Source organism: Armatimonadota bacterium, from assembly GCA_013314775.1.
GTDB lineage: Bacteria > Armatimonadota > Zipacnadia > Zipacnadales > JABUFB01 > JABUFB01.
Genome location: JABUFB010000001.1, coordinates 346,028 through 391,120, shown reverse-complemented (window position 1 = coordinate 391,120; position 45,093 = coordinate 346,028). Strand labels below are relative to the sequence as shown.

Annotated in this window: 30 protein-coding genes (1 of these 30 running past the window's edge); 6 read left to right on the top strand and 24 right to left on the bottom strand. The window is 63.6% G+C overall.

Features of this window, described 5'->3' with window-relative positions; genetic code table 11:
- Window positions 1–193 precede the first annotated feature (193 nt).
- From HPY44_01445 to HPY44_01425, 5 genes are all read right to left on the bottom strand, one after another.
- Window positions 194–1,768 (bottom strand): Do family serine endopeptidase, encoded by a 1,575-nt coding sequence (locus HPY44_01445; GenBank protein ID NSW54652.1) that lies wholly within the window; start codon window positions 1,766–1,768, stop codon window positions 194–196.
- A 268-nt stretch (window positions 1,769–2,036) separates the two neighbouring features.
- Window positions 2,037–2,366: a thioredoxin gene (gene trxA / locus HPY44_01440; GenBank protein NSW54651.1), complete on the bottom strand. Its 330-nt coding sequence runs from the start codon at window positions 2,364–2,366 to the stop codon at window positions 2,037–2,039.
- 137 nt (window positions 2,367–2,503) lie between these two features.
- On the bottom strand, window positions 2,504–3,847 hold the full coding sequence (locus HPY44_01435; protein NSW54650.1) for a DUF2817 domain-containing protein: 1,344 nt from the start codon (window positions 3,845–3,847) through the stop codon (window positions 2,504–2,506).
- Window positions 3,823–4,521, bottom strand: coding sequence for a nucleotidyltransferase family protein (locus HPY44_01430; GenBank protein NSW54649.1), 699 nt, complete (start codon window positions 4,519–4,521; stop codon window positions 3,823–3,825). The genes HPY44_01435 and HPY44_01430 overlap by 25 nt, the downstream gene beginning before the upstream one ends.
- 34 nt (window positions 4,522–4,555) lie before the next feature.
- Complete coding sequence (locus HPY44_01425; protein NSW54648.1) at window positions 4,556–6,385, bottom strand: DUF4838 domain-containing protein; 1,830 nt, start codon at window positions 6,383–6,385, stop codon at window positions 4,556–4,558.
- 502 nt (window positions 6,386–6,887) lie between these two features.
- On the opposite strand from HPY44_01425, the gene HPY44_01420 reads away from it, so the two are divergent.
- Window positions 6,888–7,556, top strand: coding sequence for a class I SAM-dependent methyltransferase (locus HPY44_01420; protein ID NSW54647.1), 669 nt, complete (start codon window positions 6,888–6,890; stop codon window positions 7,554–7,556).
- A gap of 10 nt (window positions 7,557–7,566) precedes the next feature.
- On the opposite strand, the gene HPY44_01415 is transcribed toward HPY44_01420, so the two are convergent.
- Window positions 7,567–8,460, bottom strand: coding sequence for a glycosyltransferase (locus tag HPY44_01415; protein ID NSW54646.1), 894 nt, complete (start codon window positions 8,458–8,460; stop codon window positions 7,567–7,569).
- Between the two features lie 38 nt (window positions 8,461–8,498).
- Here HPY44_01415 and HPY44_01410 point away from each other — a divergent pair, with 38 nt between their 5' ends.
- Window positions 8,499–9,602: a glycosyltransferase family 4 protein gene (locus HPY44_01410; GenBank protein NSW54645.1), complete on the top strand. Its 1,104-nt coding sequence runs from the start codon at window positions 8,499–8,501 to the stop codon at window positions 9,600–9,602.
- A 5-nt stretch (window positions 9,603–9,607) separates the two neighbouring features.
- Here HPY44_01410 and HPY44_01405 read toward each other — a convergent pair whose 3' ends face one another.
- The 5 genes from HPY44_01405 to HPY44_01385 form a co-directional block, all read right to left on the bottom strand.
- Entirely contained in the window at window positions 9,608–10,081 is a 474-nt protein-coding gene (locus HPY44_01405) for a hypothetical protein (GenBank protein ID NSW54644.1), read from the bottom strand.
- Window positions 10,082–10,134: 53 nt separating this feature from the next.
- Window positions 10,135–11,841: a hypothetical protein gene (locus tag HPY44_01400; GenBank protein ID NSW54643.1), complete on the bottom strand. Its 1,707-nt coding sequence runs from the start codon at window positions 11,839–11,841 to the stop codon at window positions 10,135–10,137.
- Window positions 11,813–12,808, bottom strand: a complete 996-nt coding sequence (locus HPY44_01395) for a hypothetical protein (protein NSW54642.1) — start codon at window positions 12,806–12,808, stop codon at window positions 11,813–11,815. Before HPY44_01395 ends, HPY44_01400 begins: the two co-directional genes overlap by 29 nt.
- Window positions 12,809–12,850: 42 nt before the next feature.
- Complete coding sequence (gene rodA / locus HPY44_01390; protein ID NSW54641.1) at window positions 12,851–13,981, bottom strand: rod shape-determining protein RodA; 1,131 nt, start codon at window positions 13,979–13,981, stop codon at window positions 12,851–12,853.
- Window positions 13,982–14,091: 110 nt separating this feature from the next.
- The gene (locus tag HPY44_01385; protein NSW54640.1) at window positions 14,092–14,811 is read right to left on the bottom strand and encodes a prepilin-type N-terminal cleavage/methylation domain-containing protein; all 720 of its coding nucleotides are present in this window, start codon (window positions 14,809–14,811) and stop codon (window positions 14,092–14,094) included.
- Window positions 14,812–15,064: 253 nt separating this feature from the next.
- Between HPY44_01385 and HPY44_01380 the strand changes: the two genes are divergently transcribed.
- Window positions 15,065–17,515: a hypothetical protein gene (locus HPY44_01380; protein ID NSW54639.1), complete on the top strand. Its 2,451-nt coding sequence runs from the start codon at window positions 15,065–15,067 to the stop codon at window positions 17,513–17,515.
- 17 nt (window positions 17,516–17,532) lie between these two features.
- Window positions 17,533–19,686: a heparinase II/III family protein gene (locus HPY44_01375; protein NSW54638.1), complete on the top strand. Its 2,154-nt coding sequence runs from the start codon at window positions 17,533–17,535 to the stop codon at window positions 19,684–19,686.
- A gap of 20 nt (window positions 19,687–19,706) precedes the next feature.
- Here the strand turns inward: HPY44_01375 and HPY44_01370 are convergent, their stop codons facing one another.
- The 4 genes from HPY44_01370 to HPY44_01355 all read right to left on the bottom strand — a co-directional run bounded on the left by HPY44_01370 (window position 19,707) and on the right by HPY44_01355 (window position 23,944).
- Complete coding sequence (locus HPY44_01370) at window positions 19,707–20,972, bottom strand: PocR ligand-binding domain-containing protein (protein NSW54637.1); 1,266 nt, start codon at window positions 20,970–20,972, stop codon at window positions 19,707–19,709.
- A gap of 488 nt (window positions 20,973–21,460) precedes the next feature.
- Window positions 21,461–21,940 (bottom strand): NAD(P)H-dependent oxidoreductase, encoded by a 480-nt coding sequence (locus tag HPY44_01365; GenBank protein ID NSW54636.1) that lies wholly within the window; start codon window positions 21,938–21,940, stop codon window positions 21,461–21,463.
- 27 nt (window positions 21,941–21,967) lie between these two features.
- Window positions 21,968–23,614 (bottom strand): alkaline phosphatase family protein, encoded by a 1,647-nt coding sequence (locus HPY44_01360; GenBank protein NSW54635.1) that lies wholly within the window; start codon window positions 23,612–23,614, stop codon window positions 21,968–21,970.
- Window positions 23,615–23,788: 174 nt separating this feature from the next.
- On the bottom strand, window positions 23,789–23,944 hold the full coding sequence (locus HPY44_01355) for an SEC-C domain-containing protein (protein ID NSW54634.1): 156 nt from the start codon (window positions 23,942–23,944) through the stop codon (window positions 23,789–23,791).
- 217 nt (window positions 23,945–24,161) lie between these two features.
- Between HPY44_01355 and HPY44_01350 the strand changes: the two genes are divergently transcribed.
- Window positions 24,162–24,389 (top strand): hypothetical protein, encoded by a 228-nt coding sequence (locus tag HPY44_01350; GenBank protein NSW54633.1) that lies wholly within the window; start codon window positions 24,162–24,164, stop codon window positions 24,387–24,389.
- Window positions 24,390–24,399: 10 nt separating this feature from the next.
- Here HPY44_01350 and HPY44_01345 read toward each other — a convergent pair whose 3' ends face one another.
- The 3 genes from HPY44_01345 to HPY44_01335 form a co-directional block, all read right to left on the bottom strand.
- Window positions 24,400–27,807 carry a discoidin domain-containing protein gene (locus HPY44_01345; GenBank protein NSW54632.1) on the bottom strand — a complete coding sequence of 1,136 codons (3,408 nt, stop codon included), beginning with the start codon at window positions 27,805–27,807 and terminating at the stop codon, window positions 24,400–24,402.
- Window positions 27,808–27,869: 62 nt separating this feature from the next.
- Window positions 27,870–28,958 (bottom strand): GDP-mannose 4,6-dehydratase, encoded by a 1,089-nt coding sequence (locus HPY44_01340; GenBank protein NSW54631.1) that lies wholly within the window; start codon window positions 28,956–28,958, stop codon window positions 27,870–27,872.
- An 86-nt stretch (window positions 28,959–29,044) separates the two neighbouring features.
- Complete coding sequence (locus HPY44_01335; GenBank protein NSW54630.1) at window positions 29,045–30,985, bottom strand: ABC-F family ATP-binding cassette domain-containing protein; 1,941 nt, start codon at window positions 30,983–30,985, stop codon at window positions 29,045–29,047.
- A 246-nt stretch (window positions 30,986–31,231) separates the two neighbouring features.
- Here HPY44_01335 and HPY44_01330 point away from each other — a divergent pair, with 246 nt between their 5' ends.
- On the top strand, window positions 31,232–33,160 hold the full coding sequence (locus HPY44_01330) for an aconitate hydratase (protein NSW54629.1): 1,929 nt from the start codon (window positions 31,232–31,234) through the stop codon (window positions 33,158–33,160).
- A 36-nt stretch (window positions 33,161–33,196) separates the two neighbouring features.
- On the opposite strand, the gene uvrC is transcribed toward HPY44_01330, so the two are convergent.
- The 6 genes from uvrC to HPY44_01300 form a co-directional block, all read right to left on the bottom strand.
- Complete coding sequence (uvrC, locus tag HPY44_01325; GenBank protein ID NSW54628.1) at window positions 33,197–35,167, bottom strand: excinuclease ABC subunit UvrC; 1,971 nt, start codon at window positions 35,165–35,167, stop codon at window positions 33,197–33,199.
- A gap of 41 nt (window positions 35,168–35,208) precedes the next feature.
- The gene (gene uvrB, locus HPY44_01320) at window positions 35,209–37,194 is read right to left on the bottom strand and encodes an excinuclease ABC subunit UvrB (protein ID NSW54627.1); all 1,986 of its coding nucleotides are present in this window, start codon (window positions 37,192–37,194) and stop codon (window positions 35,209–35,211) included.
- Window positions 37,195–37,350: 156 nt separating this feature from the next.
- Window positions 37,351–39,327, bottom strand: coding sequence for a hypothetical protein (locus tag HPY44_01315; GenBank protein ID NSW54626.1), 1,977 nt, complete (start codon window positions 39,325–39,327; stop codon window positions 37,351–37,353).
- 145 nt (window positions 39,328–39,472) lie between these two features.
- A complete protein-coding gene (locus tag HPY44_01310) occupies window positions 39,473–40,552 on the bottom strand; it encodes a fibronectin type III domain-containing protein (GenBank protein NSW54625.1) in 1,080 nt (359 codons plus the stop codon).
- Between the two features lie 76 nt (window positions 40,553–40,628).
- Window positions 40,629–43,442, bottom strand: coding sequence for a hypothetical protein (locus HPY44_01305; GenBank protein ID NSW54624.1), 2,814 nt, complete (start codon window positions 43,440–43,442; stop codon window positions 40,629–40,631).
- 93 nt (window positions 43,443–43,535) lie between these two features.
- Window positions 43,536–45,093 carry the end of a S8 family serine peptidase gene (locus HPY44_01300; GenBank protein NSW54623.1) on the bottom strand. The gene runs 1,814 nt beyond the window's last position, so only the last 1,558 of its 3,372 coding nucleotides appear in the window; its start codon lies beyond the right edge, outside the window; the stop codon is at window positions 43,536–43,538.

The window sequence follows — 45,093 nt, the reverse complement described above, 5'->3', positions numbered from 1 at the left end:
GTGGCTGTGGCTAAGGCTTCTTTCAGACCCCGCCTCGCGGCGACGCCCTTGCCTTCGCTTAACGGTTACGGTCTCCGATACCGTAGAGGACTTCCACCTCCGAGATCATGAACATGCCCGGCATACGAACAAGGAAGGGCCCGGCCATCATCGCCAGGCCGGGCCCTCATACCCAGGAGAGGGGTCCGAGATACTACCATTCGGGTTCGACGCTAACAGACCTGCGGGTCCATTCGTCATCCACCCGACGCTCGATGAAGACCATGACGTATTTCTTCCCGCTCCCCTTGGCCTCCTCCAGCGCCTTCCGGTACTCTTCGGGATTGTCGACTTTCGTGTTGTTGATCGCCGTGATGATGTCGCCCTTCTCCAGGCGGCCAAGCGCGGGACCCTCGGGGTCAACGTCAGCCACCACCACCCCGGACTTCGCCGGGCACTGGAGCGCCTCAATGGCCTCGTTGGTCAGAGGCTCGACGACGATTCCCAGGGCGGACACCTCGGGGGTAACCTCCGCCGGGGTCTCGCCCGATGTCTCGAGACCCGTGTACTTGGCCGGCATCTCTCCCAGCACGACTTCCACCTGCGCGGGCCGCTTCTCCCGGATCACATCCAGGACCACCTTCTCGCCCGGTGGCGTGTCGGAGATGGTCTTCTGAAGCTCCCAGGTGCTCCGAACTCTCTGGCCATTGACGGCAACAATGACGTCCCGGATCTTGAGGTCGCTCTTCGCAGCGGGTCCGCCCGGGTTCACGTCCTCAACCAGTACGCCGCCGTCCGGCACACCAAAGAAATCCTGGGCGTTCTCATCAAGCTCGGAGATGCTGATACCCAGCCAGCCGCGCGCGACCTTCTTGTCCTTGATCAGCGCCGGGATGACCCGGGCAGCGGTGTCGGCCGGAATTGCGAAGCCGATGCCCACATTGCCGGGCGCCGCGAAGCCGTTGGAGACGATGGCCACATTGATGCCGATTACCTCGCCCCGCATGTTGACCAGCGGCCCGCCGCTATTGCCGGGGTTGATGGCCGCGTCGGTCTGGATGATGTCACCGATGCGCATGTAGCGGGGATCCTGGCCGGGCAGGAAGCGGCCCTTGGCGCTGACAATCCCCACTGTGGCTGTCTGCTCGAGACTGAAGGGGGCACCGACCGCCATGACCCACTGACCCACCTTGAGGTCGGCAGATTTCCCAAGCTTCACCGTTGGGAGCTTGCGACCGGCGTCGACCTTGATCACCGCCAACTCGGTCTTCGGGTCATTCCCCACCAGCTCGGCCGGGTACTCCTTGTCTTCGTTGTCCTTGTCATGCAGTTTGACCGTGATCTTCACGGCGTCCCGGACTACATGAGAATTGGTCACAATATAACCGTCTTCGCTGTAGATCCAGCCGCTGCCCATGCTCATGCCCCGGGGCTGCCGACGTGGACGCTTAGGGGTCTTCCCCCCTTCTCTGCCCTCCTCGCGGTCCCTGAAGAAGGGCTCGAAGAACGGGTTGTCCTTGAAGAACTCCTCGAACTCGTCCACGTTGCCGGTCGGTCCGCTGGTTTCCACATTGATACTGACAACGGCGGGCAGTGTTGCGTCGGCCACTGCGACGAACGCGTCCTCAAGATCCTGTACAGAGTCAGGAACTTGTGTGACTTCCTGGGCGCCAACCGGGCTGTGAGCACGGGGGTAATACAGAACGAGGCCCGTGAGCACCGCTCCCACGAGGACGCTCAGGAGGATGATCGTGATGTGCGAATGCCTGTTCACTGTGCTGACTGTCATGGGTCTCTCGCAACCTCCTGCGGCATGTAATTGATATGTTCGGCGAAGGGAAGTTGAGTCGCAATTGCTCAAGCCTGATAACGGATTGCTCGGGCCCAAGGTTCCCGACGTCGATCACAATTACCCATTCGACGCACAGATTACCGGCCCGGTTCACTGTCCCCAAATCAAGCGCATACCGGCGACCCCAAACGCGAACGGCAGCGCGCAGTCAAGGGACTGTATCGCGCTGCCGTGAACCCTGCCGGGCTGGCAAGACCTTCGCCGACTACCCCGATATGGCCTTGGTGATCATGTCGGAAAGGGCGCTCTCGGACTGCAGGCCCACCATCTGCTCCACCATCTGGCCATTCTTGAACAGCATCAAAGTCGGAATACTGCGGATACCGAACTTGGTGGCGGTTGCGGACGCTTCATCCACGTTGAGCTTGGTGACTTTGCACTTGCCCTCGAACTTCGCGGCGATTTTCTCGACCACCGGGGCAACCATCCGACAAGGACCACACCACGGAGCCCAGAAATCTACCAAGACCGGAGTATCCGCTTTCAGCACCATGGCCTCGAAATTCGAATCTGTCACTTCGTGTACAGTCGCCATTTGGAGCCCTCCATTCGCGTTTTCGCGCGGGTCATCTTATAAGAAGATCTTGATATTATAATGATTGGCCACCGCGGTTGCAAGCGGTTTTTCGCCGGCGTCGCCCCAGGTCGCGCGAGGAGAGGCGTGAACTCAGGCTACCTTCCCGCCGCCTGAACCGGCCCGAGGTTGATGCTTCCACCCGCGGAAGCCAACACTTCACCCGTTTCGCCGATCACCGTGACATCTACCTGGTGCACTCCCTCACCCACCTCTGCGGGGTCCATGGGGCACTGATACGGTTCGTTGTTCGTCACCAGCCACAGGCGTCCATCCAGGTAGAACTTCACATAGCGCACGGGTTGGGAGCCCGAAACCACAGCCTCCACCGCTTCAGTCTCACCCTCAAAGGCTTCCATCGCCTGTACTACACGAAGTTCCACGCGCGAAGTCTTGCCGGCGCTGGGCCGCAACTCCGCCGCTAGATTGTCCGCCGGACCTTCTGCTGCAGCCACCTGAGGCGCTCCGGGCAGACCGGTGCCATTGATCAGGTAGTTGGCTACGGTCAACGCACCCACGACATGGAACCCGGACCGGTACCGGATGTCGCGCCCCGCGCCGGTTTTCGCCTCCATGAGGAAACTCGGGATACCCAGGTCCAGACCGAAGCGCCGGTGACACAGCCGCCGATCTTTCCCCGGGCCGTCGTAGTAGATATTGAAGCGGTACCCGTAAGCTCGCAGCCAGCGGGCGATGTCGTACGACGCCCCTGCAGAGACAGTGCTGCACAGGGATTGGATGCCCATACCGCGCCCGATGGTCTCCACGAAGTTCTCGCCGTAGGAGGGTTTCGGCGAACTCGCAGGGAGTTCGTGCAGGTCCATGAGGGCATCCGGACGCCAGATCTTCACCGCCCGGTCGATCGCGAGGGTCTCGGGCTGTGACCTGCTCTGCCAGTCTCGGTTCAGGTCGACGCCTTTCGCGTTGGAGCGACGACCCGCATCGGCCCCGTCCGGGTTGGCCATAGGGACAAAGACCAGCGTCAGCCGCCTGAGGGTCTCGCGCTCCACGACGCCGGCGGCTTTCGCGAAATACCGGATCATAGCCATGCAGGCGCTGGTACCCGACGACTCATTGCCGTGCTGGCGTCCGATGATAAACAGACAGCGGGTCTGGCCGAAGACGGTCTGGGGGTCATGGACGGCGGCGCAGAGGATATCTCGGCCACCGTGGCTGCGGCCGAGCCTGACCACGGAGACGCGGTCCGATGCAGAGTCGAGCGACGAAAGTTCCGCGGCCACCTGGGCGTAGGAGTAGTCCTGCGCGGGCACGTACGAAAGGATCTGCTGCACCATATCGGCGTGGCAGCAGGAGATTGCCCCCAGCGTGAGCAGGGCACAGGCGAGGCCGGCTTTTGCAGACACTCTGCGCATGAGGCAGGGACGCTCTGTCTGGCCACCCTCGCGGGGAGGCCGGTTCACAGACTGTGCGTGCTCATCCATTCATTGGCGCCATCCAGATCGGACAGACGGCCCACATCCATCCACCAGGCCTCTTTGTCCAGGAAGCCCCGGATGTTGGCTCCCGAACGGATAAGCGCTGGAAACACATCGTACCCGAAGTCCATTCCGGGTGCAAGGTGCTCCCAGATGCCCGGCCCCAGCACGTTCACCGCTGCGTGGCAGGGCTTGCCGAACCGGGGCTTTTCCACGAAGTCCGTCAGGCGCCCGTCCGCGTCCATCTCAGCCGCGCCCACGTGGACGGTGACGTTGGATACCAGCCCCACCGTGGCCACAGCACCGGTGGCCTGATGCTGCCGGGCCATGGCCGACAGATCCATATTGTGAAGGATATCCCCATAATGGACCAGAAAACTCTCGCCCTCGGGAATGTACCCCCGCAAGGCATGGACTTCTCCCGCCGTGCCCGATGGCTCCGGCCGCATAGCATACTCCAGGTGTGCGCCGAATCGCGACCCATCCCCGAAATAGGCTTCAAGCTGCTCGGGGAAACGGGTGACCGCGAATATCAGGTCGGTGAAGCCGCAGTGCACCAGCCGCCGCACCACATGCTCCACCAGCGGCCGTCCCGCAACAGGGATCATCCCTTTATTCAGGTAGTCGCTGAGCGGCTTCATACGCGTGGCATGTCCGGCGAGAAGAACGATTGCCTTCATGGGCGCCTCTTCGCGGGAGTGGAGCCTCCCGCCATCAGAATCCGTAGAACTTCATCCAGGGCGAGTTCACCGCCCAGGTGATCCCCATCTTCTGGTAATATGCTTCCAGGGCCGCGTGGGCCTTCTCGTAAGTCTGCTGGTCCCCCTTCCCCGCGCGCAGCAGACCCAGGGCCATGCGGCGATCTCGGTTCAAGCGGGTGAAATCCAGGCCGGTCTGCAGAAAATCGATGCGCTGCAGGATGGTCTCATCCCCGGCCGCAAGGCTCCGAGCCCGGTCGAGATGCCCCTGGAGCTCGGACAGGACACTGTCGGGATAGCACGAGGGCAGGATGGTCATATCCCCCTTGCGCCCGTCATAGCGGTTCTCCAGAGCGAGATTGTCGATGATCCTCTCGAGTTGCCCGAAGTACTCCCGCACCGGCTCCCAGGCAGGCCCCCAGCCCGCCCTGCAGTAGTCCTCGATGACCCGGTCCACGTCGATCTCCGGGTCCCACAGAAACCGCGCCAGGACGTAGTAGTTCAGCCCCTTCAGCGCCCAGTGCTGATAGCAGCAGTCGAAATCCGTCACGCGCATGCCGGTGTCGAAACAATGCTTCAGGTCATCCACCAGCCGGTGACAGTACAAAGCGGGGAATCCCATGCCGTCCATGAGCAGGTTGGGCCGCAGGAAGAACCGGCTCGCCGATCGCGTCCAGGCATCCCAATCGGCGCGCTGCGCCTGGCGATCGGCTTCCCGCGTGTAGGTCAGCCCCACGAAGCCTATGAAAACGTTGGGATGCAGCCTTTCTCGCAACGGGGGCATGCGGTAGGCGCTGTAGGCGTAAGCGCCGAGATACCGGTCGGGGAAACGCTCCGCGACGATCTTCGCCACTTCCGAGTAGAAATGCACGTAGCGATCGGTCAGCGACGGCACCATGAAATTGGGGTCACTGGGATGCCAGACTTTCACGAGGGGAGCTTCCGGCGGGTCCAGCGCCCGGCAGTTTTCGCATAGGCAGAAGGTGGCCCTGCCGCCGTCATTGGGCGAGATAGAGGCGCAGAAGAGCGTGGGGTCCGCTTCCAGCTTCGCGATGGCTTCTTTCGCGGCCTGAGCAATGACTTCCGGATTCGAGACGCACAGTCGCGCGCGGTCCCCGATATTGCCCTGATCGCGGGTGCTGTTGGGCTGCAATGCAAACCAGTCGGGATGCTCTTCGTGGAACTCGTCCCACCAGTGGCCGAAAGCATGGCCGTAGTTGAACTTGCCCTGGGTACCGATCCGCTGTCGACGGAACCAGGCCTCTCCGTCCCGGTGCACTGCCTCGAACTGCTCGCGGGTGAAGCCGAGCTTATCCAGGCCGGCCTGCACGCGGTCGCTGTAATACAGGTTGCGAATGTTGCGCTGAATGATCCGCGGCGTGAAGTCGACGTCGATCTGAGGAATGCTGAGTTCCGGGCCGGGTGGCAGCACTTCGCCCAGTGGCCCGGGCCAAAGCCAGCGTACCCCGATGCGTTCCAGGAACTCGAGGGCCGCCCAGTAGGTGCCATTGAGGTTCCGGCCACCGGGGCCCGCGTCTCCCCCCATGATGACAACCCAGCCATCCCCGGTCTTGACGCGGATCTGCTCGGGCGCAAGGGCGGCGCTGTCGAACCCCAGGGATTGCGCGCGCTCACTGTCGCCGATGATCACGCACAGGCCTTCGCCGGCCTCAGGCTCCCTGACCACGGGCACTCTCTGCCCGGTTATGCGTTGCAGATAGTGCCGCACCTCGTCTGCCGCATTCTTCGCGCCCGACGATGGCTGCCTGCCCAGCAAAATGTGGGCCTGGAGCGCAAATGCGCTGCTTGCGAGACACACAGCGGACACGGCCAGAAACAAGCGCATTGCGGGCCTCCGGGGGACAGCAGGCATGCCAACGTCAAGCCGACGGGGCAATTGTCCACAAAACTCGGGCCCAGGGCAAGGTGGATGGCGCTGGAAGGAGGACCTCAGTTCTTCCGGTACCTCGACCTCACCTGACCGCAGGCACCGGACGCCGGCCACACACGAGGCAGGCACGCATCCTGCAAGACCGCCGGCTCTGCCCAAAACTTCTGGAGAGGTTGCGCGGTTCGTGGTATGCTCAGGTGAAGGGGGTCAGGGTCTAGTCACGGCCCTCGTACCATGACGGTCGCAGAATCTACTTAGGCAAGCTCACGGGGACCCGCAGATGGCGCCTCCCGCCGGCGATATGAACACCGCGGCTGCCCAACTCCTCTCGCAACTGCTGGCAAGAGGGCCACAATACCCCGCCGAGGCCCTTATGAGGAGCTGGGAGCTTGCCATAATACGCCGGCAACCCCTCGTGCGTCCCCTGCTTGATTTGGGTTGCGGTAGCGGCCACGTGATGAACTTGCTCAGCGATAGCGGCCGACTTCTGCACGGGAGCGGCATGGTCGCGGGCATCGACATTAGCGAGGAATTCGCGGCACTCGCGGTGCCCGTTGGCATCTACGACCTAGTTTCGGTCGCCGATGCGCGAGCCCTGCCTTTCGAGCCGGAGACCTTCGAGACAGTGGTGAGTGTTTGCGTTCTGGAGCACATCCCACGAGTAGAGGCAGTCCTGGAAAACGTCGCCCGGGTGCTGAGGCCCGACGGCCGGTTCATTTTCTCAGTCCCCGCCCCGCTCTTGTGCGAAATGGCGGCCGAGACCCACGGGCCGGATGGGGAGGCCTTTGTCGCCCAGTTCAACGCCCGTGTCGAGCATGTGAACGTCTGGGATGCCGCGACGTGGCAGGCGAAGCTCGGACAGGCAGGGCTTGAGTGCACCGAGGTGCTGGGTTTCATGCCGCCCAACGCGGCCAGGATATGGTTCGCCGCGTATGACTGGACCGTGCGCCCGATCCGCGGACGTGGCGCGCTGTACCGTCTCGCTGGTCCGGGTCTGAGCCGATTCGGTGTGGGGGCGGCCCTTCGTGCCTACTGGATGCGTCGCCTCACACCCGCGGCACGTGACGGGCTGCAGTGCCGGGTGGAGGACGCCTGCGCACTGCTGTTCGCGGCACGCAAGCCATAACATGCACGGCTCAGATTCTCAGCAGCCGGGCCAGGTCAGTCTGCGATGCCGCCAGTATCTCGGCGCTGGTCCGTTTCGGCGGATCCTTGGGCCGGGATGCGAGCGCCGCCGCGCGCATGGTCCGGGCATCGAGGTATCCAAGCAGGCTCGCAGGGTCGCGACGCCGCAGCAGGTCGCCAAGAATGTGCCGGGCGACCGCGCCCGTGTGCGCGCGCAGGAGTTCGGGTGTGTCGAAGTTCTTCCAGCCGAACAGCACGCGGTTCCGGGCACGAATGCGCCTGACGTAGGCAGCTGAGTACAGGCGCTTGATGGTCCGGCTCTCCATGTGCAGGAAGTGGCAGCGGGTGTCGTACACGATCCGAAGGCCTGCGCGCCAGGCGTTCCAACCCAGGTCCAGGTCCTCCCAGTAGAACGGGTGGTAGAGCGCGTCGAAACCGCCCAGGTCCAGGTACAGGTCGCGGCGGAACAGGCCTCCTCCGGCCGGTGCGCCGATCTGCGGCCGCACCTGCCCCCCGCGCACCCCAAGGTTTTCCAGCTTCTCGGTGTCGCCCAAATAGATCGGCCCGGCAGCGAACGTGGAGGGGTCCTGGAAATGTTCCAGAAGCAGACTAATCGACCCCGGGGTGACCGCCATATCGCTGTTGAGCAGCAGCACCACGTCGTGGACGGCGTCCGCGAAGCCCTGGTTGCACGCTGCGCCAAAGCCCACGTTCTCATTGAGGGCGACCACGCACACGGAGGGGAAGTCCCGCGCCAACATTGCAACACTGTCATCCTTGCTCGCATCATCCACCACGAGGACTTGATGGTTCGGAGGTGGGAGCTCAGCGAGCAGCGGGGGCAATGTAGCGCGCAGAAGGTCTGCACCGTCGCGATTGGGAATCACTGCGGTTATTGGCTGCACACCTATCACTCCTCCGGGGGAAACGCCGGGAGTATGACATGCGCGTGGGCATTGACGCAAGCTACCTGCTGACCGCCGAGAAAAGCGGGGTCGAGACCTACGCTCTGAATCTTGTGCGCGGCCTGCTGGGACTTGAGGAGCGCCCCGAGTGCTTCCTGTACGCTGCGTCCTCCGAGCCCGCAGGTGAGGATACCGACGGGATCTGGGATCTGGCCGACAAAGTTCGGATTTCGCGGCACACCCGCCTTTGGTTGCGCGCGCGCATGCCCATACTCATGGCGCTCGACCGGGTAGACATCGCGCATTTCCCCGGTAGCCTTCTTCCGTTGTGGCTACCTGCCCCGGCGGTAGTGACCTTCTACGACCTCGCGGCCCTTCGCTACCCCGAACTGTACGACCCACGGGAACTGTCATACTACGATAGCATTATCCCCCGGGCTGCTCGGCGCGCCGCGGCGGTAATCGCAATATCCCAGGCGACGAAAGCGGATGTGGTGCAGGCCTTCGGAATCCCGGAAAGCAAGGTCCACGTGACTCCGCTGGGTGTTGACCGACGGTTCGTCCACGTCCCCGATGCCGGTGACCTCGTGCGCCGCGAGTACGGCCTCGAGCCCGGGTACGTGCTGGGCTGCGTGGGCTCCGGGCACCCTCGCAAGAACCTGTCAGCGGTGGTGAAGGCTTTCGACCTGCTCGCGCCGGATGGCCCCCAACTTGCCATCGTCGGGGCGGTCGCGCGCGATCCGGAAGCGTTGCGAGCCTTTGAAGCCTCGCCGGGGCGACACCGTATCCACCTCATCGGCCACGTCCATGAGAATACTTTGCCCGCGATCTATTCGGCGGCGCGCGTCCTGTGCTTCCCGTCGCTCTTCGAGGGCTGCGGGCTGCCGGTGCTTGAAGCCATGGCCTGCGGCACGCCCGTGGTCTGCTCAAACGTCTCCTCGCTGCCCGAAGTGGCCGGAGATGCCGCACTCCTTGTGGACCCGCGGGAGATCGAGGCAATCGCGGAAGCGCTCGCAAGACTGCTGACCGATGATGCGCTCCACGAGGACCTGTCGAAACGGGGGCTTGAGCGCGCAGGCATGTACACGTGGGAGCGCACGGCGCGGCTCACCGTCGAAGCATATCATGCCGCCGCGGGTTGAGGCTGCTACTCGTCGCTCACGATGCCCCGCTCGGTCATGCGGTACCGGCAGCAGGGTTGGTCCGCAGCGGGAACCTCGCCCACGGACACTCGGAATGCCAAGCGGTCAGGGAAGAGCAAAGCACTGTGCAGGTTGATGGACCGAATCGGCACACCCTGGGCCCCCAGCAGATTAGTGCTCTCGTCGATGCGCCCGTAATGCCGGCGGACAAGCTTCACCAGCAATTCGTCTCGGGACATCCAGTCGTACTCCCCGAACAGGTCATCGCCGCCAATTCCCTGCTCGGGCCTTTGGCCCAGGTCCCCCAGGCGAAAATCATAGTTCCGCCGCGCACCCATCTTTTTCCCATCCCCGGCAAGATACAGGACCGTGTAGCCATTGATGCGGGTGCGGTGCCCCTCGGGGTAAGGGGCGACGAAGGCCGTTGCGCGAGCCAGGAGGAGTACGGCAGCGATCACGAACAGGTGCTCGCGGCCCATGGGTGGATGACCTCAGTCGCGTGCGCGTTGCGTTCAGGATGACCGGGGCCCATTCAGCCCGCGGGTTTGTCCCTTCGGATGCGCAGACCCAGGATCTCCAGCGGACCGTCGGAGCCGCAAGAGATGACCACATCGTGCCACCCCGCGGTGACACCCGTCAATGACGCCGGCTGGTCCGTGTTTCCGACCAACTTCGACTGCCCATCCAGCGTCACGTTGACGAGCGCCTGCTCCGAACCATTGCGGAGCACTTCCAGGTCGTAATCGCCATCGGGCAGATAGATGCGGAACACCGCTTCGCCGCCCTTGCCCAACGCCACCAGTTCTCGCCGGACAGCCGCCTCACGCGGCGCCTGCAAGAGCCGGCTGGCCATGAGATTGAGAGCACCAGCATCCACCAGCAGTGCGCCGCCGTCTTCGAACGCCTTCCCCACGATCTCCTTGTAGGCCTGGACGAATTGGGTCGGCTCCGTCCCCTGAGCGCCATGAAGGACGGCTGCGAGCGTCGAGCGGCCATGTGCCGCTTCCAGCCACAGACAGAACCCGGCGAAACGCGCGGCACCATCCTCGCCGGTGAACTCTTCCGGGAGCGTGGCCATCCAGGCGTTCACTGGGACGCGGCACTCGCGCATGAGGAACCGCTTCGCCTCTTCCGCGCTAATGCCACAGAGACGGTGCAGCGCCTCGGCGGAACGCTCGCTTGGCCACGGGTCGCCGGTGACCGTCCCGGCCTCCTCCAGCAACCACTGGAACAGGAGGCGCTCACCCACGTCGCCACTGGCCCAGACATCGTCACCCGGAAAGGGCCCGATCCGCGGGAGCATCAGATGCCCCAGTTCGTGGAATAGCTGGCGTACAAGCTCCTCGGGCGCCCGCACGCTTTCGGCATCGTAGAAGAAGATACGATCGCCAAGCTGTTCCGCGCCGGACGGTCCGGCCTCGGTCAGGTAGAGTTCAAGCAAATCGGTCTTTTCCGGCTTGCGGTCGAAGTCCAGGTACTCCAACAGATACACGTGGCCGCGCAGGGCGAGTTGAAGGAGGCGCTGGGCCAGCGTTTCGTGATCCGCGCGGGAGGGCAAGACTGTGGAAGACGGCCAACCCGCCTGCCAGCGCGCGCGCAGCACTTCGTTTCGGTCGTCGGCGATGAACCCGTAAGCGACACGGTTGAACAGCATGTTCTCGGCCGGCCCGATAGAACTGGGGAGCCTGATCCACGGCGCGGCACGATTCCCTTCGAGGGCGGCGGGGAATATGAGCGAAGTCGTGTAGGCGAAAGTGCGCGTAGGTCGGGAGCCGAAATGGAACTCCTCGGAGAGCTTCACCACATGCCCCGCGAAGGCCGCCGGAGCCAGCGGCAGCATGTCAAGGGCGATCTCCCGCGGGAAACGCCCGCGGTAGAACGCCCGCTTGATCGCTCGCTGCGCAGCTTCATTGCGGGGAGCAAGCTTGCCTAGGACGTGTGCGTACAGTTGCGCGGCTTCTTCGATACGGTCGGCTTTCTCATACAGGTCGCCAAGGGTCAGGAAGGCGGGGATGTGGTCGGGATAGGCGCGAATCGCCGCGAGCAGTTGTTCCTCAGCATTGTCGCGCTTGCCTTCGGCAATCAGCGCACAGGCGCGCTGGACCATGGCCTCCGGCCCATCGGCCGCGGGGGTGTCCGCTATGACAGCGCCGGAGAACACCCCCAGCGCCAGCGCGAGCACCACGGCCGAAGCAGTCGCGGCACTGCGCTTAGTCGCCATTGCGTTGGGCAGTCTCATCGTCGACCCCCGGGTGGCACTGAATCCGCGCGACGATCTCATCGGCCAGCGAAACGTTCTTGCGATCCACAAAGGTCTGCACGTAGTAGATGTCGTTCATCGGCGCGCAATGCCAAGCACGTGCGATCAACCGGTCGGCGTAAAGTTGCTCGCGGCAGTGTGCGATGAAGCGCTGGAGCAACTGGACCCCGCCAACGTTACTGCCCTCGACCAACAGGCCCTCGTGGCCCTTCACCGTGCCCTCGTGCCCTGTTGCCCCGTGCTTGCGCAACTCCCTCCCCAGTTCCGACCCGACCCAGTCCTTGAGGCTCTTTCGCTTGAGCGCCACATTCGCCATGCCCCACCGGGCCACTTTGATCTGTTCGGTCTCCTTCGCGAACTCAAGCTCGATGAGTCCGGCCATAAGCTTCTGGCCACTGAGGCCGAAATCCTCGGGAATACGCACGTCTAGTCCGTACGCCGACCAGAGCGTCCAGCCGCCGCTGGTGTGGTCGTCGATGCCCATGAGCACTGCGCCTGCGAAGGCCTCCGCCTGCGCGCCCGTCTGCCCTGGCGGCATCATGAGCTGAGCGATGACCGTACGCCCGCAGTCCTTGCAGACCCAGGCGGCTCCGTAGCCCTCCAGTTCCGCCTTCCAATGGAAGCACTTCGCGCCTGACTTCTTCCGCTTCCCGCGACCAGTGAGTTTGATGTCGCGGGTGATTTCGATCTCGGGCGCGTGTTTCTTGCGGCCCCTCTGAATATCCCGCAGATACTTGTCGATCACAGCATTGAGATCCACGAAGCCCTTCTCGGAAGCCCACTTGACCTCCAGACGGGGCATATTGTCGTCATCCCAGCGCACATACCCGGCAGTGGAATCACCGCTAATCGCGCCGATATTCCAGTCTTGCGGAATGCGGACGGTGATGCCCTGCCATCCCGCTTCAACAATACCGGGAGCATCCGGTTCGTGCTGCTGTGCCATGTCATCCCTGTCCCGTGCCCGGCCGGCGGGCGATCTGTGTCCTCAGAAGACGATCTTGTGGCGGCGCATGTAGATATTCTCAAGCAGCCCGATGCAGATCATGTTCGTGATCAGATTGCTGCCGCCGTAGCTAACGAAAGGCAGGGGCATGCCCTTGACGGGCATCATTCCTAAGGTCATCCCCACGTTGACCATGACATGCAGGAAGAACAGCGCGGCGATCCCCGCCGCCATGAGCTGCCCCAGGCGGTCCTTGGCGTTCGCAGAAATGTGGAGCGTTCGCCACAACAATAGGCCGAAGAGCCCCAGGACCACGGAGCACCCGAAGAACCCCTTCTCCTCGCCGATCGCGGTGAAGATGAAGTCGGTCTCCTGGTCCGGAATGAAACCCAGTTGTGTCTGCTTTCCCTGGAACAGTCCCTGGCCCCACATGCCGCCGGAACCGATGGCGATGAGCGATTGCCGCAATTGCCAGCCCGCGCCTCTCGGGTCAGCGTCGGGGTAGCGGAACGCCAGGAGACGGTTCTTCTGATGCTGGGGGATCACCCCGAGGTTCCACGCGGCCCCGAAAAGCAGAACTCCGACCAGCACATACGCGAGCAGATGCGTGATCCTCGCCCCCGCCACAAGCAGCATGACGAACCAGATGAACATAATGACAACGGGCGTGCCCAGGTCAGGCTGCAGAAGGATGAGACTGGTGGGTAGGAAAGCGTAGACCAGCGACCGGGAGACCAGTGAGAGCGTGTCCACCTCCTCCTCCCGAGCCGCCAGGTAGACCGCGAGGATGATGATCACAGCGACTTTCGCGAGCTCGGAGGGCTGGATGTGGATGGGCCCAATGTCGATCCAGCGCCTGGTTCCCCGCACCTCGCCCTGAATGGCGCCGATGATCAGCACCAGTATGAGCAGGACCACGACCACCGCCATGAGGACACCCGACAACGACCCGATCTTCTCATAGTCCAGGGTGAGGGCACCCACCATGGCGATCAGGCCCAATGCCAGCCAGGCAAGCTGCAGGTGAAGTTTCTGGAAAGGCGACTGACCCGCCGCAACCAGACTGGCTCGGGTGCAACTGTAGATCATCACCATACCCACGGCCAGGAGCAGGGCGACGATGATCAGCAGCACGGGATCAGCGCGTTTCAGAAGGCGTCTCTGGTGAAGCATAGGGGCCAGTATATCACAAAGAAGATGTGCTCAAAAGCGGGGCTGGCAGGCACAGCCGGACCCGGCGACAGCAATGTCCCCGGGTCCGGCCTCGTCGCGTCTAGCATTGTCTAGCGCAGCGCGCCTACTGTCCCATTGTCGCGCACGATACCCCACAGTTCGAAACGCCCGTTGTACGGCCCACCCTGGATCTGCCACACTCGCTTCGTCTGGTTCTCGCAGTCCACGTAGGTGCTCGTGGTTTCAATCGCCTTGACCACCTTCGCGTGCCCATCTGCGAAGGCGCAGTTGGCCACCTCGTTGTGAGTGCCCATGATCGGCGTGTGAAATGTCTGGGCCAGATTACCGTCGCCAATGACGAAGGTCTCCGCCGGCCTGGGGATCTCAGCATCCGAAATGGGCTTCACGAGCCCCGTAAGGTTCCCGTCCTCCCAGACCGCGGTATTGAAGATGTAGCTTGTGCCTGTGAAGCCAGGGGCCAGAGGTGGCGCGCCCAGGGCGCCCAGCACCGCATTGATGCCGGCTGCTGTGATCTCATCCTTGTTGCTGGGACACTGCAGAATCTGCTGGTTCTTCATGTACGGCATCAGCATGTGATAGGGGGTGAAGGTGCCCGCTGCGGTTCCGCTCAAGCTCTGGCCATAACACTCGTCATAATCTTGCACGTACATGAGCATCGAGGTGCCGACCTGCTTCAGATTGCTTAGACACGAGCTCTGGCGCGCTTTCTCGCGCGCTCTGGCGAAGACGGGGAAGAGTATAGCGGCGAGGATGGCGATAATGGCAATGACCACGAGCAACTCGATCAAGGTAAAGCCAGTGCGCTTCATCGACGTCTCGACCTCCTGAGTAGAGACATGGATTGATGAGCAGTTCGGCTATGACTTGTGCGAGCGCTGTAAGCTCTGACGGGACCCGCGCAGAGCTCCCTGCCCGTTTTATCATTCATGAGACTGCGTTGCCACACCTTCACTGTGACATGTTTATATACACATCAGTCTGCCTGGGTGTTCCAGTCCGCAGGAGTCGCGTATGCAGGTCCCGTGATGCGCTGCAGCGAATCTGCCGGTGAGGTGGTATGCGATGCGTCTCTCCCTGGCTCTCTGTCTGTGTCTCCTCGCACATGCCGCCGTGTGCCTGACCATTGACGGCGAGAACCTCGGCCAGTCCAAGATGATCCCCAGGCAGGGCGAAACGATCCGGTTCAGCGCCCCCGTGCTCAATGAGGGCAAGGAGCCTTTCGCCGGCGATGTCACCCTCACCATACGTGTCGCCCGTGCAGGCGAGCCACTTTCCGCTGCTGAGACTGTCACTCTCCCGCTCGAACTTGGGCCTGGGGAAGCGCAGGACTTCGACTTCAACTGGACATTCGAACGCAATGGGTGGTATCGGGTGGTGTTCGAATGCCACGAGCCCGAGATGCGCCTCGAGAGAGAGATTGCGGTCACTGCGAAGGATGTCTACTTCGTCTGGTTCGGCGCGCCCAGAGACTTCCGCTGGTGCAACGTCCCCACTACGGTGAAGGACGAGGAGCAGGACTGGTGGCTGCGCCGGGGAGCCATCCCGGCTCACTGGAAATGTGGTGTCTGCTGCAAGCAGATGACGGTTGAGCAGTTTGTTGAGAACTGGGGTCGGGTCGACTGGATAGCAATCGATGAGGTGGGTGGGCCGGGCGAGGTGACCGACAAGTTCATCGAGGCATGGAGGCGCCTGAAGGACATCAAGCCCGGGCAGTTCACCGCTGTCTGGTACATGGGCGCGCACGCCTACTGGGCAGATATCAAGGACCTGGTGGACCTGTTCGTCCCCGAAATCTACCTGAACTACCGGGGCAACCATCTCGGACAGTTCGACGCGTACCTGCAGACCGCGCGCGAGGCCGGCGTACTGAACCAGGTCATCCCCGGCCTGGGCATCAACGAGATCAGGGACGACAATAAGCGGGTCACCAACTCCCCCACGCGGGAAGACGTGCTGCGACAGTTCCGTTACCTCAAGCGCGCGTGGCCTGACTTGCCCGGCATCGGGTTCTTCACCGCCTACAGCGCCCGCTGGGGAGTAGCCGAGTATGCCGATGAACTGTGCGGCGCCTTCTACATCGAACCGGTGCTCACGATCCTCAACCCCGATGAACCGGTGCGCATTGATAGCCGCCCGCCGGAAGACGGTGAGGTCCGAATTGCGCTTGCGGACGCCGTGGGCACTGAGCGCTGGGCGCGGGTGCAAGTGCGCAATGTGGGCAACATGGACGCGGAGGGCGTGACGCTGGAGATCGTCGCGGCGCGGGAAGGCAGCTCGAACCAGGCTTCATGGACCCGCTTCACCACGGATAGATGGACCGTGGGTGAGACGCGCTGCTTCGTGTTCCCCGCCGGCGGTCTCGCCGGGCCGGTCCGGGTGCGCATCGTGCCCCGTGAAGGCTACACCGTGCTGGACGGAACCGCAGAACGGTACCTCGCTCCCGCAGCCTGGGAACGCCAGGGAAAGACCCTGGTGGCGGTGGCGCCGGGAGATCCCGCGCCTGTGCCACTGCCCGGGTTCGCGGCTGTGAACGCGGATGAGGCGTACCGCATTGTCTCGGCCAACGCTGACACCCGTTCCGCGGCAGTGCTCCCGGCGCGCCCCGGGATGGATGAGAGACTCGCGGCCTTTCCGCTCCCGCAAGCATCCCCCCAAAGTTACAGCATCGCCGCGCTGGAGCCGGGTGAGGCCCCCGCCATTGCTCCCGAACACTCGCAGGAGGGCGACCTGCTGCGCGTCAGTAACCGATTCTACCGCGTGGCACTTGACCTCAAGACCGACCGCATCACCGAGATCGGCGTGACGGGGGGAGCCGAGAACATCCTGCGCGGCCCGTGGACGCTTTCGGCCGCCGGCCATTCTGAATTCGGCGAGCCGCGAGTACAGCAGTTGCCGGGCTGCCTGGTCGTGACGATCCCCTATGATTCGCCCCAGGCGTCGGGTGAGAGCCAGTACGTCTTCTTTGAGTACTCTCCGGCGATTCGCGTCGCTCGCTCGTGGGTTCCCAAAGGCGAAATCACCCTCAAGGGCGCTGGTGACCGCTGCGACCTGTTCCAGAATGGCGGCAGCTTTGCACTGCAGCCCGGGGTGGGTGGCACGGTGCGTCGGGGATATCTGCATGACAGCGACAAGTACCGGGACCTGTTGTTCGGTTACCTCGGCGGCGCCCCTGAGCCGGCGAACGCAGACCGAGCGGGCTGGATCGATTTCTCCTATGACGCGACACGACGCGATGGCGGCATGGGCGTGGTGATCGACTATCGCTGGGTGGACAGCGACACCCAGAGTTACGACGTGAGCCGGCTCTACGACGCATCCGATTGGCTCGAAGTGCTCTACCTGTGGGGCAAGGAAGCCACCTTCAGCCGGCCACAGAAATCCTGCTTGTATCTCGTGCCGCACCGCAGCATGGACTTCACTGACGCCGCGGTGACACCCCCGGCCAAAGCGCTCTGGGACGTGATCCACCGCGCGCAGATCGCCTGGACCGAGGGCCTGCCACCCGGGACCTGAGCTGAGAGGGATTCAACATGCGATGCACACTCTGCCTGCTGGTGGTGACCTGGTTGATGTGCGCGACGACAGCCGCAGACCTGCCGGACTGGGTAGCGAAGATCCGGCCGGATCACCCGCGCCTGTTCTTCAACGCCGACACTTTCGAGCAGGTGAAAGCACGGGCACTGGGGCCGGAGAAAGACTGGTTCGCCAAGACCACGGCGTGGGCCGATGGCCTTGTGAAGGCTATGCAGGCTGAAGAGCCCGCGCTGAAGGACTTCGGCGTGGACAGCGCCCGCTCGGCCTTCGTGTTCCTGGTCACCGGCGATGACAAGTACCTGCAGGCTGCGCGTAAGGGCCTGGACGTAAGCCTGCGGCATTACGAGAAGTGTTTCGAAGACCGCAAGGCGGTGGACTGGTACTCCACGAGCCGCGTCCATGCCGTCCTCGCCTGGGACTGGCTCTACAATTACCTGCCCGAGGACGAGCGGAACCAGTGGATGACCCGATTCGTGCGGGTCATCAAGAATGTGCTGGACGTGCGGCCCCGTATCTACCGGGAAAACTACAGCAACTACACCACCGGGTTCTACGGGGTGCATAACTGCCTGTGGTTCATCGGCTGCACAGCGCTGGGCACGGGCATCGCGGCTGACCTGGTGCAAGAGTGGCTGGTCTGGGGGCATGACGAAAACTTGAGGCTATTGGAGCACCGCCGGAAGGCCTGCGGTGACGACGGTGGAGGCGCCTCTCCCACCCTGGGCTACGTCCTCGGTGCATACCCGTGGGCCGAGCAGAACTACTTCTACACCTGGCTCAGCGCCACGGGCGAGAACATCGCGCCGGACTGGCCCCACAGCGCGTGGCTTGCGAACTACGTCATCTGGAACTGGATCGAGGCGCCGGGCGGCCCGCTGGAGTTCGGTTGGGGCGACACGCCACACACCACGAATGCGCTGCCCACGTGGCAACTGTACAGCCACATGGCCAACATCCGGCATCTGTACGGTGAACGCGAGCCGCAGGCCGCGGCGCTGGCCCGGTATCTGCAGGAGAGACTTCCCAGCAAGGCCCACTCATCCACTTGGTTCATCTACCCCTTCCTGCTCACAGGTATGGACGATTCACCGGAACCATTCGAACCGTCCAACCTGCCCCATGCCAGGCATTTCGAAAACATGAGCCAGATCTTCATGCGCTCCGGAGACGGGCCGGATGACACCTATTGCCTGTTCACCTGTGGCGGCCTACTGGGACAGCACAAGCACTACGACAACCTGAACTTCGTAATCTACCACAAAGGATTCCTCGCCCTGGACAGCGGCACCCGGGCCAACGAGTTCGAGAACGGACAGCATCTCAAGAACTACTATGCGCAGACGGTTGCCCACAACTGCGTGCTCATCCACCAGCCCGGCGAGCCGCCTGCTCCCTACTGGGGCGAAGGGCCCGCGGTGGCTCAGAACCACGGTGGCCAGCACAGCGCACTCAAGTCAGTGGTCAAGGCTTTTGAGACCAATGACCGCTTCGTCTACGTCGCCGGAGATGCCACCGAGAGCTACCGCCACGGCGCTCCCGGAGGCCTGGCGCAGAAGGCCGAACTGGTCACACGCCAGTTCGTGTTCCTGATGCCGAACCACTTTGTGGTGTTCGACCGCGTGCGCTCTACCGACCCGGGCTTCTCGAAACAGTGGCTCTTGCACACCGCTCACGAGCCCACCATCGACGGAACCACGCTGCGCGCTGACCACCTGCAGGGCCGCATGTTCTGCCGTACGCTCTTGCCGAAAGATGCGCGGCTCGAGCTCGTGGGCGGTCCGGGCAGGGAGTTCTGGGCGGCAGGTCGGAACTGGGAGATCAATACGAAAGGCCTCAAACCCGAACACCTGGCGATGATGGGCCAGTGGCGGCTGGAGGTATCCCCCGGGGAACCCAGGACTGACGACCTGTTCCTCCACGTGATCCAGGTGGGCGATCAGACGCTGGAATCCATGAACGGAGTGGAATTGCTTGAGACTGACGGGACCGCAGGGGCCCGGGTCCACACGGACCAGGGGACCTGGGAGGTCACCTTCGCCGCAACCGGCGACCTCGCAGGACACGTCCGGTTCGCAGGGGAGGGTGCGTCCATAGACCAGCCGCTGGCCCAGACCGTGACGCCGCAGACAGGCATCATGGCCGGGCCCTGAGAGCGGGGACCGGTGGCGGCTTACTCGGCGGGCACAAGCGGGATGGCGAGAGTGAAGGTACTGCCCTTCCCCACCTCGCTGTCCACCCAGATGCGCCCGCCATGGGCTTCGGCAACCATGCGGCAGAATGTGAGACCAAGGCCGGTGGAGTGCTTCCGCCCGGCCTTCCGCGTCTCCACCTGGCCGAACTTCTGGAAGATGCGCTCCCGGTATTCGGGCGGAATCCCGGGGCCATTATCAGCCACCGAGACCCTGACTTCACCGTCGTGACAGGCTGCCCGGAGGCTTATCTCCCCGCCGTCGGGCGTGAATTTGATAGCATTGCCCAGCAGATTCACCATCACACGGCGCAGCAGTTCCCCGTCAGCGCGCACCGTGCCGCAGGCAGGATCGATAGCGGACTCCAGATGATGTCGGTGTTCGAGGGCCAGCCCCCGAACTTGTTCGAGTGCGGTGGCTGCTATTGCGGCTACGTCCACGTTTTCGAGGTTCAGCTTCATCTCGCCGCTTTCCATCTTGTTGATGTCCAGCAGCGTGTTGACCATCTCCAGAAGCGTGACCGCCGACGCGTGGGCAATGGGCACGAACTCTCGGGTAAGCTCGGGGTCGTAGTCCGTATCCACCACGGTCTCCAGCCCGCCGAGGATGCTGGTAAGTGGGGTGCGCAGGTCGTGGACAATCATGTGTATCAGGTCATCGCGCAGCTTTTCGAGTTCCAGGATCTGCCGGGCGCGCAGGGTGTCATACGCAGCACGCGCCACAAGCTCGGTGATGACCTGGAGGAACCCCGCGACATCCTGGATGCGCTCAGGGGTCATAACGACTGCGTTTTTCGCCACCGCTTCCCCAACTTCGGGCGCCATGCCGCCGGCCACAGCCATCGCCCGGAAGGCCTCCACGTCCGGCGGCTCGGGCAGGCTGCGAGCGAAGACTGAGTAGCCGACGACCTGGTCCTCGACAACGATCGGCACAGCAGTGTCCTGGAATCCCCCGAGACATCGATGGGCCAAAGGCTTCGGCCCTGTGTGCTGGGACCGCAGGCGCTCTTCGAATTGCGGCTCGGGCTCATCCCACTTCTTGCGACGCAGGCAGACAGTATTGGTGTGGTCACCGGTTACAAGCGACCCGCAGAAGCGCAGGGGCTCTTCGACTTCGGTCAGCGGATTGCCGTCACGGTCGATGAAAACCATGGGCACGCCGACCACCGCCCGGAACTGGCGGCGCAGTTTGTCCAGGGTTTCCACTGGCACGAGGTCGAGCAGCTTCAGGTCCTTGGGCGCATCCACAGTGGTCCTCCACGAACGGCAGAAAAGCGGCGTTTGCTCCTAGAAGGGGTAATGTTCCTGTCAGGGCCTGTGGTTCCCTGCCCGGCAGCCATTAGCCCGAAGAGAGACCGGGGAGCCCTCGATAAAGGGCTCCCCGGTCTCGCAACTTGGTTCTGCTCTCGGCTACGCGACCTCTGCGACGGGCGGAGACAGGGCGGCTGCGCTCTCCCGGTACCGCTGGGCGCAGACAGGGCACAAGCCGTGAGTGACAGGCAGGGCCCGTGAGCATTCCAGCCACACACCCCGGTCATCGCGCCCCCCTGCAACAAGGACCCTCAGACAACTGCAGCACTGTTTCGGCGTTTGCATGTTCGCGTTCTCCAGCGTGGGCTGCGATGTCTGTCGCGGATAGCGCACCAGGCCCCGGCTGCCGTCGAGAATCTGCCTACACCCTCTATAGCGGCACGCCACAGGCAAACCTTAGGTCACAGCAGCCCCACGACGCATTGTTACCCGAAGAGCCGCACCGCCAGTTCGGCCACCATCTTCCCGTACTTGCGGCACTCACGCTGGGAGCGATCATCGGGCGCGCCAATCGCGACCGGTCCGTAGTGATCCCCCATCGGCTCGCCTTTGACGATCATCCCGTGGATCATCAGCGCCTTCACAATGTCAAGCACCGTGGTCTCATTGCCGCCACCGACGCCGCCGGCGGAAGCGAACCCACCGCCCACTTTGCCGTCCAGCTTGCGGTGATGCTTGACACTATCATCGATGAGCTGCTTGAGCTCCGCCGCCATTGTTCCGTAGTACACCGGTGAACCCATGACGATTGCGTCGTAGTCCAGCAGGTCGTCCGGCGTCACATCGGCCACCGGCAGTACAAAGACCTCGACGTTTTCGACCTCGCGAGCACCTTCCGCGATATGCCCCGCCATCGCCTGGGTATGGCCGGAGCGGGAGTAGAACGTGATTAGCATCTTGGCCATGGTAGGTACCTCCTCAGTGTTCCATCTCTACAGATAGCCCAGATCCTCAAGCCGGGCGGTGACCTCGGCTTCATCTTCTCCGCTGAGCCCTGACCCTGCAGTTACACCGTCTTCCAGCGCCAAGACCTGTGCCTGCTCTCGCACCTCCGCCGTCAGACACGCCAGCGCCCGGCCCTCGATGTGCTCAGGCGGGGCGATGCCCAGGAGCGTGAGTACTGTCGGCGCAACGTCGCGGATATCGGCAGCGCCAAGATCGCCCGAAGGGCCAATTCCCGGGCCGGCTGCGATGATAATGCCCTCCGCGCTGTGCCACGCAGCCTGGTCTGGTTCGGCAGGAGCGATAAGTGCAGGGTCGTAGGTGTGCGCGGCCTTCAGGTCAGGGCGGTAGCGCACGATGACGTCGGGCTCGGCCCCATTGTGAGGTCCGGGGTGGATGTCCTCGCGCTTCCAGGCATGGGTTATGACAGGCAAATCTGTGCCCGGCTCGCGCCAGGCCAGCAACCGGGAGATTAGCTCGTCGCGCAGGGACTCGTACTCCGGCCCTGGCGACACCGTGCCCTGAGGCTCGCGCCCGGCAAGATTGATCCGGATGCCTGCGCCCAGCGCGGTCGGGTCCAGAAACGCCCGGGTGCGGCCCCAGTTGGGCGAAGGCGCGTGCAGGATCCGGCCGAGACGCGGCACCGCAACCTGTCGTTCGCGCACTCCCGAGGGAAGCAGCCGGGCCAATGGGCCGAGCTTCAGCTTGCCCAGTAGTTCCGCGACCGTGCGCTTACGCCAGTTCATCGCGTCCTTGCTGCCGCCGAACCGCGAACGCTGCAGATAGCCATTGGTCGCCAGCCACTGATTCAGGTACACAGTCTTGGGTTTCGGCTCGAAGCCGTGGTCCGACACCACGAGGATCGCGGCGTCTGCAGGCAGTGCGCGGGTGATCTCCCCAAGCAGTTCGTCCAGATCATCCAGATGTCTGGCAATGATCGAACCCGCACTTGTGTCCAGCAGCGCCTGCCCAGTCTCTACCGCCTCGGCGTGCGCCCTGCCCAGATATGCGTGATGCGCGAGGTCGCCCGTGTCCAACACCGTGAATACGAGGCCGAAGGGTCCCTCGCGCAGCAGTCGCAGCACGGTCCGGCCCTGGAGCGCCGCTGACTCTCCCAGCACGCGCCGGGCATCCTCCGCGCCTAAACGGTGCAGTTCCCGGACCGTCGGCCGAGGAGCGAACCCCAGACCCGCACGGAGAAGGCTCTCCTGCAAAGGCTTCGGGTGGACCCAACGCGAGGCTGCGTCCGGAGTGAGCATGCCGGTGACCATCACGCCATTCACATCCACCGGCGGGTAGAGATTGGGCAGGTTGGTGACAAGGCTGCGCAGGCCCGCGGCTCGCAGGATGTCCCACAGTTGCGGGGCTCGCACATCACCGGAGCGGATGATCTGCGAGCCATAGCCGTCCATGCGCGCGAAACCCAGGATGCCGTGGGCGCCCGGATTGACACCGGTGCACATGCTGGTCCAGGCGGCGGAGGAAACTGGGGGCTCCACGCTCTTCAGTCGGGCCCATGCGCCGCGGTTCATCAAACCCGCGAGCACCGGCAAGCGCCCGGCATCAAGCAGCGGCTGGAGAATATTCCAGTCGGCGCCGTCCAGACCGATTACGGCAACCATTGATGGACGAGACATAGGGTCGCGGATGTCCCGGGAGCAGTTGATGTAGGGGGATTAGACACGAAACCAGCCCAGGCGTCAAGGCGACGGACTTCCGGCGTCCAGGCACAGCAAAGCGCCCCGGTCGCAAGACCGTGGTGCGCATTCACTCTTGCCGTCAGGCGGGGGATCAGTCGGTGACCGGCAGGTTCAGCGGGATTGCTGTTTCTTTTGGTCGGCCTGAAGATGACAGGACTTGTACTTGCGCCCGCTTCCGCACCAGCACGGTTCATTGCGCCCGACTTCGCGTGTTGTGTCGGGCTCGCGGGGTGGGAACAGGCGGTTGAGGAACTCGATGACGCCCATGACGAGATCATGCTTCTTTCGTGTTTGCGGGATGAAGGAACCCGCAGACGCTACACCTTTGGGCGCGCATTGTCAAGTGAGCGGGCCGCTAATTGGGCTGGCTCTTGTCGCGCCCTTTGCGCGCCCGGTATAATGCCCCGGCGACGGGCCCGGCCTTGGGCGCATGCAACTCGCGCGCCGGCGCATTTCCTGCCCGACCCGACCGGAAGGTGGATCCGTGGACAATCTCCTCAACTGCGCATTCACGGCCCTGGCGCTGCCTTTGGGCCTGTTCCTGCTGGTCTACGGCATCATGCTGCTTTTGAACGGCAAGGCTGACCACGGCGTTTTCCTGATCGTCCTCGCCGTTTTGCTGCTGGGTGCCGTGGCATCGGGTTACGTATCCGGATCCCGACGGCGCGCGCGGAACAAGGCCACAGCCAGCAAAGGTGGCAAGGCGAAGTAGCCCCGGGCCACTACTCCACCTGAACTTCGGTCACCCACAGGATATCGGGGCGGTCCGCCGGTCCTCCATGCGCGGGTTGGTAAATGCGCAGGGAGTCCACCACCACAGGCTCGAAGGAGAAGACAGTCCGCTCGTCCTTCGTGTCAACGCCCCTTTCATCGAGCTCAACCGCCTTCCAGCCCTCCCCTTCGCGCACTTCCACCCGCACGTCCCTGGACCGGTAACGCTTACCACCGTCAAGTGCCCAGTGCACCGTCACCTTGCCCACTCTCTGCGGCGCCGGGAAATCCATGCGGATCCAGTGTGGGCGCGGATCGTCGGCCGATGCCCAGGCAACCCGGGTCCAGTCCGGGGTATCCGGGTTGATGCGGCCATCGGCAAGGACGTCGGGCTGATACCCGCTAAAATTGCTGTCCACCGATAGGCGAGTGCCCGCAGGGACGCCCGTGGTCTGGTCTACCACCCACCAGATCGGAGCGGCTGGCCCGGGAGCGGTTGATACCAATGGGCAGGGCTCGGTGAGCCGCTGAGGCCAGAGGGCTGCCTCTGTATTCCCCGTGAACGCGATCAGCGCCAGACGGGCGAGGTCCGCCGCTTCCACCAGGTCTCTGCGCGCGCGAGCGCCCGCGTCCCGGGCTTCCAACGCGTCGAAACGCGCCAGGTCGCCTTGCGTCGCCGCAGCCAGTTCGGTCAGTCCGTCAGCATTGGGATTGGCCACGAGCTTGAGCGCCTGCTCACGCCGCGAATCGAGCTGCGCGAAGGCGTCCCTGACTGCGTCATTTGTGACGGTGGCCTGTGCGGGCTCGAAGCCCGGGCTCTTCAGCAGGTTCCTCTCCGGGTCAGACGCCCGCGCCACGAAGAGGTCATCGAACCAGACCGTCCCGGTATGCCCGCGGAACATGCAGTAGACATTGACCGTGCTGAGGGTGGCTTCCGGGTGAATACGGATCTCCCCCACTTCCCAGTCGTGGGTGCCGGGCGAGAACTGGATGGTGTTCCCGTAGAGCTTTTCACCGTTGTGGTAATAACAGTCCACGTATACGCTGTAACCGCTGTCCTTGTTGCCGGACACCTCCTGCGCCCGGGATGCGCCCCTGATGATGAGGTCCTCCGGCTCGCTCTGGTTGAGGTTCAGCACCTGGGTTGCCCCGGCCATCTGTTTCGGGTCCGCAAGTGCGGCACGCAGAGACGCCTGACCGGTGTGGGCCACGGTGTAGTCCAGTTCCCCACCGGTCATGTAGGGCGTCCAGCCCGTGAGCATCTTGCGGGCAGATTCCGTCGCGGCCTGGTACTGCTGTCGCGCCCCGATCATCCGGGCCAGCGCGTCCAGGCAGCGCGCGGAAAGCTGCGCCGGCGTCCCTACCGCAATCACACCCACCTCGGCCGGAGGCACCTCGACCTCGAGCCGTCCCTCCTGGATGGGAAGCACCTGTCCCTTGATGAGGTCCAGGGCGCAGACACCGCGCGCCTTCAGGCAGGCCAGACCTGCCGACAGGTCGATGCTCACTGTGGACGGCCCCTCCGTGGGGTCGCGGCGAATCGTGAAATAGACGACGCCATCCGCCGTGCCGCTTGCCCCGCCGCCGAAGCGTTCAATCTCGGCCCCTGTGGTAAGGCTCGAGGCCATACGCATCGGCTCCCAGCCCGCTCGGCACAACTCGGCGCAAAGCGGCATGTAGCGCCTAAACAGGGAGCGGTCACGGTTGTACCACTCGGGGTGATCCCAGTAGCTGGAGCCGGGGTTCGCGCCGCTGGGGCTGATGTCGAAGAACCCGGGAAGTACTCCGAAGGCCATGCAACTGCGCATGTACGACTCGATCCGTGCCTGCGGGTGCTTGCTGTAGTCCGTCTTCAGCAGGGTGCAGAAGGGCTTCTGGTACGAGTACGCCCTTGCGCGCAGGAAGCTCTCGTCGGAGTTGACCCAGCCGCCTTCAGCGCCCAGCACATCCAGGTACGGGAACGCATAGCTGAAGGAAGTCATGGACGAATCGTTGAGCATCGTCAGCTTGCCCGCGGGATGGAGCGTGTCGGCGATGGCCCGCGCCCACTCCAGAGACGCGAAGAAGTTGTACGCGACCGGCCGCTGCAGCGACGCATCCCACAGGAGCGGGTTGTCGGCCACCCGGAAGTGCTCGCGGGAGTAGTCCAACCCCACTGCGATGCCGTCGTAATAGCACCCATCCACCCCGACGGGCGATGGCTTCTCCATCACCCGCTCCACCAGGCGCTGCACCATGGCCCTCCCGTAGGGCAGGTCCGGGTCGACGCAGGGTTGGCTGAAGATATGCCCGTAGACGCGCTCAGGCAGGATGTTCACCGTGCCGTCCGGGTTCTGTATCCCGGTGATACCCCACACATCATCGATCCCGGTGCGTCCCTTGGCGACCTTGTTGAGTGCCGCCAGCTGCTGTTCGTACGGCGGAAGTGGCTGGTCGCGCGTGTACCCGGGGATGTCGGCGAACTCCCCCGCGCAGTGGAAATAGATGAAACTGGAGACACCCAGCTCATCGTCGAACCCGGGCTCAGGCGCGCCTTCCTGGTAAGCGAAGCCGAACTCATCCACGTCGGGAATTTCGCTGAGTCGGTCAAAGGGCATCCAGGCGCCGAAGGACGGGACGCGGGCCCGGAAGTCTTCGGGCCAAAGCGCATAGAGCGACGCAAGCGCACCGCGGAACCCGTTCTCGGAGCGCAGGGGAAGCAGTACCAGGGAGAACCGGGCCGTGCCGGGCTCGCGGGTGTCGGGGCTCAGGGCGAAATCCCAGGCCGAATACAGCACGCCACGGCGACCGTCGAAGCCGAAGCGGAACAGACAGGCATCTCGCGGGGGCTTGGCCAGTCCCAGGCCCGTACGGCCGGTAATGGCGGCCACCGGGTACCACGAGTAGTGCCCGAAACTGGCCAGATTCGCCTTGTCATCGAACTCGGGCAACCCGGGCAGGCCACGTAGGCGGGTGACATTCGCGTACTGCTGCCCTGCCTCGGTGACCCGCCAGGTGTCGGGGTCATCCCACCATTTCCAGCCCTGAGCACCTACGGGCAGGCCGAACTCCAGCGCAAGACCCCGATCCTGCCCTGTGCGGTCCCGAACCGTGAGAGTGATGCCCACCGTGCTCAGCGGCCCGGCGGTGTAGACGGCATCCACGTCCAGTCCGAATTGGTCGCAAGGGTAGCTGGCGGCGATGCCCGTCTCCCCCACCGCCACCGAGCCGCGCAGAGTCGCCGAACCCTGCTTGCCGGAGACATCATATATGGTGAGAGTCCCCAAAGAGCCGGGGGCGAGAACTTCCTGCCCCCACGAGCGGACGGAACTGATCGCCCCGTCTTCTGCGAGGTAGATGCTGAAGGAGTCATCCCCCACCTGGATGGGGGCAGCGGAACAGGCGGCGCAGCACAGGAGAGCGAGGAGGAGAGCAGGCATGAGCGGACCTCCATGGGTGAGGCAGTGAACTCCCGAAGCGAACCCAGGGCGGTGCGATCGGATCAGGCCGCCCAGGCGATCCCCTGCCTGGCGGCGGCTCTTGCGTGGTCCCCGACGATCCGCAGGGCAAGTGCCCGCAACTCGTGCGGGGCGGCGCCTGCGGCCAGCGCTTTCTCGAAGGTGACCAGCTCCGCGAGCCCTTGGTCAAGCGTGTATGCCGCCTGCCAGTGCAGGCGTTCCCTGGCCTTCGTGCAGTCCAGGCTCTGGTGCGCGAAAGGCTCGTCCCGCGGGGTTCCGCGTTTCCAGGTGATGCCCGAGCCCCACAGTTCGCACATCTTTGTCGCAAGATCCGCGTTGGGCACCCCGCGCTCTTCGATTGGGCCAAAGTTGAAGGCCTCGCCATCAACATCCGGCCGGTCAGACTGGGAGAGAAGCCACAGGTATCCACTCACCGTATCCCCCACGAAAGTGTAGGGTCGGGTGAACGCGGGGTTCATGATGACCGGCGGCTCGCCTGCCGCCAGGGCGTCGGCGATGTCCACGAAAATCCGTCCCTTATGGCGGTCGCCCGGCACCAGCACGTTCCCCGCGCGGGCAATGGCGAACCGCTTGCCCGCGGGCTTCAGGTACATCTGGTAATAGTCACGAGCAATGAGGTCTGCGCAAGCCTTGGATACCGCATACGGGCCACTCGCCACCAGCGCGTCGTCCTCCACCCAGGGCTCGCCGCCCTTGTCCCGGTACACCTTGTCTGTGGTGATGACAACCGCGCGTTCAATCCCCGTGCGCCAGACGGTTTCCATGAACGATGCGGTGCCGATTGCATTGACCGAGTACGTCTCCAACGGGCTGCGTTGGCACTCTCCAACGATGGCCATCGCGGCCAGGTGCAGGGCGGCGTCCGCCTGCTCCTTTTCGGCGATTTCCGTGAGGTGATCCGCCATGCGCACGTCTTCAGTATGCAGGACGACGCGCGGGTCCTGGGCCAGCCCGCAGCGCGAGAAACAAGAGCCCTCAGGGCTACGCGCGTTGTCCACGCCGATGATCTTCGCGGCTCCGGCCTGCAGCAGGTACCAGCCAACCCAGGTTCCCTTCGCACCAGTCAGTCCGGTGACCAGCACGTTCTTGCCTTCATAGAAGCCGCCGAACATGGGCATCTCCTCAGTCACTGCCGGGGTTTGCTTCCGCGCTGCGGTCGTGGCATGTGGAACACCGGATCGAGAGCTCTCGGGCACATCTAGTCTTCCTCCGCCGCCACCCGCTCCCAGAGTTCATACACGGTCTGCAACTCTGCGCTGAGCTTTTCATGCTCGGCATTCAGCGCCTGGGCGCGCACCGGCTGGTCATAGGTGGCCGGGTCGCCGAGAATCCGGTGCACCTTCTCAAGCTGCTTCTCCAGGTACGCCGCGCGCTCCTCCAGCTCTTCCGCTGTGGGCAGCTGCTCCTGTCCGGATTGCGCTCGCTTGTCCTTGCGGTTCTGCCGCGCGAGTCGCTCCTGGCGCTGTCGGTCGCGGCGTTCCTGTTCCTCGCGCTCGCGCCGCTGGGCTTCCCGCTCCTGCTGGATCGCCTCGCGCTTGGCAACGTATGATGCGTAATTGCCTTGGTGAACCACGGCCGTGCCGCCACCCATCACCAACACGCGGTTGACCACATTGTCCAGGAAGTAGCGGTCGTGAGAGACCACAATCACTGTGCCCCGGTAGTCTCTGAGCGCGTGTTCCAGGGCATTGCGCGAGTCGATGTCCAAGTGGTTGGTGGGCTCGTCGAGAACAAGCACCGTGGGCTGCATAAGGATCAGCTTGGCAAGCGACAGGCGGCTCTGCTCGCCGCCGGACAGGTCCCCGACCCGTTTGAACACGTCATCTTCGACGAACAGGAAGCGCGCCAGAAGGCTGCGGATCTCGCCCTGGTCAGCGGTGGGCAGGATCTGGCGGAACTCCTGGAAGACGGTGTGGTCCGGCGTCAGGCCGAATTCATCCTGGCGGTGATAGCCGATCTCCACGCTCTTTCCCAGTCGTGCTCTGCCCTCGGTGGGTTGCAGTCTGCCCAGCATGATCTGCAGCAACGTTGTCTTGCCGCACCCGTTCGGACCAACAATTCCCACCCGTTCGCCGCGCCGTACGAACAGGTTGATGTCGGAGAACAGCCTGCGCTCGCCGAAACTCATGCCCACGCGGGTGAGCTCCAGGATTTCCTCGCCGCCCCGCATTTTCGGCTCAAATCGCAGATTCATCTGCCGCGCCTGTGCCGGCGGGGGATCGAGATACTCCATCTTCGACAGCAGCTTCAATCGGCTCTTGGCCGCGCGCACTTTCTTCTCCTGCTGGGTCCCCAGCGCCCAGCGGATGAAGGCCATCTGCTTTTTCAGCTCCTGCTGCTGTCGCTCATACTGGCGGCTGTACGTGAGCAGGCGCTCTTCCTTCTGATGCAGGTAGTCCGAGTAGCCGCCCCGGTACTCCGTCAGGTCGCAGGCTTCCAGTTCCAGGATACGCCGCGCCACCGAATCCAGGAAACGTCGGTCGTGGGAGATGCAGACCACAGCCCCGGGATAGCTCTTGAGATACCCCTCCAGCCACTCGATGCCCTGAATGTCCAGGTGGTTCGTGGGTTCGTCCAGGAGCACCAGGTCCGGTTCCTTGAGCAGCAACTGGGCCAGCGCAACCCGGCGCTGCTCACCGCCGCTGAAACTATAGATGTCTCGGTGGAAATCAGCTTCCGGCACTCCGAGGCCAGTGAGGACACTGGCCGCGCGGCGCTCATACTCGTACCCGCCGGCGGCGATGTGGTGCGCGGTAAGGCGCTCGTGTTCTTCCAGCAACTCCGCAAGCTGGTTGCTGTCCGTCTCCGCGGACATCGCCTCTTCGAGCCTGCGGATCTCCTCCTCACGCCGGCGCATCTCGCCGTACACTGCCATGACCACTTCCCACGGCGTGATGGCACCGCCGAAATCAACGTCCTGCGAAAGATAGCCCACCGTCATGCCCCTGGCCTTGTGAATCTGGGCATTGTCCTCATAGGACTCCAGTCCCACCAGAATTCGGCACAACGTGGTCTTGCCGCTCCCGTTCGCGCCGATGAGCCCGACGCGATCCCGGTTGTCAATACTCAGCGAGACACCGTCCAGGATAAGATCGGTGCCATAGTACTTGGTCAGATTGTGGACGCTGATGAGCGGCATGGTGGTGGATAACCCGAAGTGCGAGGCGCGGTAATTGGGTGCGGCATGCCAGGGCGGCGGGGTCGGGACCCGGAACGCATGGCCGAATTGTAGTGTAGACTGTCCGCGGCCCGGCGGCAAGAGCGAAGCACACCCGGGCTCTTGTGATCGCTGACGGCCACCTTGCCTCACGTGCAGGCCATTGTGTAAGATTAGGTCCCGCCCGGAAAGGTCCGGGCAGTTGCTGTTCTTGAGGGAGGTCTCACCGTGAAGGGCACCGTTGTCGAGAAGATCCTGAGTCGCCACCTGGTCTCCGGGGAGTTGACTCCCGGCGCCGAAATCAGCATCCGCATCGCCCAGACCCTCACCCAGGATGCCACCGGCACCATGGCCTATCTGCAGTTTGAGGCCATGGGTGTGCCGCGGGTCAAGACCGAGCTTTCGGTCAGCTACGTCGACCACAATATGCTTCAGACCGGGTTCGAGAATGCGGACGACCACCTGTACCTGCGCACCGTTGCCGCAAAGCACGGCGTCTACTTCTCGCGTCCCGGAAATGGCATCTGCCACCAGGTGCACCTGGAGCGTTTCGGCGTGCCCGGGAAAACGCTGTTGGGCAGCGACAGCCACACTCCCACCGCTGGCGGCATCGGCATGATCGGCATCGGCGCAGGCGGGCTGGATGTGGCCTGCGCGATGGCTGGCGAACCCTTCTCGCTTACATGCCCGAAGGTCGTGCGGGTGGAGCTCAACGGTGCTCTCAGCCCGTGGGTCTCCGCGAAGGACGTGATCCTCGAACTGCTGCGGCGTCTTTCGGTCAAAGGTGGCGTGGGGCGGATATTCGAGTACGGTGGCCCAGGCGTCGGGACTCTGAGCGTTCCCGAACGCGCTACCATCACCAACATGGGCGCCGAACTGGGCGCCACCTCTTCCGTATTCCCGAGCGACGAGCTCACCCGCGACTTCCTCATTGCCCAGGAACGCGGGGACGCGTGGGAGGAGTTCGTTGCCGATGCGGACGCTGAGTACGATGAGATCGTCGAGATCGATCTCTCCGCGCTGGAGCCCATGATCGCCCGGCCGCACAGTCCGGACAATGTGGTTGCGGTGCGCGAAGTCGCCGGGACCCCGGTGGATCAGGTCTGCATCGGAAGCTGCACCAACTCGTCCCTGCGCGACATGCTCACCGTCGCGGCCGCCCTGCGCGGAAAGACACTGCCGCCCGAGGTCAGCCTGGCCATCTCCCCGGGCTCGCGGCAGGTGCTGGAGATGATGGCACGCAATGGCGCATTGGCAGACATTATTGGTGCGGGAGCGCGGATCCTGGAGAGCGCCTGCGGCCCGTGTATCGGAATGGGCTTGTCGCCGATGACAGATAGCGTCTCGGTACGGAGCTTCAACCGCAATTTCGAGGGACGCAGTGGAACCCTCAGCGCGCAGGTATTCCTGGCCAGCCCCGAGACCTGCGTGGCAGCGGCGCTGACTGGGAAGATCACCGACCCGCGCGAGCTTGGCGATGCCCCGGTGGTCAGCGTTCCGGAACGCTTCGATATCGACGATCGCATGATCGTCGCGCCGCCCGATGATGGCTCCGACGTCGAGGTCATCCGGGGCCCCAACATCCAGTTCGTTGACCCGCGCGGGCCGATCGAAGACACCATCCGATGCAAGGTGCTCCTGCGCCTGGGCGATAACGTGACCACCGACGACATCGCCCCCGCGGGTGCCAAGGTGCTGCCTTACCGGAGCAATATTCCGAAGATGGCCGAGTTCGCCTTCGCCAACGTCGCGCCGGATTTCGCCGAGAAGGCCCGTGAGGCCGGCGCCGGCGTGATCCTCGGCGGCGACAATTACGGCCAGGGCTCCAGCCGTGAGCACGCCGCGCTCGTACCCATGTACCTCGGCGTGAGGGCGGTCCTGGCCCGATCATTCGCCCGTATCCACAAAGCCAATCTCGTGAACTTCGGCATCGTACCGATGGTCATTGACGAAGAGACTTACGGAGCGCTCAGCGAGGGGGATGAAATCGAGTTGAGCGGCGTGGTGACCGGCCTGAGCAGCGGAACCGTGCAGGGCCGGAACCTCGCGACCGGCGCAGAGTTCACAGCGAGAGTGGAACTGACCTCGCGCGAGATCGAGGTCCTCAGGGCTGGCGGGATGCTGACCTACGTGAAGTCCCGCGCAGCCGGCGGGTAGCGAACCCAACAGCCCGTTCATCAGCGGGGAGCCTGCTCAGGTAGGCTCCCCATTCTGTTGTTCTTCCTCGATGTCGCCGGTCTCGGGCCCCTCGTACTCCTCTTCCTCCTCCCGCTCAGCCATGAGCTCCGGCCCTGCCGTCAGTGCGTCCAGCACTGCCTGCGCCGCTCGGTGGTCCATGCCCTTCACGGCCGCCAGTTGCTCCACGGATGCGTGTGCGATCTCCTGAACCGATGCAAAGGCTTGCAGTAGCGCCTTGCGGCGCTCCGGGCCAATCCCCGGGATTTGCTCCAGTGCCGAGCGGGTGATCTGGGCATCGCGCAGGCCCCGGTGGTGGGTGATGGCGAAACGGTGCGCCTCATCACGGATGCGCTGCAGCAGCAGATGTCCCTGCGGGTGATCGCGCATGTCCACGGGGAAGGAGCGGCCGGGAACGAACACTTCTTCTTCCTGCTTCGCAAGCCCGGCTACCGGAATGTGCTCGACGCCGGCCTTCCGAAGCACCTCCAGCGCCGTGCTGAGTTGTCCTTTGCCTCCATCCACGAGAATGAGGTCGGGCATCGGCAGGAAGTGCGGATCCTCTTGCAGTCCTCGGCTCAGCCGTCGCGCGAGCATCTCCGCCATCATCGCGTAGTCGTCAGGCTTGCCTTCGGTCTGGGTCATGCGGTAATGACGGTAACCGCGCTTGTCGGGAAGACCATCGGTGAAGACCACCTGGGAGCCTGTGGAATGACGCCCCTGTGTGGTGGAAATGTCGAAGCACTCAATCCGCGCGGGCGGTTCAGGAAGGCCGAGGGCTGCAGCGAGGTCATTGAGCGCCGCTTCCGATGCCTGCCTGCGCGCCTCGCGACTCTGCAGGTGCGCCCGCAGGCCGACCTCCGCGTTCTTCACCGCCAACTCCATCAGCCGCCGCTTCTCACCGCGCTGGGGCCGGTAGACGCGCACCTTTGAGCCGCGGGCCTCGCTGAGTAGCGCGGACCATTCCTCTTCGTCCTCTATATCTGCGCAGACCAATATCTCCGGGGGAATGTACGCCGCCCGGGCGTAGTGCTGGGTGAGAAAGGCTTCAACCACATCGGACAGGCTGCGGTCCTTCGCGTGAGCGAAGGGATACTGATCCTGCTTCACGAGGCGCCCGGCACGCACCTGCAGGAGGGCCACCAGCGCACTGTCCTCCTGCATCGCTGCGCCGATGACGTCCTGGTCGCGGTTCTCGTTTGCGACCATGAGCTGATCTTGTGTGACCCGGCCCACGGCTCTGATCCGATCACGCAGAATGGCTGCGCGTTCGAAATCCAGATTCGCCGACGCGTCGCGCATCTGGGCCTCCAGGTCGCGCACGATTTCCGCGGACTTGCCCTCCAGAAAGCGCACGGTCTGCTCAACGATGGCGCCGTACTGCTCGCGGGGGACGAACTCTTCGCCGCGGCATGGGCCCACGCACCGGCCTATGTGCAGATTCAGGCAGGGCTTGCCGTTGGGCGTGCCGTCCAGATTGCGACGGCAATCGCGCAAGCCGAACAGCTTTGGCACCATTTGCATGATGCGGCGCATCGCGGACGTGTCGGGGTACGGACCGAAGATGCGCCCGGACCCGGTGCCGTGGACCTCGTGGCGATGGGGGTCGTGGAAACGCCTTGCTCCCGCACGACCGGGCACACGGACCCGTGCATTAGCGGGCAGGTCGCGCAGAATCATGAGCCGCGGGTAGACCTCGTCGGTCAGCTTCAGATAAGGGTAGCTCTTGTCGTCCGCGAGGCGGATGTTGTAGCGCGGCTTGTGTTCCTTGATGAGATTGGCTTCGAGGATGAAGGCTTCCACCTCGGACGCCGTGACCGTGTAATCAATATCGTCCACGCGGGGGTACAGTTGCTGCGACCAGCCGTACGGAGTCGCGTTTTCCCGGAAGTGCTGCCGCAGACGCTTGCGCAGGCTGCGTGCCTTGCCCACATAGAGCACATTGCCCTCGGCGTCGCGCATGGTGTACGCGCCGGGCAGGTCCGGCACGCTCTTCAGCTTCTCCTCGACCTTCGGCGGGAGCGCCAGGGCTAATCCTCCTCCAGCAGACCGCGCAGTTCGCGGATCTCATCCCTCAGTTGCGCAGCGCGTTCGAACTCCAGGTTCGCGGCCGCCTCCTGCATCTCGCTCTCCAGCGCGGCGATAATCTCGGTCAGATCCTCCTCGCCCACTTCCTCCGCCGCCGCAGCGGGGATGAGACGCCGGGCAGCTTCGCGTGCATCCTCTTCGGAACGGATCGTGTCGCGGATGGCCTTCTGCACCGAACGCGGCGTGATTCCGTGCTCCTCGTTATAGGCGATCTGCTTCGCCCGGCGACGCTCGGCCTCATCCATCGCCGCCTGCATCGCTTCGGTGACTTGGTCAGCATACATGATGACCCGGCCCTCGAGATGCCGCGCAGCCCGGCCCATGGTCTGGATCAGAGCTGTCTCTGAGCGCAGGAACCCTTCACGGTCCGCGTCCATGATGGCCACCAGGGAAACCTCGGGCAGGTCCAGGCCCTCGCGCAGGAGATTGATGCCCACCAGAACATCGCACTCTCCAAGCCGTAGCGACCGCAGAATCTCGTGCCTGTCCAGGGTGTCAATCTGGCTATGCATGTACTGCGCACGGATACCCAGCTCCAGCAGGTAGTCCGTGAGGTCCTCCGCCATCCGGATGGTGAGCGTGGTCACAAGAACCCGCTGTCTCTTGCTGACACGTTTCTTGATCTCCGCCACCAGATCGTCGATCTGACCGTGCGTTGGGCGAACTTCCACGGGTGGATCAACAAGCCCGGTCGGGCGTACGATCAGCTCCACCACTCGCGACGCTTTCGATAGCTCGTACGGCCCCGGTGTTGCGGAGGCGAATATGACCTGATTTGTCCTTTCCTCCCACTCCTCAAAAGTGAGTGGCCGGTTATCGTAGGCCGATGGAAGCCGAAACCCGTGGTCTACCAGGCTGTCTTTGCGCGACCGGTCGCCGTGGAGCATGGCACGAATCTGCGGTATCGTCTGGTGCGACTCATCCACGACCATCAGGTAGTCATCGGGGAAGTAATCCAGCAGCGTATACGGAGCCTGTCCCGGCGCGCGTCCGTCGAAATGGCGTGAGTAGTTCTCGATGCCCTGGCAGTAGCCGATTTCCTTGATCATCTCCAGGTCATACCGGGTGCGCTGCTCCAGACGTTGCGCTTCCAGCACCCGGCCCCGGCTGTAGAAGTACTCGAGCCGCTCCTCCAGTTCGGCCTGGATGGACGCGATCGCCATTTCAGTGCGCTCGGCGCTGGCCACGTAGTGCGTGGCCGGGAAGACGATGGTCTTGTCTTTCTCCTCAAGAAGCTCACCTGTGAGGATATCTCGGGTGACGATGCGTTCGATCTCGTCGCCGAAAAGCTCCACGCGGGTCACGATATCCGCGTCCACCGGGTGAATCTCGATGACATCGCCCCGTACGCGGAACGTGCCTCGATCCAGGGCGATGTCGTTCCGCGAGAACTGCATCTTCACCAGTTGCTTCAGGATGTCATCGCGGCTCAGCGCCTGTCCGCGTGCCAAAGAGAGGGTGACTTCCTCATACTGCTCAGGCGAGCCCAGGCCGAAGATGCACGAGACGCTGGCGACCACCACCACGTCCCGACGTTGCATGACCGACTGTGTGGCGAAGTGGCGCAGCCGGTCAATCTCCTCATTGATTCGGGAGTCCTTCTCGATGTACGTGTCAGTCTGGGGCAAGTAGGCTTCGGGCTGGTAGAAGTCGTAGTAGCTGACGAAGTATGCCACCGCATTGTTGCCGAAGAAGTCGCGAAATTCGGCGCACAGTTGCCCGGCCAGCGTCTTGTTGTGCGCAATTACCAGGGTGGGCCGCTGGACCCTTTCAATCACGTTGGCGATGGTGAATGTCTTGCCTGAACCCGTGATTCCCAGCAGGACCTGGAACTTCTCCCCCGCAGCGATGCCCTCCGACAGGCTGTCAATGGCCTGCGGTTGATCGCCCGCGGGTACATACTCGGATGTGACGACGAAGTCAGGCACTCCAGGACCCCAAATGCCGCATCGCTCGCCGCCCGGACAGTCCAACGCCGCCCTGCGGAGCGCGAGACTCTGTGATGCAGGTAGTAGGATGAAGGTGGATATTATAGCACAGATGTTTGGCTGGTGGGTGCGCGTAACGGGGGCTGGCAGACGCGATTACAGACCGAAACTCCCAAACTCCAGGGACAGCCGGTCCTCTTTGAGCGAATACCGCAGGCCGATCTCGCGCGTACCGATGGCTCGGCCCAATTCGAACTCGAGGTCGTTGTAGTCTTCCTCACCATATCCGTAGTGGGTGCCGACGATTCCGAACCGCCACGCCGGTTTGAAGAACCAATCCCAGCCGATATACCCGTAGGTGTCCGATTCATTCACATCCCACGTGCCATTGAGGTACAGGTTCCACAGACAGTCGTGGGTCAGGTTGAAGTCCAGGCCGACCATGCTGTTGGCGCCCTTGCGGGTACTGTCGCCATTGTGGTAACTCAGTTGGTAGTTGAGCCCCAGCCATGCAGCCGAGCCGAACTGGTGGTTCAGGCGGAGCTGGGCGCGCGCGATGTTCTGCGAGAACTCCCCGGTGTCCCACGAGAAGGTGTCGCTAAAGGTCGGGCGGATGCGAGTGCGCGAACCGATTCTCCAGGGGTCCAGCTCAACGGAGGCGTATAGCTCGTTTTCCAGAACCCAGTCGTCATCCCGCTGTTTGTACAGGCGCCCTCCGACCGACGCCCCCAGACGGTAGCGCGAGTTCCCTGTGAGACGCTGAGGTTCAGTCAACCAGTCGCCAGTCACGCGGTAGGCCTTCTCGGCGGCCGCCGGGTCGTCATACTGGCCGCGGAGGTTGAAGCGATACTTGTCCGAGTAGTGATAGAGGCTGGCGTCCGCGAAAATGCTTTCATGGTCGGGCCACGCCACGTTGAAGAACGCTTGATCGCTCCCGAACACCGTGCGTTCATCGCGCCACTCCACGCCCCAGTCACTCGTGAATATCCCGCTCGCCTCGATACTCCCGCGAGTAGTGCAGGTCTGATACTCTTCTTCGACGGCGAGGCTCCAACCATCGCGGGCCATGAAGCTGGTGCCGGAGGCCCCGCGCTGGATCTTCACCGCTCCCGCCCAGTTGTCGCTCACCCGGTAGAAGAAGGGGAAGTCAACGGCGAGACCGCCATCAGTGCTCACGCCCACCACCTGGGTGTTGCTGGAGCCGCTGTAGCCGGGAAGCCCGATTACCCAGTACGGGGGGAAGCTGAACACCTTCTGGGTCTGCGCGTAGAAGGCCGCCTTCTTCACGACGACCTTTTGGTGCAGATGGTACTGGCAACTCTCGCAGATCATCCAGTTGACGCCCTCGCGGTCATCGCGCCGAAAGACATCGTCTGGCAGTTCCCACTCGGCAGTTTGGCCGGTCAGGCTGTAGCAGGAGAAGAAAGTACGCTCCACCCCGAGTTCTCCAAAACGCCGGATCACACCCCTCCCGGTGCCAATCTCATAGAAGAAATCTTCGCCCTCAAGTGTCTCTTCGCCCCGGCGGATCCGCACCGACCAGCCCCGCAACGTGTTCGCTTCAATGTCCAGCTCCAGGCCGTCTGCAGCGTCGAAGATCATGTTGCCTATTGTCGCACGCGCACCGTCGCGGGCCCTGATGGTGTTTAGATCCAGGCAGTAGCCGACCCACTTGCCGCGCACGTGAACCACGCGAGGCTGGGCTTTCGGGCTCTCGCCCTTGGGCAGGAACGTCAGAAGAGCGCGCTGGCGGGTGTCCTGCACCCGCACCGTGACAGTGGCGACCCCCGGTGTCTCGCTTGTGCAGTAGACCGTGGTATACCCGCCCTGTGTTGTGGCCGTGAGGGACTGCCTCCGGTCGGCATCGCCGGTTTCCACGAGACCGTTGTCCACGAAAACGAACACCGGCGTCCCATCTGGGAGAGGTTGCTCGTTGCGGTCGCGCACCTCAATGAGGATGCGTGAGCGGCTCTTGCCGTCTGCGGGGAGGGTGACAGGGTTAGGGCTGAGAGTGATGCGGACGGTCCCCTGGCGGATGTCCTGGGCAGCAGATTGGCCGGAGATCAGCCATGTAAGCAAGCCGCACAGGATCACCGAGATCCGGACCAATTTAGCGTCAGGGTGGGTTGCCATTCGCTGATCACTGAATGAGGTGGCGGGCCAAATGCTGAACCGGAGAGGGCGCGATGTATGCTGCGTTTCTTGGGCAAGCCGCCCCCTGCCGGTTCAGCAGAGGGCGGCCAGTTTCGCGGGAGTTACGCGGCGCGAGCCGCCCTGCTCACAGAGAGATCCCCTGGAACATTACCCACTCGGAGACCTTCTGGTTCGTGTAAATGACGCGCATCCGGTATGAATAGGAGTTCCCTGTGCTCACGCCGAAGTCAGGGTATTCGGTGGCGGTGCGGCTTACATCGGCACTGGAGCCGCCGGAACCGAAGAAGGACCATTCACCATTGTTTACTCGGCGCTGAATCTGATAGCGCAGCACGGTGAATGAGGTGCCCGTGGGCTCTTGCCAGCGCAGCCGGATCGTGTCCGTCCCCTCGACCTGCAGCGGAAGGACGGTGGGAGGCACGGCGTCGGGACTGGGCCCGGCAGCGTCGTCGCCGCCAGACTCGCTCACCAGGTAGGCCAGGAGACCGACCGCGGCCAGATAGGCCAGGATCTTGGTGCCATTACTCTTCTTGGCCGCCTTGGGGGTGGGCTTGGCGACTTCGCTGATAGTGGCGCCGCTCAGCACCCGGGCTACGCGGTATGCGGCCTCGTCGAGGGCCTCTCGTGCAAGAGGGCGGTCGCTGCCCTGGTAACCGGGGAGCTTGCGGCTCGTGCCTACCACGCCGAATGCCTGGGCAACCTGCGGTTTGGCAACGGGGTCGCCCGCTTCCTCGTCGTAGTTGGGCTTCACGTCATAGGCCTGGCCCGAGATGATGACCTCGACGGCTCGGGGCTGCTGGGTGCTGCGGTAAGACTGGATACTCGCAAGCACCACAGTGTCCACATTCAGCGCGTGGCCAATAGCGACCGCGTCTCGCGGACTGGACGGCCCAAGCTCCAGCTGCGTGGGCAGCACTCGACCTTCCGCAGCGGCCCTTCGCACGAGGGGGGACGTGCGCGAGAACTCAGTGCACTCAAGCTGCGGCAACTGGTCTATGGCCATCTGCAGAGAGTCGGTGGCAACCTTCCTGAGTTCGGGCAGGCCGCTTGCGCTCTCATCGGAGACGGCAAACAGTAGCACAGTGCGATTGTGTCCCTGTGCAGCGGCCGTGCCGGCGCACAGCGGGGTGAGGCCCAGCACCATGGTTGCCAGCAGGGCGTAGCTAATGTGGCGCCCCCACCAGCTGGTTCGAATAGAGGTCATTACACCCTTTCCCCCTTGCTAATGTGTGCATGCGCTTCTGTGTTAGTATGTTGTTGGTGCTGCGTTCATTCCCCGCCTAGCGTGAGAGCTGGAAGGAACGTACAACACTGTGCTGCTCGCCACTCTCTGGCGATCGCGCGGTGACCGAGAACAGGTACCGACCTGACGGCACCTTGGCTCCGTGCTCATTGCGCCCGTCCCAGGCCAGAGTGTTGACACCCGCTGTCGAGGGCCTGCTCGTGGCGACCCGGCGTACAACGACGCCCGAAATGTTGCGCACTTCAATGTCAACATCGGCGTCCGAGCTCAACGTGTATGCGAAAGACACGCCGCCGGATGATGCCGCGGCCGATGCCGACTGTACCAGGGTATTCCTCGCCGTCATCGGCTGGACCACGATCCTGAACTGACGGGTTCCCCCGCCTGCTCCTGTGCGGTACTGGTAACTGGTTGTGGTGCGCATGTAACGGCGCTGACCGGTTACAGGATCCTCAAAGTACGCCGCGAACTGCGCCGGCAAGTTGCTGAGGTCGGGCCAGGTGATAGTCACTGGTTGATCGGCGGCATTGGTTGTGACAGTCAGGTCCCATGTCTGCCGGTCGCTTCCCGCGCTCCGGATGTCCTCCATGAAGCCTGCCCCGGTCTGTGGGTCCGCGAACTGAGCGGTGAGAACCACCCCGTCGGGAAGCGCAGCCGGCGGGGCCACGACGTCTGACTGGTCGACGCCATCGCTGGCGTCGGCGGCCATGCCGATGGATCGGGTGCGCACGCGCCCGGCTGCGGCGACCGAGATATTCACCTTCCAGTCTCCCGGTGCCCTCGTAACCGTGGTTTCATTCACTGACTGGGTATAGAGGGCTTCGGGGCCGAACAGAAGTGTGATGTCCTCGTAGGCGTACAGCCAGTAACCCATGAAAGGTGTCATCGTTACGTCGGCGAGTTCAGTTTCCCACTCATACTCATTGTCTTCCGCGTCATATGAGTAGAGCGTACCCATAACCAGGCGCCGGGCCACAGCCTCCTGCATAGACCACTCCGAGCCGCTGCTATCAATGACCCGAACGCCGGCGAGGTTGGTCATCAACGCGTATGGCGAGCCTATCTGGTTCCACCCGGCCGGGAGGTTCACCGAGTACTCCCAATCGGTGTTCACTTCCTGGAGATCATCCGGGAAGAACACCGTCTTACGGTTCAGGTTGAGGAACCAGTAACCCAGGCCTGGGATGATGTTGCTCACCGATGCGTGAGGGAACCATCGGTAGAGCTGTTCCTCGGGGCTCCATCGAGCCAGACCATTGGGCCCACCCACATGCATCGAGCCAAGGTCCTGGAAGACGTGCTCCACGCTGGTGTCAGTGAACTCATAGGGGATCGAGATCATCTCGATGCCCCTGAGGGATGTCATCGGCGTGAGCGCGGGGATAACCGGAATGGTCACGTCGCACTCGACCGTCTTGCCGTTCGGACCGGTGAACTTCACAGTCCCCACACCGGGTCTTGCCACCGATGCCCGCACTGTCCACGACACGCGCTTCAGCTCGTTCCGCGCCACGGTGCCCAAGGACTTGCTCAACGACTGCGTGGACGGATCCAGCTCGAAGCCGTCAGGCAGACTGATGCGAACACTCGCATCGACCAGGGGTGCGGTGCTGAAATTGTCGGCATAGGCATAGACCGTAAATGGGCTGTTTCCATCGGCGTCCGTCAAATAGTAGCGTTCCACCGCCGCTGTGCTGGGGTCGTCGCCGGCCTGCACCGACAGGCGGCTAGGGCAGTAGGCTGCGAGTGCGTACGGCGCTTCGTAGTCGACAGAGGCGGCCCCCAGGCCGTAGTAGGTCACGTACCGGCGGGAGCGGCCAGCGGCCAGATCACGCTCGTCCCATCGCGCAGCGTATGCCCAGTCCTCGCCCTCAAGACTCAAGGCTTCGTTCGGGATGAAGTCCCACTGGGCGTCGTTGCCCAGACTACGGTAAAGGCCAAAGGAGATCTGGTCGGGCATGCCCGCGGCGGAATTCGCCGTACCGGGGCTGAAGACATCGCTGCTCGCCAGCGTACCGCGCACCTTGACGGTCGGATCATCAATCCGGTCGAAGGCTGTCCAGACAGCGGGCACGACCGTTGTGTTTGCATCCGGGATGGTGCGTTCGGTCACGATCCGCTCGCCAGTGGGAAGCACGATTACGCCGCCGTCGCGGTCCCATTGGCCGAAGGAGGCGTCGATGAGGGTGCGAAGGCCAACGGTGTGCGCCTCACCGGAGTTGTTGCGAACAATGTACTCGAGACGCACCGCGTCGTGGATCAGGGTCCAACGGTGCTCAATTACCAGAAACTCCGTCGCGGCATTGGGGTCGTCATCATCCAGCGGGATGCGCGCGACGCCGTAGATGTCTCGCGTACTGGCTTGAGGGGGCACGGGCCAGTAGTTGGCAGCCGCACCTTCGCGGTCGTCTTCGGCGGCCCCGAGAGCGTGAATGTCGTAGTACTCTCCGTCCACCGCGATGGTTACCTTCGACGTGAACCGGTCATAGGAAGGAAGGTCGGTCGCCGGACCGGCAATCCCCGCCTCGATCTTGCTGGCGATCGCTCGGCTCTCGTCTCCTGTGCGCGTCGGATCGCCTCCGGTGGGGGTACGCGAGCCAGTCAGCAGACGGAATCGACCGCCGGGGCGCTGCCACTGGTAATACCGCGGCACGTTGTTGGTCACGCGGACCGTGCTGAAGGTAGTCGCGTCCTCGACCTGGATTGTCATGAGGCCACCGGGGTGGGTGACCTCCACGACGTTCCTCTGTGCAGCGACCGGGGACGCCACCACGATGGTCAACAGCAACAGGCCCAGACCGAAACAGGCACGCCCCGTCAAAGTGGCGAGTGCGCCGTGACTTTGGTGCACGAGTGGGTCAGCTCCTCTCGCCGGCCGCCGCAGGCGTGTCGTGACGATATCGCTTGTCGTTCTGGATCGTCGGTAATCCATAGAGCCTCAGTCTCAGCGTGTCACCTGGAAGGTGCGGACCGCGTTCACGGCCTGACCGTCTTCGGTGCGAGCGGTGAGCCGGACCATGTAGCGGCCCGGCGGCACGCGGGAGCCCTGGATGTTCCGGCCATTCCAGGTCAGGGTCTGGACTGCGCCGGCAGTCGCGGGCCGAGAACCAAGGCGGTTGATGGTCCGCCCCGCGATATTGAGTATCTCGGCCTCGACGTCCGCGGCGACATTCACCGTGTACGCCAGGGTCACCGTTCCCCCGGGCGCCTGCTGCGCCTGCACATTGCTCATGGTCAACACACGATCGGCACTTGGCGTTGCCGTGATCTCGAAGCGACGACTGCTGTTCGCGGACGAGGACCTGTACGTGTAACCGGTGACCGTCCGCATGAACACATCACGTCCGGCATCGAGGTCGGTGAGGACCAAGGTCACCCCGGCCGGGACCTGGGCGTTGATCTCGGGCCAGCTCAGCGTCACGTCGGTGTCGGCCTGGGCACACTCCACCGTGACGTCCCAGACTTGTGAAGTCCCCACCGCGCCGCGCACGTCCTTCACGTACTGGCCCGCAGCGGTCCCCCATTCGTGCCTGGCCATGAAGACCCGGACCGGGCTCGACACGGCTGGCGGCTCGGGCACGTCGGTGCCGGCATCGTACCCGTCAGTCGCAGCGGTGGAGACACCGATGTAATTCGTCGGATCCTGGCCCCCCGCCGCGGATGCGCCGAACTTCAGCACCCAGTTATCAACAGAGGGCGTCGGCTTTTCCGCCTTGGGCGCCTTCGATGCGCCGGTGATCACGCCATTGTAGAGCCGGAGCGTGGTGTCCTTCAGAACATGCAGCCAGTAGCCCTGGAAGGGCGCTACCGAACCCGAGAGGGGATCGGCGGGGAAGTCGTAGTAATAGGAAGCGCCAGCCTTCTTCAGAGCAAACAGGATGCCCTCCGTTACCCCCGAGTCGATGGCTTCGCGCAGGTCCTGGCGCACGCCGTTCGTGATGAACTCCACTCCGCCCCAGGTGACTGCGTCTGGGAACGGACACCCGATCATGTTCCACCCTCGCGGGGGCGTCGAACCGACGGACAGCTTCACGTCATAGCTCACCTGATCGGCCAGGCTCCGGCCAGAGACATTCAGGATGGCGGAGGTCGGTATGCTCAGGAAGTACCCGAGGCCGGCAGGCGGGTCAGACACGACGTACGGCGGTTCCAGTGCATCCAGAGGCTCGAAGCTGGCGAACTGGTCCTCGATTTGGGCAGGGCCACCCCACCAGTGGTACTTGTCGCCGACAGTCGCGTCGGTGGGAACCCACCGGACGACGATGACCTGGTCGGGAGGAAGTCCGAAAATGGCACTCGGCGTCTTCGTGTTTGGCGCGAGGTCCGCGAAGGGGAGAGAGATCATGTGCAGCCCCGCGTCCACCTGGGGCGGCGAGACGCGGAAACTGCTCACGGCCTGCTCGGCGACGTTCCCTTGAAAATCCTGACAGTCGAGGGTGATCCGATGGCTACTGCGGCTAAGCGGCGCGTGAGAGGGCGGCCCAACCCTGTATGTCAAGAGT

Coding starts and splice junctions, on each gene's coding strand:
- HPY44_01360 (NSW54635.1), bottom strand. CDS start 23,614: ATGTCTCGTCCATCAATGGTTGCCGTAATCGGTCTGGACGGCGCCGAC.
- HPY44_01425 (NSW54648.1), bottom strand. CDS start 6,385: ATGCGCTTGTTTCTGGCCGTGTCCGCTGTGTGTCTCGCAAGCAGCGCA.
- HPY44_01385 (NSW54640.1), bottom strand. CDS start 14,811: ATGAAGCGCACTGGCTTTACCTTGATCGAGTTGCTCGTGGTCATTGCC.
- HPY44_01335 (NSW54630.1), bottom strand. CDS start 30,985: ATGCCGCTCATCAGCGTCCACAATCTGACCAAGTACTATGGCACCGAT.
- HPY44_01375 (NSW54638.1), top strand. CDS start 17,533: ATGCGATGCACACTCTGCCTGCTGGTGGTGACCTGGTTGATGTGCGCG.
- HPY44_01340 (NSW54631.1), bottom strand. CDS start 28,958: ATGTTCGGCGGCTTCTATGAAGGCAAGAACGTGCTGGTCACCGGACTG.
- HPY44_01365 (NSW54636.1), bottom strand. CDS start 21,940: ATGGCCAAGATGCTAATCACGTTCTACTCCCGCTCCGGCCATACCCAG.
- HPY44_01400 (NSW54643.1), bottom strand. CDS start 11,841: ATGAGACTGCCCAACGCAATGGCGACTAAGCGCAGTGCCGCGACTGCT.
- HPY44_01315 (NSW54626.1), bottom strand. CDS start 39,327: ATGGCAACCCACCCTGACGCTAAATTGGTCCGGATCTCGGTGATCCTG.
- HPY44_01445 (NSW54652.1), bottom strand. CDS start 1,768: ATGACAGTCAGCACAGTGAACAGGCATTCGCACATCACGATCATCCTC.
- HPY44_01345 (NSW54632.1), bottom strand. CDS start 27,807: ATGCCTGCTCTCCTCCTCGCTCTCCTGTGCTGCGCCGCCTGTTCCGCT.
- HPY44_01420 (NSW54647.1), top strand. CDS start 6,888: ATGAACTTGCTCAGCGATAGCGGCCGACTTCTGCACGGGAGCGGCATG.
- HPY44_01405 (NSW54644.1), bottom strand. CDS start 10,081: ATGGGCCGCGAGCACCTGTTCGTGATCGCTGCCGTACTCCTCCTGGCT.
- HPY44_01380 (NSW54639.1), top strand. CDS start 15,065: ATGCGTCTCTCCCTGGCTCTCTGTCTGTGTCTCCTCGCACATGCCGCC.
- HPY44_01355 (NSW54634.1), bottom strand. CDS start 23,944: ATGGGCGTCATCGAGTTCCTCAACCGCCTGTTCCCACCCCGCGAGCCC.
- HPY44_01430 (NSW54649.1), bottom strand. CDS start 4,521: ATGAAGGCAATCGTTCTTCTCGCCGGACATGCCACGCGTATGAAGCCG.
- HPY44_01410 (NSW54645.1), top strand. CDS start 8,499: ATGCGCGTGGGCATTGACGCAAGCTACCTGCTGACCGCCGAGAAAAGC.
- HPY44_01435 (NSW54650.1), bottom strand. CDS start 3,847: ATGGATGAGCACGCACAGTCTGTGAACCGGCCTCCCCGCGAGGGTGGC.
- HPY44_01310 (NSW54625.1), bottom strand. CDS start 40,552: ATGACCTCTATTCGAACCAGCTGGTGGGGGCGCCACATTAGCTACGCC.
- HPY44_01395 (NSW54642.1), bottom strand. CDS start 12,808: ATGGCACAGCAGCACGAACCGGATGCTCCCGGTATTGTTGAAGCGGGA.
- trxA (NSW54651.1), bottom strand. CDS start 2,366: ATGGCGACTGTACACGAAGTGACAGATTCGAATTTCGAGGCCATGGTG.
- rodA (NSW54641.1), bottom strand. CDS start 13,981: ATGCTTCACCAGAGACGCCTTCTGAAACGCGCTGATCCCGTGCTGCTG.